Raw genomic sequence first — 57,671 nt, 5'->3', positions numbered from 1 at the left:
GGAATTATTGTTGGCTATGACAAGGAAAATGAAGTTCTAAAAATTAGTCAATTAAATAGTAGTAGCGATATTAGTGCAGGAGATAAGGTGACCACTGGTGGATTAGGAAACTTTAACGTTGCTGATATTCCTGTTGGTGAAGTGGTTGCCACAACGCATAGTACGGACTACTTGACACGAGAAGTAACTGTTAAATTAAGTGCAGATACTCATAATGTGGATGTGATAGAATTAGTGGGGAATTCATAATGAGACAGTTGAAGCGGGTTGGAGTGTTTTTATTGCTTCCTTTCTTTGTTCTAATTGACGCCCATATTAGCCAGCTTCTGGGCTCATTTTTCCCCCATGTACATTTGGCTAGTCATTTTCTGTTTTTATTTCTCTTATTTGAGACGATAGAAGTATCAGAGTATCTCTATTTAGCTTATTGTTTTGTAGTGGGTTTGGTTTATGACATTTACTTTTTCCACTTGATAGGGATTGCGACTTTGTTGTTCGTCTTGTTGGGAGTATTTCTCCATAAATTTAATAGTGTTATTTTATTGAATCGTTGGACGAGAATGTTGGCAATTATTGTCATGACTTTTCTATTTGAGATGGGAGCTTATATACTTGCATTAGTGGTAGGTTTAACTGTGGATAGTATGTCTTTATTTATAGTCTATAGTTTAGTACCATCAATGATTTTGAACCTTATATGGATGATTATCTTTCAGTTTATTTTTGAAAAATTTTACCTATAAGAAAGAAATAAAAATGTAACAAAGGCGTAATATTCATTAAGCCTTTTTTTGGTATACTAGTAATGTCTTTAAAAGAAGGAGTATCTACGTAATATGAAGAAAAAAATCTTAGCGTCACTTTTATTAAGTACAGTAATGGTTTCTCAAGTAGCTGTTTTAACAACTGCGCATGCAGAAACTACTGATGACAAAATTGCTGCTCAAGATAATAAAATCAGTAACTTAACAGCACAACAACAAGAAGCCCAAAAACAAGTTGATCAAGTTCAGGAGCAAGTGTCTGCTATTCAAACAGAGCAATCAAACTTGCAATCTGAAAATGATAGACTACAAGCAGAATCTAAAAAGCTTGAGGGTGAAATTACAGAACTTTCTAAGAATATTGTATCTCGCAATGATTCATTGCAAAAACAAGCTCGTAGTGCTCAAACAAATGGAGCTGCAACAAATTACATCAATACAATTGTAAACTCAAAATCAATTACAGAAGCTATTTCACGTGTTGCTGCAATGAGTGAAATCGTATCTGCAAACAACAAGATGTTGGAACAACAAAAAGCAGATAAAAAAGCTATTTCTGAAAAACAAGTAGCAAACAATGATGCAATTAATACAGTTATTGCAAATCAGCAAAAACTAGCTGATGATGCTCAATCATTAACTACAAAACAAGCTGAGTTGAAAGCTGCAGAATTGAATCTTGCTGCTGAAAAGGCTACTGCAGAGGATGAAAAAGCAAGTTTACTTGAGAAAAAAGCTGCAGCAGAAGCAGAAGCTAAAGCTGCAGCAGAAGCAGAAGCAGCTTATAAAGCTAAACAAGCAAGTCAACAACAAACAGTAGTTGCTTCTGGAAATACAACTTTTACAGCACAAGTTCAAGCACTATCTACTATTTCTTCATCAAGTTCATCTGAGTCAAGTTCGTCTGAATCATCTTCAAGCAGTGCTTCAACAGAATCAACAAGCTACACTCCTGCTCCAGTGACACATCGTCCAACATATAGTACAAATGCTTCAAGTTATCCAACTGGTGAGTGTACATGGGGAGCTAAAACATTGGCGCCTTGGGCTGGAGATTACTGGGGTAATGGAGCACAGTGGGCTACAAGTGCAGCTGCAGCAGGATTCCGTACAGGATCTACACCTCAAGTTGGTGCCATTGCATGTTGGAATGATGGTGGATATGGACACGTAGCCGTGGTTACAGCTGTTTCATCATCAACAAGTATCCAAGTATCTGAATCAAACTATGGTGGAAACCGTACAATCGGAAATAAACGTGGATGGTTCAATCCTACTACGACTTCAGAAGGTTTTGTAACATATATCTATCCAAACTAATGAATAAAACGAAGAGGCTCGATTTGAGTCTCTTTTATGATTCATATAGTTACCTTACTTTAAAAATCTGCTAAAATCACTTGAAAATATTGAAAAAGTATGGTAAAATGAAACTTGTCGTGTGAACGATAATACTCATTCTTGATGAATTGTGAAACAGTTGCCTTTGGGTCGTTTTGCGAGTTGAAGTCAAGAAGAGGAAAAAAACAAAAAGGAGAAATACTCATGGCAGTAATTTCAATGAAACAACTTCTTGAGGCTGGTGTACACTTTGGTCACCAAACTCGTCGCTGGAACCCTAAGATGGCTAAGTACATCTTCACTGAGCGTAACGGAATCCACGTTATCGACTTGCAACAAACTGTAAAATACGCTGACCAAGCTTACGATTTCATGCGTGATGCAGCAGCTAACGATGCAGTTGTATTGTTTGTTGGTACTAAGAAACAAGCAGCTGATGCAGTTGCTGAAGAAGCAGTACGTTCAGGTCAATACTTCATCAACCACCGTTGGTTGGGTGGAACTCTTACAAACTGGGGAACAATCCAAAAACGTATCGCTCGTTTGAAAGAAATCAAACGTATGGAAGAAGATGGAACTTTCGAAGTTCTTCCTAAGAAAGAAGTTGCACTTCTTAACAAACAACGTGCACGTCTTGAAAAATTCTTGGGTGGTATCGAAGATATGCCTCGTATCCCAGATGTGATGTACGTAGTTGACCCACACAAAGAGCAAATCGCTGTTAAAGAAGCTAAAAAATTGGGAATCCCAGTTGTAGCGATGGTTGACACAAATACTGATCCAGATGATATCGATGTAATCATCCCAGCTAACGATGATGCTATCCGCGCTGTTAAATTGATCACAGCTAAATTGGCTGACGCTATCATCGAAGGACGTCAAGGTGAAGATGCAGCAGCAGTTGAAGCAGAATTTGCAGCTTCAGAAGCTCAAGCAGATTCAATCGAAGAAATCGTTGAAGTTGTAGAAGGCGACAACGCTTAATTCATATAAATAGTAATTACCTAGGAGGGCGGGGCTTAGCCCGGCTCTCCTATTTTTAAAAAATATAGGAGAATCAAAATGGCAGAAATTACAGCTAAACTTGTAAAAGAGTTGCGTGAAAAATCTGGTGCCGGAGTTATGGACGCTAAAAAAGCGCTTGTAGAAACAGACGGTGACATCGAAAAAGCGATTGAATTGCTTCGTGAAAAAGGTATGGCTAAGGCAGCTAAGAAGGCTGACCGTGTTGCTGCAGAAGGTTTGACTGGTGTTTATGTTAACGGTAATGTTGCAGCAGTTATTGAAGTAAACGCTGAAACTGACTTCGTTGCGAAAAACGCTCAATTCGTTGAATTGGTAAATACTACAGCTAAAGTTATTGCTGAAGGAAAACCTGTTAATAATGAAGAAGCACTTGCTTTGACAATGCCTTCAGGTGAAACTCTTGAAGCTGCATACGTATCTGCAACAGCAACTATCGGAGAAAAAATCTCATTCCGTCGCTTCGCATTGATTGAAAAAACAGACGCACAACACTTTGGAGCTTACCAACATAACGGTGGACGTATAGGTGTTATTTCAGTTGTTGAAGGTGGAGACGAAGCACTTGCTAAACAATTGTCAATGCACATCGCAGCGATGAAACCAACAGTTCTTTCTTACAAAGAATTGGATGAGCAATTCGTTAAAGATGAGTTGGCGCAATTGAACCACGTAATCGACCAAGACAATGAAAGCCGTGCAATGGTTAACAAACCAGCTCTTCCACACTTGAAGTATGGATCAAAATCTCAATTGACTGATGAAGTGATTGCTCAAGCTGAAGCTGACATCAAAGCTGAGTTGGCTGCAGAAGGTAAACCAGAAAAAATCTGGGACAAAATCATCCCAGGTAAAATGGATCGCTTCATGCTTGACAACACTAAAGTTGACCAAGCTTACACACTTCTTGCACAAGTATACATCATGGATGACAGCAAGACAGTTGAAGCATACCTTGAATCAGTTAACGCTTCAGTAGTTGAGTTCGCTCGCTTTGAAGTTGGTGAAGGTATCGAGAAAGCTGCAAACGACTTTGAAGCTGAAGTTGCAGCTACAATGGCAGCAGCCTTGAATAACTAATAATAAAAAGGAAGCCAAATTGCTTCCTTTTTTCTATGCAGTCGATTTTTATAGGGAGATGTTCCTATTTTTAAGGTATAAATAAAAAGCCCTATAATAAGGGCTAAGTGTATTTAGGAGACTACACTTCAAATTCATAGAGTGCTGTAGAGAGATAACGTTCACCGTTATCTGGTGCTAGAGCAAGAACTTTTTTACCTGTACCTAATTTCTTGGCAACCTCGATGGCTCCGTAGATAGCTGCAGCTGAAGAAATACCAACAAGGAATCCTTCTTTTCCACCAATCTCACGGCCGAGTGCTAGTGCATCGTCTGATGTTACACGAACAATACCATCATAGGCATTTGTATCAAGTGTATCAGGAATAAATCCAGCTGAGATACCTTGAATTTTGTGTGGTCCAGGTTTTTCACCAGATAGAATAGCAGATTCGTCTGCCTCTACTGCAAAAACTTGAATGTTAGAATTTGCTGATTTGAGTGCATGAGAAACACCAGAAATCGTTCCACCGGTACCCACTCCAGCAACAAAGGCATCTAGTCCATCTTTACCGAAAGCAGCTAGTATTTCAGCTCCTGTTGTTCTTTCGTGTACTTCTGGATTAGCTGGATTGTCAAATTGAAGAGGAAGGAAACCATCACGTTCAGCAGCGATTTCTTGAGCTTTAGCAATAGCGCCTTTCATTCCCTCACTACCAGGAGTTAGGACGAGTTCAGCACCATAAGCTTGGATAATCTTACGTCGTTCTACACTCATAGTTTCAGGCATAACGATGACGACTTTATACCCTTTAGCAGCACCTACCCATGAAAGTCCAATACCAGTGTTTCCACTTGTTGCTTCAACAATTGTAGAACCTGGTTTCAGAATACCGTCTTGTTCAGCTTTTTCAATCATGCTAAGAGCAATACGATCTTTTACAGAAGAACCAGGGTTGAATGCTTCAAGCTTTACATAGACGTCCGCAGCCCCTTCTGGCACGATGTTGTTGAGTTTAACAATCGGAGTTTGACCGATTAATTCAGTAATGTTGTTATAAATAGACATATGAATACCTCTTTGTATAAGATATTTCTAGTATAACGCTATCTATACCATTTGTAAAATATAGAAATCCTATCGAAGTGATAGGATTTTTTTATATCACAGGTCTAAGCCGTTAATTTTCAAGCGATTGTGATAAGCTAATTCTAATAAATAGGTGTAAAGTGGAATGATATCCGTTTTCTTAGGGAATTCAAATTTATGAGCATTAAAATGCTCATTGTGTGCTTTTAGAAAGACATTTTCTAAATAAGTAATAGTAATTTCACTATCATCTATACCTGCTCCTGCAGTTTCCATTTCAACGTTAACAATGTTCATCAAAAAGATTGATTTAATAGACATCTTACGACCAGTAGCGCCTTGTTTATCTGTAAAGATAATACGGATATTTGTAAATATAATTGAATCACGAATCAGTTTATATCCACTTTGAATTTCTTCATTTTCTAGTAGATATTGTCCATATTCTTTGATAAGAGTTTCTTTGTTTTGCTCGCTAAAGTTACCAGCGAGTCCTTGAATGAATTTACCAAATGCCATATTTTTCTCCTTTGTTTACACTAAGTTTACAGGAACTTCAACTTCTCGTAAACCTTGATCAGTTAAAGTGACTTTTCCATTAAAAAACTCTACAAGTGCAGCTTTAATAGTTTCTTTTTCTTCTTTATCAACATAAATCATCGTATCGACTTGATCTGTAAAGTTTGTATCCAGTTCCATGAGATTATATTCCTTAAGGAAGTTACTGTACTCTTGGTACTGAGCGTAAGACATTTGAATAGCAATGCCAGCCTGTTCCTTTATTTCAATGATGCCAATTTCTTTGACAGCTAAGGCAACACTGCCAGCGTAAGCACGAATCAATCCTCCAGCGCCTAGTTTAATGCCACCAAAGTAGCGTGTCACTACCACACAGACATTAGTAAGATTGTGATTTTCTAGTACCCCAAGCATGGGAACGCCAGCAGTCCCACTGGGCTCACCATCATCACTTGTCCGTTTGATTCCACTACGTTCCCCAATAATGAAGGCAGAGCAGTTATGAGTAGCTTTGTAGTGCTCTTTCTTGATGGCAGTAATGAAGTCACGAGCCTCTTCTTCGCTATAAACACGCTTGGCATGACAGATAAAGCGGGATTTTTTGATTTCTTCTTGGACTTGTCCGTCCTCTTTAATTGTTCTAAATTCCATGATTTAATTGTACTAAAAAATCATTTAAAGCGCTAGGTTTTTACGAATAAAGAAGTATGAAAGTAAATCCAAATTATCTCGGTCGCTTGTTTACTGAGAATGAATTAACAGAAGAGGAACGTCAGTTGGCGGAGAAACTTCCAGCAATGAGAAAGGAGAAAGGGAAACTTTTCTGTCAACGTTGTAATAGTACTATTCTAGAAGAATGGTATTTGCCCATCGGTACTTACTATTGTAGGGAGTGTTTACTGATGAAGCGAGTCAGGAGTGATCAATCTTTATACTATTTCCCACAGGAGGATTTTCCGAAGCAAGATGTTCTTAAATGGCGTGGTCAATTAACCCCTTTTCAAGATAAGGTATCACAGGGACTGCTTCAAGCGGTAGACAAGCAAGAGCCAAGCTTGGTTCACGCTGTAACAGGAGCTGGAAAGACAGAAATGATTTATCAAGTAGTAGCTAAAGTGATCAATGCGGGTGGTGCAGTGTGTTTGGCCAGTCCTCGCATAGACGTTTGTTTGGAGCTGTATAAGCGCCTGCAAAAGGATTTTGCTTGTGAGATAGCCCTCCTACATGGAGAATCAGAGCCGTATTTTCGAACACCACTAGTTGTTGCGACGACCCATCAGTTATTGAAGTTTTATCAAGCTTTTGATTTACTGATAGTGGATGAAGTAGATGCCTTTCCTTATGTTGACAATCCTATGCTTTACCATGCTGTCAAGAATAGTGTAAAGGAGAATGGCTTGAGAATCTTTTTAACAGCAACTTCTACCGATGAGTTAGATAGGAAGGTTCGCATCGGAGAATTAAAACGATTGAGTTTGCCAAGACGATTTCATGGAAATCCTTTGATTATTCCTAAACCTGTCTGGTTATCCGATTTTAATCACTGTTTAGAGAAAAGTCGGTTGTCACCAAAGCTAAAGTCTTATATTGAGAAGCAGAGAAAGACAGGTTATCCGTTACTCATTTTTGCTTCAGAGATTAAGAAAGGGGAACAGTTAAAAGAAATCATACAGGAGCAATTTCCAAATGAGAAAATTGGCTTTGTATCTTCTATCACAGAAAATCGATTAGAGCAGGTACAAGCTTTTCGAGATAGAGAACTGACAATACTTATCAGTACGACGATATTGGAGCGTGGAGTTACCTTCCCTTGTGTTGACGTTTTCGTAGTAGAGGCCAATCATCGTCTGTTTACCAAGTCTAGTTTAATACAGATTGGAGGACGTGTCGGTCGGAGTATGGACAGACCGACAGGAGATTTGCTTTTCTTCCATGACGGGTTAAATACTTCAATCAAAAAGGCAATTAAGGAAATTCAACAGATGAATAAGGAGGCGGGTCTATGAAGTGTTTATTATGTGGGCAGACTATGAAGGCTGTTTTAACTTTCAGTAGTCTTTTACTTCTGAAGAATGATGCCTCCTGTCTTTGTTTAGATTGTGATTCTACTTTTGAGAGGATTGGAGAAGAGAACTGCCCAAACTGTATGAAAACAGATTTGTCAATGAAGTGTCAAGACTGTCAACTTTGGTGTAAAGAAGGAGTTGAGGTCAGTCATAGAGCGATTTTTATTTACAATCAAGCTATGAAGGATTTTTTCAGTCGGTATAAGTTTGATGGAGACTTCCTTTTAAGAAAAGTTTTTGCTTCAGTTTTAAGTGAGGAGTTAAAAAAGTACAAAGAGTATCAATTTGTTGTAATTCCCCTAAGTCCTGAAAGATTGCTCGAGAGGGGATTTAACCAGGTTGAAGGTTTAGTTGAAGCAGCAGGGTTTGCGTATCTGGATTTATTAGAAAAGAGAGAAGAGCGAGCTAGTTCTTCTAAAAGTCGCTCAGAGCGTTTGGAGACAGAATTTCCTTTCTTTATTAAAAGTGGAGTCACTATTCCTAAAAAAATCCTACTTATAGATGATATTTACACTACTGGAACAACTATAAATCGTGTGAAGAAGCTGTTGGAAGAAGCGGGTGCTGAGGATGTAAAAACATTTTCCCTTGTAAGATGAGGAAAAAATTTGCAAAAATAAAATGAAAGCGTTATAATGAAATCAGAAAAACAAAAATGTTTAGAAAGAAGGTACTCATATGATTAAATATAGTATCCGTGGTGAAAACCTAGAAGTAACAGAAGCAATTCGTGATTATGTAGTTTCTAAACTCGAAAAGATCGAAAAGTATTTTCAAGCTGAACAAGAGTTGGATGCTCGAGTCAACTTGAAGGTGTATCGTGAAAAAACGGCTAAAGTGGAGGTGACGATTCCGCTTGGCTCAATTACTCTTCGTGCAGAAGATGTGTCTCAAGATATGTATGGTTCAATTGACCTTGTAACCGATAAAATTGAACGTCAGATTCGTAAAAATAAAACAAAAATCGAGCGTAAAAATAAAAACAAGGTAGCAACTAGTCAATTATTTACAGATGCTTTGGTGGAAGATACAAATGTTGCCCAATCCAGAGTTGTTCGTTCAAAACAAATTGATTTAAAACCAATGGATTTGGAAGAAGCTATTCTACAGATGGATTTGTTGGGACATGATTTCTTTATCTATGTGGATGTTGAAGATCAGACAACCAATGTGATTTATCGTCGTGAAGATGGCGAGATTGGCTTGTTAGAAGTTAAAGAATCTTAATTTCAATATGTGTAAAGGAAGGTTTACTGAATTGTAAACCTCCTTTTTCTTATAATTGATAGAATTACTGATTACACTTTTAAAAAGTCGCTTTTTGGTGGTTATTATGGTATAATGGGTGCCAAGAGGTTTGGAATGAAAAAATTTTATGTAAGTCCTATTTTCCCCTTAATATTAGGAATAGTGGCGTTCGGAGTGCTATCTGTGCAACTTGTTTTTGTAACGAATACACTGGTAACGCTATTTCTTTTGCTACTTATTTTGGGTTCATATATTTTACTATTTATCCATCAGAGAGACTACTACTCAAAGAGTGAAGTAGAACAAATCCAGTATGTAAACCACCAAGCTGAAGATAGTTTGACAACCTTGTTAGAACAGATGCCTGTCGGAGTTATTAAACTAGACTTATCGTCAGGTGAAGTTGAATGGTTCAATCCTTACGCTGAATTGATTTTGACTAATGAAGTGGGCGAGATTGATGTTGCATTAATTCAAACAATTATAAAGGCTTCTGTGGGGAATCCAGGTTCTTATGCTACCTTGGGTGAGATCCGTTATTCGGTTCATATGGACAAGGTATCTGGAGTTCTTTATTTCTTTGATGTGTCTGGAGAATACGAAGCGACTGTTGAGTTAGTGACAAGTCGACCTGTGATTGGGATTGTTTCTGTTGACAACTATGATGATTTAGAAGATGAAACATCGGAGTCTGATATCAGTCATATCAATAGTTTTGTAGCCAATTTTGTTTCAGAATTTGCTGGTAAACATGCCATGTTCTCCCGTCGAGTAAGTATGGATCGCTTTTATCTATTTACGGACTACACGGTGCTTGAGGGATTGATGAACGATAAATTTTCTGTTATTGATTCTTTCAGAGAAGAGTCGAAACAGAGACAGTTGCCCTTGACCTTAAGTATGGGATTTTCTTATGGTGATGGAAATCATGATGAGATAGGGAAAGTTGCTTTGCTCAATTTGAACTTGGCTGAAGTGCGTGGTGGCGACCAAGTGGTTGTCAAGGAAAACGACGAAACGAAAAATCCAGTTTATTTTGGTGGTGGATCTGCTGCCTCAATCAAGCGTACACGTACACGTACGCGCGCTATGATGACAGCTATTTCAGATAAGATTCGTAGTGTGGATCAGGTTTTTGTAGTTGGTCACAAAAATCTAGATATGGATGCTCTTGGCTCTGCTGTAGGTATGCAGTTGTTTGCCAGCAATGTGACTGAAAATAGCTATGCTATTTATGACGAAGAACAAATGTCGCCGGATATTGAACGAGCTGTTTCATTCTTAGAAAAAGAAGGAGTTACAAAGTTGTTGTCTGTTAAGGATGCAATGGGGATGGTGACCAATCGTTCTTTGTTGATTCTTGTAGACCATTCAAAGACAGCTTTAACTTTATCAAAAGATTTTTATGATTTATTTACCCAAACCATCGTCATTGACCACCATCGAAGGGATCAGGATTTCCCAGACAATGCAGTTATCACTTATATCGAAAGTGGTGCAAGTAGTGCCAGTGAGTTGGTAACGGAATTGATTCAGTTCCAGAATTCTAAGAAAAATCGTTTGAGTCGTATGCAAGCAAGTGTCTTGATGGCTGGTATGATGTTGGATACTAAAAATTTCACATCACGAGTGACTAGTAGGACATTTGATGTTGCTAGCTATCTCAGAACGCGCGGAAGTGATAGTATTGCTATTCAGGAAATGGCTGCAACAGATTTTGAAGAATATCGTGAGGTCAATGAACTGATTTTACAGGGACGTAAATTAGGTTCAGATGTACTAATAGCAGAGGCTAAGGACTCGAAATGCTATGATACAGTTGTTATTAGTAAGGCAGCAGATGCCATGTTAGCTATGTCAGGTATTGAAGCGAGTTTTGTTCTTGCGAAGAATACACAAGGATTTATCTCTATCTCAGCTCGCAGTCGTAGTAAGCTGAATGTACAACGGATTATGGAAGAGCTGGGAGGTGGAGGCCACTTTAATTTGGCAGCAGCTCAAATTAAGGATTCAACCTTGTCAGAAGCAGGTGAAAAACTGACAGAAATTGTATTAAATGAAATAAAGGAAAAGGAGAAAGAAGAATGAAAGTAATCTTTTTAGCAGATGTTAAAGGAAAAGGTAAAAAAGGCGAAATTAAGGAAGTACCAACAGGGTATGCGCAAAACTTTCTTATCAAAAAGAATCTAGCCAAAGAAGCGACTGCTCAAGCTGTAGGTGAACTTCGTGGTAAACAAAAATCTGAAGAAAAAGCTCATGCTGAGATGATTGCAGAAGCAAAAGCAATTAAATCCCAACTAGAAGCAGAAGAAACTGTTGTAGAATTTGTTGAAAAAGTTGGTCCAGATGGCCGTACTTTTGGTTCTATTACCAATAAGAAAATTGCAGAAGAATTGCAAAAGCAATTTGGAATTAAGATTGATAAACGTCATATCCAAGTACAAGCTCCGATTCGAGCAGTTGGTTTGATTGATGTGCCAGTGAAAATCTATCAAGATATCACAAGTGTAATCAATCTTCGTGTGAAAGAAGGATAAATTTACACCTTCTTGACAAGATTGTAAAAGGAAGGGAAGTCTGATGGCAGAAGTAGAAGAGTTACGAGTACAACCTCAAGATATCTTAGCTGAGCAATCCGTTTTAGGGGCTATCTTTATTGATGAGAGTAAGCTTGTTTTTGTGCGAGAATATATTGAGTCTCGGGACTTTTTTAAGTATGCCCATCGTTTGATTTTCCAAGCTATGGTCGATTTATCCGATCGTGGCGATGCTATAGATGCAACAACGGTTCGTACCATTCTTGATAATCAAGGTGATTTACAGAATATTGGTGGCTTGTCTTACCTGGTTGAGATTGTCAATTCTGTTCCAACTTCTGCTAATGCGGAGTACTATGCTAAAATCGTTGCAGAGAAGGCCATGTTACGGCGATTAATCTCCAAGTTGACAGAGTCTGTCAATCAAGCTTACGAGGCTTCGCAACCAGCTGATGAAATCATTGCTCAGGCAGAAAAAGGCCTGATTGATGTCAGCGAAAATGCTAATCGAAGTGGATTTAAGAACATTCGAGATGTGTTGAATGTCAACTTTGGAAATCTGGAGGCTCGCTCTCAACAAACGACTGATATTACAGGTATTGCGACAGGCTATCGTGATTTGGATCATATGACTACTGGTCTTCATGAGGAGGAGTTAATTATCTTAGCAGCTCGTCCAGCGGTTGGTAAGACAGCCTTTGCCTTGAATATTGCTCAGAACATTGGGACTAAGTTGGACAAAACGGTTGCTATTTTTTCACTCGAAATGGGTGCGGAAAGTCTAGTGGATCGTATGTTGGCGGCAGAAGGTTTGGTGGAATCGCATTCTATCCGTACGGGTCAATTGACTGATGAGGAGTGGCAAAAATATACCATTGCTCAAGGGAATCTAGCCAATGCAAGTATCTATATCGATGATACGCCAGGAATTCGAATTACAGAGATTCGTTCTCGTTCTCGTAAACTGGCTCAAGAAACTGGAAATCTTGGATTGATTTTGATAGACTATTTGCAGCTTATCACGGGAACTGGGCGAGAAAACCGCCAACAAGAAGTTTCAGAAATTTCACGTCAGTTGAAAATCCTAGCCAAGGAACTGAAAGTTCCAGTAATCGCTCTAAGTCAGCTTTCTCGTGGTGTAGAACAACGTCAGGATAAGAGACCGGTCTTGTCTGATATTCGTGAATCTGGGTCTATTGAGCAGGATGCTGATATCGTAGCCTTTCTTTATCGCGACGATTACTATGAGCGTGGTGGTGAAGAAGAGGATGGCATACCGAATAATAAGGTAGAAGTTATTATCGAGAAAAACCGTAGTGGAGCTCGTGGAACGGTGGAATTAATTTTCCAAAAAGAATACAATAAATTTTCAAGTATCTCAAAGAGGGAGGCATAAGATGTCAGATGCATTTACAGATGTAGCCAAGATGAAAAAAATCAAAGAAGAAATCAAGGCACATGAGGGACAAGTCGTAGAAATGACTTTGGAGAATGGTCGTAAGCGCCAAAAAAATAGATTGGGTAAGCTAATTGAGGTTTATCCATCCCTATTTATCGTTGAATTTGGGAACGTTGAAGGAGATAAACAAGCTAATGTTTACGTTGAATCCTTTACTTACTCAGATATCCTTACAGAAAAGAATTTGATTCATTATCTTGACTAAAGTGAGAAATTTTCTCACTTTTTCTTTTTTTCTCCGAATAGTTTAAGTGAAGGTAATCTTCGATTTATATTATTTTTCAAGGAGGAAGAATGAAAAATTCACCATTTAAAGTAGCAGAGACAGGATTTTCTTTTAGAAAATCAGCTAAAAAAGTTGTTCCCTTTTTAGTAGTAGGATTGATGTTAGCAGCGGGTAATAGTGTATATGCCTATTCCGGAGGAAATGGATCGATTGCGCGTGGGGATGATTATCCTGCTCATTATAAAAATGGGAGCCAGGAGATTGATAAGTGGCGCATGTATTCTCGTCAATGTACTTCTTTTGCAGCCTTTCGTTTGAGTAATGTGAATGGTTTTGAGATTCCGGCTGCTTATGGGAATGCGAATGAATGGGGCTATCGGGCTCGTCGTGAAGGCTATCGTGTAGATAATAGACCAGCGATTGGCTCCATTGCTTGGTCTACTGCAGGAACTTATGGTCATGTTGCTTGGGTGTCAAATGTAATAGGAGATGAGATTGAGATTGAAGAATACAACTATGGAATAAGAGAATCTTACAATAAGCGCGTCGTGAAGGCCAATACCATGACTGGCTTTATTCATTTTAAAGATTTAGCTGGTGGCAGTGTTGGGAATAGTCAATCCTCACCTTCAACAGGAGGAACACATTTTTTCAAGTCTAAGGCTGCTATCAAAAATCAGCCTCTAGCTAGCGCAACTGCAATTGATTACTATTATCCTGGGGAGAATGTTCATTATGATCAAATTCTCGAAAAAGATGGGTACAAGTGGTTGAGTTATACGGCTTATAACGGAAGTCGTCGCTATATCCAGCTAGAGGGAGTAACCTCTTCACAGAATCAATCAGGGAATAGTTCTAACTATGGATCCAATAATGGATTGACTATTGGTTGGAAGAAAATAAATGGTAGTTGGTATCATTTCAAATCAAATGGGTCTAAATCAACAGGCTGGCTGAAAGATGGATCTAGTTGGTATTATTTGAAATCATCTGGTGAAATGCAAACAGGCTGGTTAAAGGAAAATGGTCTGTGGTATTATCTAGATAGTTCAGGAGCAATGAAAACAGGTTGGTATCAAGTCTCAGGTAAGTGGTATTATTCTTACTCTTCAGGTGAGCTAGCTGTTAATACTACAGTGGATGGCTACAGAGTAAACAGTGACGGAGAACGAGTATAGAAAATGGGAGTAGGAAAATTTCCTACTCTTTTCTGTAAGCAGTTTCCTTGACATTTTTTTTATTTTGCGCTATCATATGTCCATATAATATATGGGAGTCTGTGTACAGTCTGAGAGGAAGTGTTAAACTTCGACCGCACCTGATCTGGGTAATGCCAGCGTAGGGAACGATACTTAGTCTATTCTTGACCTTTTCCATATATGGTAAAGGTTTTTCTTTTTGTCAAAGGAAAACGAGAAGAGGAGGTTCTTATGAAAGCAAGCATTGCCTTGCAAGTTTTACCCCTATCACAGGGAATTGATCGGATTGCTGTTATTGATCAGGTCATTGCTTATCTGCAAGCTCAAGAAGTGACCATGGTAGTGACACCATTTGAAACAGTCTTGGAAGGGGAGTTTGATGAACTTATGCGCATTCTAAAAGAAGCGCTAGAAGTGGCAGGGCAGGAGGCAGAAAATGTCTTTGCCAATGTCAAAATAAATGTAGGAGAGATTTTAAGTATTGATGAGAAACTTGAAAAGTATACTGAGACGACACATTAGTCTATTGGGCTTTCTAGGAGTCTTGTCAATCTGGCAGTTAGCAGGTTTTCTTAAACTTCTCCCCAAGTTTATCCTTCCGACACCTCTTGAAATTCTCCAGTCCTTTGTTCGTGATAGAGAATTTCTCTGGCACCATAGCTGGGCGACCTTAAGAGTGGCTTTGCTGGGGTTGGTTCTGGGAGTTTTGATTGCCTGTCTCATGGCTGTGCTTATGGATAGTTTGACTTGGCTCAATGACCTGATTTACCCTATGATGGTGGTTGTTCAGACCATTCCGACCATTGCCATAGCTCCTATCCTGGTCTTGTGGCTCGGTTATGGGATTTTACCTAAGATTGTCTTGATTATCTTGACGACTACTTTTCCTATCATCGTTAGCATTTTGGACGGTTTTAGGCATTGTGACAAGGATATGCTGACCTTATTTAGTCTGATGCGGGCCAAACCTTGGCAAATCCTTTGGCATTTTAAAATCCCAGTCAGCCTGCCTTACTTTTATGCAGGTCTGAGGGTCAGTGTCTCCTACGCTTTTATCACAACAGTAGTATCTGAGTGGTTGGGAGGCTTTGAAGGACTAGGTGTCTACATGATTCAGTCCAAGAAATTGTTTCAGTATGATACCATGTTCGCTATTATTATTCTGGTATCGATTATCAGCCTTCTGGGTATGAAGTTGGTCGATATTAGTGAAAAATATGTTATTAAATGGAAACGTTCGTAGAATTAGAATGTTTCTGAAAAAGAAAAGAGGAAATTGAAATGAAGAAAACATGGAAAGTGTTTTTAACGCTTGTGACAGCTCTTGTAGCTGTTGTGCTTGTGGCTTGTGGTCAACGAACTGCTTCTAAGGACAACAAGGAGGCAGAACTCAAGAAGATTGACTTTATCCTAGACTGGACACCAAATACCAACCACACAGGGCTTTATGTTGCTAAGGAAAAAGGTTATTTCAAAGAAGCTGGAGTGGATGTTGACTTGAAATTGCCACCAGAAGAAAGTTCTTCTGATTTGGTTATTAACGGTAAGGCACCATTTGCAGTTTATTTCCAAGACTACATGGCTAAAAAATTGGAAAAAGGAGCAGGAATTACTGCCGTTGCAGCTATTGTTGAGCACAATACATCAGGAATCATCTCTCGTAAATCTGACAATGTAGCTAGTCCAAAGGACTTGGTTGGTAAGAAATACGGAACTTGGAATGATCCAACTGAACTTGCTATGTTGAAAACCTTGGTAGAATCACAAGGTGGAGACTTTGAAAAAGTTGAAAAAGTACCAAACAACGACTCAAACTCAATCACACCGATTGCCAATGGCGTCTTTGATACTGCTTGGATCTACTATGGATGGGATGGTATCCTTGCCAAATCTCAAGGTGTAGATGCTAACTTCTTGTACTTGAAAGACTATGTCAAGGAGTTTGACTACTACTCACCAGTTATCATCGCAAACAATGACTATTTGAAAGACAACAAAGAAGAAGCTCGTAAAGTCATTCAAGCTATCAAAAAAGGCTACCAATATGCTATGGAGCATCCAGAGGAAGCAGCTGATATCCTCATCAAGAATGCGCCTGAACTCAAGGAAAAACGTGACTTTGTCATCGAATCTCAAAAATACTTGTCAAAAGAATACGCAAGCGACAAGGAAAAATGGGGTCAATTTGATGCAGCTCGCTGGAATGCCTTCTACAAATGGGATAAAGAAAATGGTATCCTTAAAGAAGACTTGACAGACAAAGGATTCACCAACGAATTTGTGAAATAATGACAGAGATTAGACTAGAACAAGTCAGTTATGCCTATGGTCAGGAGAGGATTTTAGAGGATATCAACCTGCAGGTGACTTCAGGTGAAGTGGTTTCTATCTTAGGCCCAAGTGGTGTTGGTAAGACTACGCTTTTCAACTTAATTGCGGGTATTTTAGAAGTTCAGTCAGGGAGAATTGTCCTTGATGGTGAAGAAAATCCCCAGGGGCGCGTGAGTTATATGTTGCAAAAGGATCTGCTCTTGGAGCACAAGACCGTGCTTGGTAATATCATTCTGCCCCTCTTGATTCAAAAAGTGGATAAGGCGGAAGCCGTTGCCCGAGCGGATGACATCCTTGCGACCTTCCAGTTGACAGCTGTAAGAGATAAATACCCTCATGAACTCAGTGGTGGGATGCGCCAGCGTGTAGCCTTGCTCCGAACCTACCTTTTCGGGCACAAGCTCTTTCTCTTAGACGAGGCCTTCAGCGCCTTGGATGAGATGACTAAGATGGAACTCCACGCTTGGTACCTTGAGATTCACAAGCAGTTGCAGCTAACAACCTTGATCATTACGCATAGTATCGAGGAGGCCCTCAGTCTCAGCGACCGCATCTATATCTTGAAAAATCGACCTGGGCAGATTGTTTCAGAAATTAAACTAGATTGGTCTGAAGATGAGGACAAAGAAGTCCAAAAGATTGCCTATAAACGTCAAATTTTGGTAGAATTAGGCTTAGATAAGTAGAAAAATAGGGAGTTGGTGAAGATTATCCTTTACCAGCGCCCTTTTTCTTTTAAAAATGAGAAAATTTCGGTATAATAGTCAAAGATAGTCAAGGTTTAAAGAGAGAGGTGGGTTTGTAATGAGATTTAAAAATACATCGGATCATATTGAGGCCTACATCAAGGCGATTTTAGATCAATCTGGAATTGTGGAGTTGCAACGGAGTCAGTTGGCAGATACTTTTCAGGTTGTTCCTAGTCAGATTAACTATGTGATCAAGACACGCTTTACGGAAAGTAGAGGTTACTTGGTTGAAAGTAAGCGTGGTGGCGGAGGCTACATTCGCATAGGACGGATTGAGTTTTCTAGTCATCATGAAATGCTCCGCGATTTGCTTTACTCGATTGGTGAGCGGGTCAGTCAAGAAATTTATGAGGATATTCTGCAGCTTTTGGTTGAGCAGGAATTGATGACCAAGCAGGAGATGAATTTGCTGGTGGCAGTAGCTTTAGATCGCGTTCTAGGAGAAGAAGCTCCAGTTGTTCGTGCAAACATGCTACGACAGGTCATACAAGAGGTAGATAGAAAAGGGAAGTAAGATGAACTATTCAAAAGCATTGAATGAATGTATCGAAAGTGCCTACATGGTGGCTGGCCATTTTGGAGCTCGTTACCTAGAGTCTTGGCACTTGTTGATTGCCATGTCTAATCACAGTTATAGTGTGGCAGGGGCGACTTTAAATGATTATCCATATGAGATGGACCGTTTAGAAGAGGTCGCTTTGGAACTGACTGAAACGGACTATAGCCAGGATGAAACCTTTACGGAATTGCCGTTTTCTCATCGTTTGCAGGTCCTTTTTGACGAAGCAGAGTATGTAGCGTCAGTGGTCCATGCTAAGGTGCTAGGGACAGAGCATGTCCTCTATGCGATTTTGCATGATGGCAATGCCTTGGCGACTCGTATCTTGGAGAGAGCTGGTTTTTCTTATGAAGACAAGAAAGATCAGGTCAAGATTGCTGCCCTACGTCGAAATCTAGAAGAACGAGCAGGTTGGACTCGTGAAGATCTCAAGGCTTTACGCCAACGCCATCGTACAGTAGCTGATAAGCAAAATTCTATGGCTAATATGATGGGCATGCCCCAGACTCCAAGCGGTGGTCTCGAGGACTATACGCATGATTTGACAGAGCAAGCGCGTTCTGGCAAGTTAGAGCCAGTTATCGGTCGGGACAAGGAAATCTCGCGTATGATTCAAATTTTGAGTCGGAAGACTAAGAATAATCCTGTCTTGGTTGGGGATGCTGGTGTCGGAAAAACAGCTCTGGCGCTTGGACTTGCCCAGCGTATTGCTAGTGGGGACGTGCCTGCGGAAATGGCTAAGATGCGCGTGTTAGAGCTGGATTTGATGAATGTCGTTGCAGGGACACGCTTCCGTGGTGACTTTGAAGAGCGCATGAATAATATCATCAAGGATATTGAGGAAGATGGTCAAGTAATTCTCTTTATCGATGAACTCCACACTATCATGGGTTCTGGTAGTGGAATTGACTCAACTCTGGATGCGGCCAATATCTTGAAACCAGCCTTGGCGCGTGGAACTTTGAGAACGGTTGGTGCGACCACTCAGGAAGAATATCAAAAACACATCGAAAAAGATGCGGCCCTTTCTCGTCGTTTCGCGAAAGTGACGATTGAAGAGCCAAGCGTGGCCGACAGTATGATCATTTTACAGGGTTTGAAGGCGACTTATGAGAAACATCACCGTGTGCAAATCACAGATGAAGCAGTTGAAACAGCTGTCAAGATGGCTCATCGTTACTTGACTAGTCGTCACTTGCCAGACTCTGCTATTGATCTCTTGGATGAAGCAGCAGCAACAGTGCAAAATAAGGCTAAGCATGTAAAAGCAGACGATTCAGGTTTGAGTCCAGCTGACAAGGCCTTGATAGATGGTAAGTGGAAACAGGCAGCTCAGTTAATCGCAAAAGAAGAGGAAGTGCCTGTCTATAAAGACTTGGTGACAGAGTCTGATATTTTGACCACCTTGAGTCGCTTGTCAGGTATTCCAGTCCAAAAACTGACTCAGACTGATGCTAAGAAATACCTAAACTTGGAAGCTGAACTGCACAAACGTGTCATCGGTCAAGATCAAGCTGTTTCAAGTATTAGCCGTGCCATTCGCCGCAATCAGTCAGGGATTCGCAGTCACAAGCGTCCGATTGGTTCCTTTATGTTCCTAGGACCTACAGGTGTCGGTAAGACCGAATTGGCCAAGGCTCTAGCAGAAGTTCTTTTTGATGACGAATCAGCCCTTATCCGCTTTGATATGAGTGAGTATATGGAGAAATTTGCAGCCAGTCGTCTCAACGGAGCTCCTCCAGGCTATGTGGGGTATGAAGAAGGTGGGGAGTTGACCGAGAAGGTTCGCAACAAACCATACTCTGTTCTCCTCTTTGATGAGGTAGAAAAAGCCCACCCAGACATCTTTAATGTCCTCTTGCAGGTCTTGGATGATGGTGTCTTGACAGATAGCAAGGGGCGCAAGGTTGACTTTTCAAATACCATTATCATCATGACGTCAAATCTTGGTGCGACAGCCCTTCGGGATGACAAGACCGTCGGTTTTGGAGCTAAGGATATTCGTTTTGATCAGGAAAATATGGAAAAACGAATCTTTGAAGAGTTGAAAAAAACTTATCGACCAGAGTTTATCAACCGTATTGATGAAAAGGTGGTCTTCCACAGTTTGGATAGCGACCACATGCAGGAAATTGTCAAGATTATGGTTAAACCATTGATTGCTAGCCTGGCAGAGAAGGGCATCGACTTAAAACTACAAGCTTCGGCACTGAAGTTGCTAGCTAGTCACGGTTACAATCCAGAAATGGGAGCTCGTCCACTTCGCAGAACCCTACAAACAGAAGTGGAAGACAAGTTGGCAGAACTTCTTCTCAAGGGAGAATTAGAGGCAGGCAGCACACTTAAGATTGGTGTTAAAGCAGGCCAGTTAAAATTTGATATTGTATAAAAATGGAGAATCAGGAGTAATCTTGATTCTCTTTTTTGCTACTTTTTTATAAAAAATAATAAAAAACTATTGACAAAACAAAAATATAGTTTATAATAAAAACATAGATAATAAAAATATCAAAAACCATAAAAAGGTAATGCGTTTATGAAAAAGAAAACAGCAGTGGTATTTGGAACCTTTGCTCCACTTCATCAAGGACATATCGATTTGATTCAGCGTGCGAAGCGACAGTGTGACCAGGTCTGGGTTGTCGTTTCAGGCTATGAGGGAGACCGAGGAGAGCAGGTAGGCTTAACGCTTCAAAAAAGATTCCGCTATATCCGAGAGGCCTTTCGTGGTGACGAGTTGACCTTGGTTTGTAAGTTAGATGAAACCAATCTTCCTCGCTACCCTATGGGCTGGCAGGAGTGGTTGGACCAAATGTTAGCGGAGATTTCCTATGATGAAACCCAGCAAGAACTAATTTTCTTTGTGGGAGAAGCAGACTACCAGCAAGAATTATCAAATCGTGGTTTTGAGACCGTTTTGCAAGAAAGAAAGTTTGGAATCTCAGCGACTATGATTCGAGAAAATCCAAGCAAATATTGGAAAAACATCGCTCAGCCCTTCCGTCGTCAGTTTACAAAGAAAGTATTGATTATGGGGAGTGCCAGCAATGGGAAGACCACTCTGGCCAAGGATTTGGCAAGGTATTACGATGCACCCGTCAGTTTGGAATACGCACGTGAGTACCAGATTAAAAACAATGTCCGCGACGATGAATTGACTCCAAAAGATTACTATTATCTCCTGTTGGGGCAGTATGACCAGACCTCTAAGTTAATTGACAGTAATGCCAATAGGGGATTGGTGATAGCTGACACCAACTCCTTAGTAACTAAGGGCTACTATGATTATTACATGGAGACCGAGGACCAAGGGGACTTATCAGGAGAAACCTTTGATAATCTCTTTGTTTCGATCTTGGCTAAGGAAAAATGGGACTTGATTCTCTTTGTGCAACCGGTCGGCTCCTATGTCAATGACGGATTTAGAGATATGACTATGGCAGAAGACCATATTCGTCATAGTTTTTCCCAGCATTTGGACCATATGAGAGAGCGATATTTAACCACCATTCCACTAGTTTATCTAGCTGAGGATTACCTAGGCAATTATGAAGCAGCCAAAGTGGCTATTGATGCCATTTACCAAGCAGATTAGGAGAAAATTATGAAAAAACTAACTGAAAAAATCACACAATTTATCGAAAACTTTAAAAATGTTCATGCAGAAGCTCGTAAGATCGGTTTTGCAGGAATCATGCGCCTGCTCTGGAAGGATCTCTTTATGGGACGTAGTCTCTTCCAGTGGTTGTATCTCACCGTCCTGTCAAGTGTTCCCTTGATTTTAGAATTCACGCAAAATACAGAAAGTCATGACTGGATGAGCTTGTTTGCATCTTGGACTGGGATTGTCTGTGTTATCTTGGTAGCAGAAGGACGTGCAAGCAATTATCTCTTTGGGGCCATTAACTCTGCTATCTATTTGGTTTTGGCTATGAATGCGACTTTTTATGGTGAAGTTTTGACGACTGTTTACTTCTTTGTCATGCAGCCGATTGGTCTCTATGCTTGGCTGTCCAACCGTATCAATGACCAAGGAAAAGTAGAAGAATCTCACTTTGAATCTAAGAAATTATCTGTTTTTGACTGGCTCAAGTACTTAGCCTTGACTGCTATCATCTGGATTGGTATGGGCTTAGCTTACCAAAGTATCCATAGTGCTCGCCCTTTCCGTGATAGTGTTACCGATGCGACCAATGGTGTCGGCCAGCTCTTGATGACACGTCTCTATCGTGAGCAATGGATTTTCTGGATTGCAACCAATCTCTTTAGTATCTACCTCTGGTGGGGTGAAAATATCCATATTCAAGGGATGTACTGGGTTTACACACTCAATAGTCTAGTAGGTTGGTACCAATGGACCAAGGCAGTTCGTAAGGAGGCATAAAATGACGGACACGATGATTCCAGCAGGGATGACGGAAAAAGAATATTTTGAAATTCATGCCAGTCAGGAGGAGTTTTTGGATTGGTACTACAAGCAGGAACTTCCTCAATACGAAAAACCAAGTGTGACGGTGGATATGGTAGCCTACTGCTTTGTCGAAGGAAAGATCAAGCTCTTATTAATTCGTCGCAAGGCTCACCCTTATCAAAATTGTTTGGCTTTGGTTGGAGGATTTATGGACAAGGGCGAAGATGCTGCGCATGCCTGTCAGCGTGAGGTGAGAGAAGAAGTTAATCTCGATCTTCCTTTGGAAAAAATCGAGCAATTAATGACCGTATCGACCCCCGGCCGTGACCCCCGGGGCTGGACAGTGACCATTGCCCACTTGGTTTATCTGCCTAGTCGTGCATTAGAACTTGTTCAAGCAGGAGACGATGCTAAGGATGTGGTTTTTGTAGATGTCGATTTTCAGACAGGCAAGTGCTTCTTAAAGGGAGTGGAGTTGGAGGAACAAGCCTTCGCTTTTGACCATTATGCCATTATCCAAGAATCCATCAAACGAATCCAAGGGAGACTTGACTGGAATCCGACTTTCCTTTATCTGCTAGAGGAGGAGTTCACTGTCTACGAAGGGACTGAACTGGTCAATCTTATCAACCCCGGTCGCCCCATCGTCAGCAATAACTTTCTCGTAAAATACGGAGAATATGTAGAAGAAGTCGGACTCAAACGAGTGCCTAAAAAGAAACCAAGAAAAACCTATCGATTGAAATAAAAAACGAGGTCGGGAAAAGTTCCCGATCTCTTTATTTGCCTTTATTAGTTTGATTTGCTGTTGCGACTGTTTTAGGGATGGCTATCTTTCTTAGAATTACTCAACATGTGAGTAAAGAAGTCTTTGTATCTATACTTGAGATAGTTCTCATGTAAAAATAACAAAGCGATATAAACAATCAAAAAGATTGTAGTCAGATAGAAGATGTCAAATGCAGTTCGCGCATAGTAAGTTGCTGATTGATAAGAGCCAATAGCTCCCAAAATCAACCAAGGAAGATACTTGTAATACTTATTTAGCATAAGAATGCACCTCCTATATTCTATTTCAATGTTATTATATTTCTTTGTACTTAAAGATGCAAGCGATTACACAAAAACAAATTCAAATTTTTAATAGGAAAATCTCCTGTTTTTCTATTTTATTACGAATAGAAGAGTAGGAGGAGTAAATGTATCTAAAGTATTTAAGATTTTTAAAATAGTTTAGATAAATTGTTGACATATTTAAAACTGAATGTTACAATTATATTACAAAAAGATTTCTTTATATTTCTAAAATATTACAAAGGAGTAGAAAAATGAAAAAGAAAACCTATATCAAATTGATGGCAGCAACTGTATTGGCTTCTACCTTGCTATTAGGAGCTTGTGGAAATAAAAAGGAAACAACTCAAGCAAGCAGTTCTGCTAAGACAAGCCAGTCATCAAGTTCTAAAGCAACTTCTTCTAACAAAGAAAGCAAGACTCAGAAGTCCTCAAGTTCAGCTTCATCTGAAAAGACTAAGGCGTCTACTGATCAATCTTCAGCAACTGCAACGCCATCACAAGCGGCTCCTGCACCAGAGCAAAGACAAGGTCAAGAAGTGGCTAGTCAACAAACTCCTGCTCAGACTCCTTCAACTCAACAAGCTCCTCAAGCCCAATCTAACCAATCAAGCTATGATCCTACAACTGACCGCAAACTTCAAGACAAACAAGCAGAGCAAAATAAACGCTACAAGGGTGTTTTAACCATGGTAGATGGTGATTTCTCAGCTGCAGCGGGCAATTGGAAGGGAGCAAATGGCGAAACCATCACAGTTTCATCAGGTGGTCAATTTACAGTAGAATCTTCTGATGGAAAGAAAGAAAATTACTCTATCAAAGGCTATTCTTATACTCTTGATGATGGTAAGTATAATGCCAAAATTGGTGGAGGAAAAGTCATCCAAATTACAACAGGAGCGGATGGTAAGGTTTCCAGTGTTGCTTTGAGTCAATAATAAAATTTGGTGCTTTAACTTTTACTAGAAATCGTGCTGTAAAAGAGTGAGCCAACTGTTTTTCACTTAGTTTCTCCAAGAGAAAGTGGTATAATAAAAAAATCAAAGGAAAACGAGTGATAATACATGGCGGATAAATTAATATTACCTCAAAACACACGACTAATGGGAGTATTTCTTGGATTTGTAGGTGGTTCTTTGGATGTGTTTTGCCATATTCAATACCATAGTTTGGTAGCGACACAGACAGGGAATATTCTCCTACTTATATCTGATTGGCACGACTCAAATGTCATCAATACGATGCTGCGATTCTGCTCAATTATCTTCTTTTCTCTAGGATTTCTGTTTGCCCTACACATGAAAGAATACCGCAAAACGGCCTACTGGCGGGTTAAGATGTTGCTTCCTTTATTTATTGGGACACTTATTTTGCCTTTCTTTTCACGATCTCCTCTATTAGAAGTTCCTTTCATCGCTTTGGGAACAGGAATGATGATGCTAACATTTACGGGTAGCTTGATTGAAGATCATCCCTATGTCATTTTTATGACGTCTGGAAATTACCGAAAGATGTTGACCGCTTTGTATCGCATTGCTAGAAGAGAAGGAAATATCCAAGAATACCGTCGTCAAGCCTTAAATTATGGGATTGTTGTGGGAAGTTTCATAGTGGGGGCAATCAGCTTGGCTGTATTGATGCATTTTCTTCATGAATGGTCTGTTTGGATTATCAGCCTCAATTTGTTTTTGATTATGTCCTACTATATAGCTAGAGTGAAGCAATTAGATTTACAAGATGAAAACATATAAAAAACGACAAGACTCATTTTTGAGCTTTGTCGTTTTTGTGAGTTGTAGATGTGAGACTATGCTTTATCCAATTGCAAGAGAGCCTCAATCTCTGCCAGGGTGCTAGCTTGTGAAATGGCTCCACGGAGTTTGGCAGCGCCAGATGTTCCACGGAGGTAGTGAGGAGCGAGGCCACGGAATTCACGAACTGCTACGTTTTCCCCTTTGAGGTTAATCAAGCGTTTCAAATGTTCGTAGGCGATTTTCATCTTGTCTTCAAAGGTCAAATCAGGTAGAATTTCTCCTGTTTCAAAGTAATGGTTGATTTGGTTGAAGAGGTAAGGATTTCCCATAGCAGCGCGGCCAATCATGACTGCGTCAGCACCGACTTCTTCGATGCGTTGTTTGGCTTCTTGAACTGTACGGATGTCACCGTTGGCGATAAATGGAATCTTGGTCAAAGCTTGAGCGACCTTGTGAAGGGTCTCAAGGTCTGCATGACCTGTATACATTTGTTCGCGGGTACGGCCATGCATAGCAAGAGCAGAAACACCTGCAGCTTCAGCAGCGAGGGCATTTTCTACTGCAAGAGACGGATCGGCCCAGCCGGTACGCATTTTGACAGTAAGGGGGATATCAAGGACAGACTGGACCTTGTTGATGATAGAGTAAATCTTATCGGGGTCCTTGAGCCACATAGCGCCAGCTTCGTTCTTCACGATTTTGTTAACTGGGCAGCCCATGTTGATATCCACGATATCGGTTTTGGTGTTTTCTTGGATGAATTCTGCTGCGCGTGCTAGGCTGTCTTCATCACTACCAAATAGTTGGATAGAGACAGGGTTTTCGCCTTCATCGATATGAAGCATGTGCAGGGTTTTTTCGTTGTTGTATTGGATTCCCTTGTCAGAGACCATTTCCATGACAACGAGTCCAGCTCCGAGCTCTTTTGCAATAGTACGAAAGGCTGAGTTGGTCACGCCAGCCATAGGTGCTAAAACGGTACGATTGGGAATCTCAACATTGCCAATCATAAAAGGTGTGTTAAGATTTGTCACGAATGAGTTCCTCCAGGTCGTTTTCATCAAAGTTGTAAGTCGTTTGGCAGAATTGACAAGTGATTTCTGCCCCATGGTCTTCCTCTTTCATTTCCTGTAAGTCTGAGCTTGGAAGGCTAGAAAGAGCGTTCATAAAACGTTCATGGCTACAGTCACATTGGAAACGGATTTCTTCTTCAGAAAGACGCTTGTAGGCCTCGTCACCGTAGATAGCCTTGAGGAGGGCTTCGATATGGTCGTCGCTTTCCAGAAGGGTTGAGATAGCTGGCATTTCTTGGATGCGTTTTTCAAAGCGAGCAATCTCTTCTTCCTTAGCTCCTGGCAAGACTTGAACTAGGAAACCACCTGCAACCTTGACCTTGTCTTCTTCGTCTAAAAGGACATTGAGGCCGACTGCTGAAGGGGTTTGTTGGCTTTCGGTCAGGTAAAAGGCCAGGTCTTCACCGATTTCCCCAGAGATGAGGGGAGTCATAGAGTTGTAAGGATTTCCAGTACCGTAGTCTGTGATAACGAGGAATTGACCATTTCCAACAAAAGGTCCAACTAGGACTTCACCAGTTGCAGTCTTTTTGATGTCAACACCAGGATTTTGAACGTAGCCTTTGACGTTCCCCTTGGTATCAGCAACGGTGATAATGGCTCCTAGAGAGCTAGATCCCAGTACCTTCACTGTTAGTTTGGTATTTCCTTTTTCATTGGCTGCGAGAATCTGGCTAGCGATAAGAGTTCGACCAAGCGCTACAGTTGAGCTAGCTTGGGTTTGGTGTTTTTCTTGAGCAGTGCGGACGGTTTCTGTGCTATCAAGGACAAAAGCACGAAAGGCTCCGCTTTCTGATATTGTTTTAATAATTTTATCCATAGCTACTATTTTAGCATAAAAATGCCCAAAGGGGGAGCCGTGTGTTTGCTGATTTTTAGGATAATGGACCAGGAAATCAGCATGAAAATAAAAAGAGAAACAGATTATTTCAGCATTTGTAAGATTTATGCTATGCTTAAGGTAGAAAATGAAAGGGGTAACAAATGTATTTAGGAGATTTGATGGAAAAGGCCGAATCTGGCCAATTTTCAATCCTTTCCTTTCTATTACAAGAGTCTCAGACGACCGTCAAGGCTGTAATGGAGGAAACAGGATTTTCAAAAGCAACTCTAACCAAATATGTCACCCTGCTCAATGACAAGGCTTTGGACAGTGGCTTAGAGCTGACTATCTCCTTAGAAGATGAAAATCTGCGTCTGTCAATCGGTGCAGCTACCAAGGGGAGAGATATTCGGAGCTTGTTTTTGGAGAATGCTGTTAAATACCAGATTCTTGTTTATCTTCTCTACCACCAACAGTTTTTAGCCCATCAGCTGGCTCAAGAATTGATGATTAGTGAGGCTACGCTTGGTCGCCACTTAGCTAGTTTGAATCAGATTTTGTCAGAATTTGACTTATCTATCCAAAATGGACGTTGGCGAGGTCCAGAGCATCAGATTCGCTATTTCTATTTCTGTCTTTTCCGGAAGGTCTGGTCCAGTCAGGAATGGGAAGGTCACATGCAGAAACCAGAGAGAAAACAGGAGATTGCCACTTTAGAAGAAATCTGCGGTGCAAGTTTGTCTTCGGGTCAGAAATTGGACTTGGTTCTCTGGGCTCATATCAGTCAACAGCGTCTTCGGGTTAATGCTTGTCAGTTCCAAGTGATAGAAGAGAAAATGCGAGGGTATTTTGACAATATTTTCTACCTTCGTTTGCTGAGAAAGGCTCCGTCCTTTTTTGCTGGACAACACCTTCCTCTAGGAACTGAGGATGGGGAGATGATGATTTTCTTCTCTTTCCTCCTATCTCATCGCATTCTTCCTCTTCATACTATGGAATATATCCTTGGTTTTGGAGGGCAGTTGGCAGATTTGCTGACACAGTTGATTCAAGAAATGAAGAAGGAGGAGTTGCTGGGTGATTATACAGAGGATCACGTTACCTATGAACTCAGTCAGCTTTGTGCTCAAGTCTATCTCTATAAGGGCTATATTTTACAGGACCGCTACAAGTACCAGTTGGAGAATCGTCATCCTTATTTGCTGATGGAACATGATTTTAGGGGGACGGCAGAGGAGATTTTTCATGCTCTACCTGCCTTTCAGCAGGGGACGGATTTGGATAAGAAAATTCTCTGGGAATGGCTTCAGTTGATGGAATATATGGCTGAAAATGGTGGTCAGCATATGCGGATTGGTCTGGATTTGACATCTGGTTTTCTTGTCTTTTCAAGGATGGCAGCCATTTTGAAACGGTATTTGGAATACAATCGTTTTATTACCATTGAACCCTATGACCGAACTCGGCATTATGATTTGCTGGTTACCAATAACCCGATTCATAAGAAGGAACAGACACCAGTTTATTATTTAAAAAATGACTTGGATATGGAAGATTTGGCGGCGATTCGTCAGTTATTATTCACTTAAAAGGCTTGGTTGTTCCAGGCCTTTTTTGTGAAATTCACACAATCTCCTCACATTTTTTAAAAAATTAAAAAAAGTTGATAAACAAGAAAGCGCTTTATTTTGTATACTAGTAAGTGTAAAGAGGAAACATCCTCAAGATCTTTATCAGGAGGACAGCACATGTCACAAGAAAAATACATCATGGCCATTGACCAGGGGACTACAAGCTCTCGTGCCATTATTTTCAACAAAAAAGGAGAAAAGGTCAGCTCGAGTCAAAAAGAGTTTACCCAGATTTTCCCTCAGGCAGGTTGGGTAGAGCACAATGCCAATGAAATTTGGAACTCAGTCCAGTCAGTTATTGCGGGTGCTTTCATCGAAAGTGGTGTCAAGCCAAGTCAAATTGAAGCAATCGGGATCACCAACCAGCGTGAAACAACTGTTGTCTGGGATAAGAAAACAGGGCTCCCTATCTACAACGCTATCGTTTGGCAATCACGTCAGACAGCACCTTTGGCTGAGCAACTAAAAAGCCAAGGTTATGTGGAAAAATTCCATGAAAAGACTGGTTTGATCATCGATGCTTACTTCTCTGCGACCAAGGTTCGTTGGATTTTGGATCATGTAGAAGGCGCTCAAGAGCGAGCAGAAAAAGGGGAATTGCTCTTTGGTACTATCGATACTTGGTTGGTTTGGAAATTGACTGACGGTGCGGCTCACGTGACTGACTACTCAAACGCAGCTCGTACCATGCTTTATAACATTAAAGAACTCAAATGGGATGATGAGATTTTAGAAATCCTCAATATTCCTAAAGCAATGTTGCCTGAAGTTCGTTCTAACTCTGAAATCTACGGTAAGACAGTTCCATTCCATTTCTACGGTGGAGAAGTGCCAATCTCAGGTATGGCTGGGGACCAACAGGCAGCCCTCTTTGGACAGTTGGCCTTTGAACCTGGTATGGTTAAAAATACTTATGGAACAGGTTCTTTCATCATCATGAATACTGGTGAAGAGATGCAGTTGTCTGAGAACAATCTCTTGACAACCATTGGCTACGGAATTAACGGCAAGGTTTACTATGCCTTAGAAGGTTCTATCTTCATCGCAGGAAGTGCCATTCAGTGGCTTCGTGACGGTCTTCGCATGGTCGAAAATTCACCAGAATCTGAAAAATACGCTCGTGATTCTCACAACAACGATGAAGTTTATGTCGTTCCAGCCTTTACAGGTCTAGGTGCTCCATACTGGAACCAAAACGCTCGCGGTTCTGTCTTTGGCTTAACTCGTGGAACAACTAAAGAAGACTTTATCAAGGCGACTTTGCAATCTATCGCTTATCAAGTGCGTGACATCATCGACACCATGCAAGTGGATGCTCAGACAGCTATCCAAGTCTTGAAAGTAGACGGTGGTGCAGCTATGAACAATTTCCTCATGCAGTTCCAAGCTGACATTTTGGGAATCGATATCGCACGCGCTAAAAACTTGGAAACAACAGCTTTGGGGGCAGCCTTCCTAGCAGGTTTGTCAGTGGGCTATTGGAAGGACTTGGATGAGTTGAAACTCTTGAATGAGACAGGAGAACTCTTTGAACCATCTATGAATGAATCTCGCAAGGAACAACTCTACAAGGGCTGGAAGAAAGCTGTGAAAGCAACCCAAGTCTTTGCGGAAGTAGACGACTAATACTGGAAGAATAAAGCGACTTAGTTAGAAAGTGTGTAAATATGGAATTTTCAAAGAAAACACGTGAATTATCAATTCAAAAAATGCAGGAACGTACCTTGGACCTCTTGATTATCGGTGGAGGAATCACCGGTGCTGGTGTAGCTTTGCAGGCGGCAGCTAGCGGTCTTGAGACTGGTTTGATTGAAATGCAGGACTTCGCAGAAGGAACATCCAGCCGTTCAACTAAATTGGTTCACGGAGGTCTTCGTTACCTCAAACAATTCGACGTAGAAGTGGTATCAGATACGGTTTCTGAACGTGCTGTGGTTCAACAAATCGCTCCACATATTCCAAAACCAGATCCAATGCTCTTGCCAGTTTACGATGAAGATGGAGCGACCTTTAGCCTCTTCCGTCTGAAAGTAGCTATGGACTTGTACGACCTCTTGGCAGGAGTTAACAACACCCCAGCTGCTAACAAGGTCTTGAGCAAGGAAGAAGTTTTGGAACGCCAGCCAAACTTGAAGAAAGAAGGCTTGGTAGGAGGTGGGGTTTACCTTGACTTCCGTAACAACGATGCACGTCTCGTGATTGAAAACATCAAACGTGCCAACCAAGACGGTGCCCTCATTGCTAACCACGTGAAGGCAGAAGGTTTCCTATTTGACGAAAGTGGCAAGATTACAGGTGTGGTAGCTCGTGATTTGTTGACAGACCAAGTCTTTGAAATCAAGGCCCGTCTGGTGATTAACACAACAGGTCCTTGGAGCGACAAGGTGCGCAATTTGTCTAATAAGGGAACCCAATTCTCACAAATGCGTCCAACTAAGGGAGTTCATCTAGTCGTGGATTCAAGCAAAATCAAGGTTTCACAGCCAGTTTACTTTGACACAGGTTTGGGTGACGGCCGTATGGTCTTTGTTCTCCCACGTGAAAACAAGACTTACTTCGGTACAACTGATACAGACTACACAGGTGATTTGGAACATCCAAAAGTAACTCAAGAAGATGTAGATTACCTACTTGGCATTGTCAACAACCGCTTCCCAGAAGCCAACATCACCATTGATGATATCGAAAGCAGCTGGGCAGGTCTTCGTCCATTGATCGCAGGCAATAGCGCTTCTGACTACAATGGAGGAAATAACGGAACCATCAGTGATGAAAGCTTTAACAACTTGATTGCGACTGTTGAATCTTATCTCTCTAAAGAAAAAACGCGTGAAGATGTTGAGGCTGCTGTCAGCAAGCTTGAAAGTAGCACATCTGAGAAACATTTGGACCCATCTGCAGTTTCACGTGGTTCGAGCTTGGACCGAGATGATAATGGTCTCTTGACCCTTGCTGGTGGTAAAATCACAGACTACCGTAAGATGGCTGAAGGAGCTATGGAGCGCGTGGTTGACATCCTCAAAGCAGAATTTGACCGTAGCTTTAAACTGATCAATTCTAAGACTTACCCTGTTTCAGGTGGGGAATTGAACCCAGCAAATGTGGACTCAGAAATCGAAGCCTTTGCGCAACTTGGAGTGTCACGTGGTTTGGATAGCAAGGAAGCTCATTACCTAGCAAATCTCTACGGTTCAAATGCACCGAAAGTCTTTGCTCTTGCTCATAGTTTGGAACAAGCGCCAGGACTCAGTTTGGCAGACACTTTGTCACTTCACTATGCAATGCGCAATGAGTTGGCTCTTAGCCCAGTTGACTTCCTTCTTCGTCGTACCAACCACATGCTCTTTATGCGTGATAGTTTGGATAGCATCGTTGAGCCAGTTTTGGATGAAATGGGACGATTCTATGACTGGACAGAAGAAGAAAAAGCAGGCTACCGTGCGGATGTCGAAGCGGCTCTCGCTAACAACGATTTAGCAGAATTAAAAAATTAAGAAAAAATAAAAGAGGCGGAGGGCAGGACTCCTAGTCTACCCTCTCCTTCTTTTTAATGGAGACAGAAAGATGATGAATGAATTATTTGGAGAGTTTTTAGGGACTTTAATCCTGATTCTTCTAGGAAATGGTGTTGTTGCTGGTGTGGTTCTTCCAAAAACCAAGAGCAACAGCTCAGGTTGGATTGTGATTACTATGGGTTGGGGGATTGCAGTTGCGGTTGCAGTCTTTGTATCTGGCAAGCTCAGTCCAGCTCATTTAAACCCAGCTGTGACAATTGGTGTAGCTTTAAAAGGTGACTTGCCTTGGGCTTCCGTTTTTCCTTACATCCTAGCTCAGTTTGCAGGGGCTATGCTCGGTCAGATTTTGGTTTGGTTGCAATTCAAACCTCACTATGAGGCAGAAGAAAATGCAGGAAATATCCTGGCAACCTTCAGTACTGGACCAGCCATCAAAGATACTGTATCAAACTTGATCAGCGAAATCCTTGGCACCTTTGTATTGGTATTGACAATCTTTGCTTTGGGACTTTATGACCTTCAAGCAGGAATCGGAACCTTTGCAGTGGGGACTTTGATTGTCGGTATCGGTCTATCACTAGGTGGGACAACAGGTTATGCCTTGAACCCTGCGCGTGACCTTGGACCTCGTATCATGCATAGCATTTTGCCAATTTCAAACAAGGGAGACGGAGACTGGTCTTATGCCTGGATTCCTGTTGTGGGACCTGTTATCGGAGCAGCCTTGGCCGTTCTCGTATTCTCACTTTTCTAATTTAGAAAATAGAGCTTGAGATGAGTATCTCAGGCTTTTTTCATTGAGTATAACTTCTTAGAGCTAGCCTCCAACGATAATAATTCCTTCAAAAAATAGGAAGAATAAAGGCACTAGCTTTTGCTTTCTCATGTAAAAAACCTCACTTTTGTTTTCTGCTATTTTATGCTAAAATATTAAAAATCAAATTTTAATTCCAAAGTTGGCAACTAAGATAGGAGAGCTATATGTCTAATTCATTTATCAAATTGTTAGTCTCTCAATTGTTTGCAAATTTAGCAGATATTTTCTTTAGAGTAACAATCATTGCTAACATATACATTATTTCAAAATCAGTAATTGCCACATCACTAGTTCCCATTTTAATAGGGATATCCTCTTTTGTTGCAAGTCTTTTAGTTCCTTTAGTTACTAAAAGGATAGCGCTAAATAGGGTTTTATCTTTATCCCAATTTGGAAAGACTATATTATTGGCGATACTGGTAGGAATGTTTACCGTAATGCAATCAGTAGCGCCTTTGGTGATCTATCTATTTGTTGTTGCAATTTCCATATTAGATGGTTTTGCAGCACCCGTTTCCTATGCTATTGTGCCGCGCTATGCGACCGATTTGGGCAAGGCTAACTCAGCCTTGTCAATGACTGGTGAAGCTGTTCAATTGGTAGGGTGGGGGTTGGGTGGACTCTTGTTTGCAACAATTGGTCTGTTGCCTACCACGTTTATCATTTTAATCTTGTATATCATTTCTAGCTTTCTGATGTTATTTCTGCCTAACGCTGAAGTGGAGGTACTAGAGTCAGAGACCAATCTTGAAATTTTGCTCAAAGGTTGGAAGTTAGTTGCTAGAGATCCTAGATTAAGACTTTTTGTATCAGCAAATTTATTTGAAATTTTCTCAAATACGATTTGGGTTTCGTCTATCATACTTGTCTTTGTAACTGAGTTATTAAATGAAACGGAAAGTTACTGGGGATATTCTAATACAGCATATTCTATCGGGATTATAATTAGTGGCTTAATTGCTTTTCGGCTATCTGAAAAGTTTCTTGCTGCTAAATGGGAAAGTATTCTTTTTCCTCTTGTAGCCATGGCAATAGTGACACTGACTATTCTATATTTTCCAAATGCACAGATGTTTTTAGTATTTTCAGCTTTAGTTGGTATGTTATCGCAACTAAAAGAAGTTCCTGAAAGTGTATTTCTTCAGGAAACAGTAGAGGAAAATAACTTGGTTAATGTCTATTCCGTTCTTGAAGTGATTTCGACACTAGCATTTTCAGTATTTGTTTTGCTAATGAGCTATATTACTGAGAGTTTTGGTATTAGTATCAGTTTTTGGATATCGGCCATTTGTCTGGTGATAGAAGCTATTTTAATTTATATCAGACGAGATTATTTTAAATGAGAGACTAGTTAAAAAGTCTTTAAAAATCAGCAAATCGCATAGTATCAGGTGTTGAAAAAACTTGATATCGTGCGTTTTATTATGGGAAGATTTCCTTCATTTTCTCATGAAATGGAGTTTTGAAACAGTATCACTCTACTTGAAATATACATAGAAAAAGCGCATAACCCTTAAAATAAGCTGAAATCTAGTGAAAATGTACGGTAAACAATTGAAAAACTAGCCTATAAAGTGGTACAATGGTAGAAAAATACTATAGTAAGAGTCTATCTTATTTAGCAAAAATTACAGAAATGAATGGTTTTTCTTGATGAAACAGAGAAAAGAATTGTACCTCTTTCTTGGTCGGACAGCCTTGTATTTTCTTATCTTTCTGGGGCTGCTTTACTTCTTTAGCTATCTTGGTCAGGGTCAAGGAAGCTTTATCTATAATGAATTTTAACTTGAAGGAGAATTCCTATTGTGTCAAATAAACCAATAGTAGATATGATTGAAACCATTGAGCATTTTGCTCAGACACAGCCTAGCTATCCTGTTTACAATGTTTTGGGGCAGGAACACACTTATGGAGATTTAAAGGCTGATTCGGATAGTTTGGCTGCAGCCATTGATCAACTGGATTTGCCAGAGAAGTCTCCTGTGGTTGTTTTTGGTGGCCAAGAATATGAAATGTTGGCAACTTTTGTAGCGCTGACTAAGTCAGGTCATGCCTACATTCCAATTGATAGCCATTCGGCTTTGGAGCGAGTTTCAGCTATTTTAGAAGTAGCGGAGCCAAGTTTGATTATTGCCGTTTCAGACTTCCCATTGGAGCAGGTTTCTACGCCGATGATGACTCTAGCTCAGGTTCAAGAAGCCTTTGCTCAAGGGTCTAGATATGAGATCACGCATCCAGTCAAGGGAGATGATAACTACTACATTATCTTTACTTCTGGTACGACTGGTAAGCCAAAGGGAGTACAGATTTCACATGATAATCTCCTCAGCTTTACCAACTGGATGATTACGGACAAGGAATTTGCGACGCCAAGTCGTCCGCAAATGCTGGCTCAGCCCCCTTATTCTTTTGACTTGTCTGTCATGTATTGGGCACCGACCTTGGCACTGGGTGGTACACTTTTTGCCCTTCCTTCAGCTATTACTCAGGACTTTAAGCAACTCTTTGCGACCATCTTTTCATTGCCAATCGCTATCTGGACATCAACGCCTTCTTTTGCGGATATGGCCATGTTGTCAGAAGACTTTAATAGTGAGAAAATGCCTGGAATCACGCATTTCTACTTTGATGGAGAAGAATTGACGGTTAAAACGGCTCAAAAACTACGCGAACGTTTCCCAAATGCCCGTATTATCAATGCTTACGGCCCAACAGAAGCGACAGTAGCCCTGTCAGCTGTTGCTGTGACAGACGAGATGCTAGCGACTCTCAAACGCCTACCAATCGGTTATACCAAGGCTGATTCTCCAACCTTTATCATTGACGAGGACGGCAATAAATTGCCAAATGGCGAACAGGGAGAAATCATTGTTTCGGGACCAGCCGTTTCAAAAGGTTATATGAACAATCCTGAAAAAACGGCAGAAGCCTTCTTTGAGTTTGAAGGTCTACCAGCCTACCATACAGGAGATGTGGGAACTATGACAGATGAAGGCTTACTTCTCTACGGCGGACGCATGGACTTCCAGATTAAGTTCAACGGTTACCGCATTGAGTTAGAAGATGTCTCTCAAAACCTCAATAAGTCTCACTTTATCGAGTCTGCTGTAGCTGTGCCACGTTATAATAAAGACCACAAGGTGCAAAATCTATTGGCTTATGTCATCTTGAAAGACGGTGTTCGTGAGCAGTTTGAGCGAGATATTGATATTACCAAGGCTATCAAGGAAGATTTAACAGATATCATGATGTCCTACATGATGCCATCTAAATTCCTTTATCGAGACAGTTTACCACTGACTCCAAATGGAAAAATTGACATCAAAGGATTGATTAACGAGGTGAATAAGAGATGATGGAGTTCTTTCAACAGCTTCCTCATTTAGAGCCATACGGCAATCCTCAGTATTTTGTCTATGTGATTGCTGCAACCTTGCCCATCTTTATCGGTCTCTTTTTCAAGAAACGCTTTGCCTGGTATGAAGTGCTGGTTAGTCTCTTCTTTATCGTCACCATGTTGGTAGGTGGGAAGACTAATCAATTGGCTGCCTTGGGTATTTACCTTTGTTGGGAAATATTGCTCTTGCTTTTCTATAAGCACTATCGAAAAAGTAAGGATGGCAAGTGGGTCTTCTACCTAGTTAGTTTTCTGTCCCTGCTTCCAATTATCTTTGTCAAGGTGCAGCCGGCTATCAATGGAACGCAGTCTTTGCTTGGGTTTTTGGGAATTTCTTACCTGACCTTTCGTTCGGTTGGGATTATCATCGAGCTGAGAGATGGAGTGATTAAGGATTTTACCCTCTGGGAATTCCTCCGTTTCCTTCTCTTCATGCCGACCTTTTCAAGTGGTCCAATCGATCGCTTTAAGCGGTTTAATGAAAATTATCAGACCATTCCTGAGCGGGATGAGTTGATGGATATGCTGGATGAATCTGTTCGCTATATCATGTGGGGCTTTCTCTACAAGTTTATCTTGGCCCATATTCTAGGAGAGACTTTGTTGCCTCCTCTGAAGAATCTAGCCCTGCAGTCAGGTGGTTTCTTTAATATCTATACTTTAGTGGTCATGTATACCTTTGGTCTGGAACTTTTCTTTGACTTTGCAGGTTACTCTATGTTTGCCTTAGCTATCTCAAACTTAATGGGAATCCGTAGTCCTATCAACTTTAACAAGCCCTTTTTATCAAGGGATTTAAAAGAGTTTTGGAATCGTTGGCACATGAGCCTGTCTTTCTGGTTCCGTGACTTTGTCTTTATGCGGATGGTGATGGTGTTGACCAGAAAGAAGGTCTTTAAGAATCGCAATGTAACCTCAAGTGTGGCCTACATTGTAAATATGCTGATTATGGGATTTTGGCACGGTGTGACCTGGTACTACATCGCCTATGGACTCTTTCATGGGATTGGACTGGTTATCAATGACGCTTGGATTCGTAAGAAAAAAACGCTCAATAAGGAACGGAAAAAAGCAGGGAAAGCTGCTCTACCTGAGAATCGCTGGATTCAGTTGCTTGGCATGGTTGTCACCTTCCATGTCGTTATGCTGTCATTCTTAATCTTTTCTGGATTCTTGAATGATTTATGGTTTAAAAAATAAAAGGAAATAAAATATGGATATCAAATCAGAAGTTATCGAAATTATTGATGAGTTGTTTATGGAAGATGTTTCTGACATGATGGATGAAGATCTTTTTGATGCAGGTGTCTTGGATAGTATGGGAACGGTTGAGTTGATTGTGGAGATTGAAAACCGTTTTGATATTCGTGTCCCTGTAACAGAGTTTGGTCGTGACGACTGGAATACAGCCAATAAAATCATAGCTGGTATTGTGGAGCTACAAAATGCTTAAACGCTTATGGATGATCTTCGGACCGGTCTTGATAGCTGGTTTGTTGGTTTTTCTGCTTATCTTTTTCTATCCTGCTGAGATGCGCCATGATCTGGGAGCTGAAAAGCGTTCGGCGGTGGCTACTACTATCGATAGTTTTAAGGAGCGAAGTCAAAAGGTCAGAGCACTATCTGATCCAAATATGCGTTTTGTTCCCTTCTTTGGCTCCAGTGAATGGCTTCGTTTTGACGGTGCCCATCCTGCGGTATTGGCTGAGAAATACAACCGCTCTTATCGCCCCTATCTTTTAGGACAGAGGGGAGCTGCCTCGCTCAATCAGTATTTTGGGATGCAACAGATGTTGCCACAACTGGAGAATAAACAAGTTGTATATGTTATCTCGCCCCAGTGGTTTAGTAAAAATGGCTATGAGCCAGCAGCCTTTCAGCAGTATTTTAATGGAGACCAGTTGACCAGTTTTCTGGAACATCAATCTGGGGATCAGGCTAGTCAATATGCAGCGACTCGCTTACTACAGCAGTTCCCAAATGTAGCTATGAAGGACCTGGTTCAGAAGTTGGCAAGTAAAGAAGAATTGTCGTCTGCAGACAATGAAATGATTGAATTATTAGCTCGGTTTAATGAACGTCAAGCTTCCTTTTTTGGTCAGTTTTCAGTTAGAGGCTATGTCAATTATGATAAGCATGTAGTTAAGTATTTAAAGACCTTGCCAGACCAGTTTTCTTATCAAGCCATAGAAGATGTTGTTAAAGCAGATGCAGAAAAAAATACTTCTAATAATGATTTGGGAATGGAGAATTATTTCTATAATACGCAGATTAAGAAGGATTTGAAGAAATTAAAGGATTCTCAGAAAAACTTTACCTATCTCAAGTCGCCAGAATATAATGACTTGCAGTTAGTGTTGACACAGTTTTCTAAATCCAAGGTAAACCCGATTTTTATCATTCCACCTGTTAATAAAAAATGGATGGACTATGCTGGTTTACGAGAAGATATGTACCAACAAACGGTGCAGAAGATTCGCTACCAGTTAGAAAGTCAAGGGTTTACCAATATAGCAGATTTTTCTAAGGACGGTGGGGAAGCTTTCTTTATGAAGGATACCATTCATCTGGGTTGGTTGGGTTGGTTGGCATTTGACAAGGCCGTTGATCCTTTCCTATCCAATCCCACTCCAGCTCCGATGTACCATCTGAATGAGCGCTTTTTCAGTAAAGACTGGGCAACTTATGATGGAGATGTCAAGGAATTTCAATAGACGAATGACAAAATAATAAACGATTTAACTCTAAAAGTTAGACAATCAGTCTGATTTTTAGGGTTTTTCTTTATGCTAATAAAAATGTGTATTTATAGATATGAGTGTTTAAAAAGAATGACCTTCATCTGGCTAGAGAACTCATATAGTGGTATAATTTAAGAAACATAATGAAAATAGCTTTAGTGTGGATGCATTACAATATAGAGGGGAAAAGATGGATATAGATAGAACTATTTTAGTGCAGATTCAAGGTTTGTTGGTGTTTGAAAGTCCTCTTCATCATGATGAGCGTGGCTATTTTTTAGAGAATTGGCGAAAGAAAGATTTGCTTGCAAATGGGGTGCCAGAATCATTCTTTCATCATAAACTTCAAAACAATGTGTCTGTTTCAAAGCAGGGAGTTATCAGAGGGATGCATTGTCAGGGCTATGAAAAATTGATGACAGTAGCTTATGGTACTTTCAAAATGATTTTTATCGACCTACGAATAGATTCTCCAACTTACAAATCTGTAGATGTGATAGATGTCCAACCTGGTAGGGCTGTTTTTGTCCCTGGTGGAGTGGCTAATGGTGCACAGTCGTTAGTTAACAATGGAATATTGAATTATTTGGTTGCTGACTATTATGATCCACATAAAAACTATTTAGGTATTACACCATTAGACAAAGACGCTAATTTGTCGTGGGATTCTCTTTTAAAACCAATCATTTCTGAAAAAGACCAAGCTGCTAAATCTTTCAAAGAAGTTCTTGAAATAATTGAATCAAGCAAGAAGAAAGTCGCCTTAATTGGCTCAACGGGTGCAGTTGGGAAAGTTTTATTTGATACATTAAGGAAGCAATCTGATATTGATTTAAGTTGTTTCAATAGAAATAATATTGAAGAAGCTTTGAAAGATTTTTATGATATGGTTATTTGTACCGCTCCGTCATCAGAAAAATTATTAACCAATTTAAGTTTGAAAAACGATGATGCGGAAATAGAGAAATTAGTAAATGTCCTAAAAAATATTCAGACAGGTCATATGATTTTAGTGTCCACTAAATCTGTATTTGATAGTGGCGCCAGATATAGCGCTATTCATCAAAAGATTTATAATAGTGTGATTGAGGCTCATCAAAATAGCAATACTATTTATATTATGGACACCTTATATGGAAAAACGCTGAAAAAGGGCTTTATTAACGATTTGCTTTCTAGACAATGGACTTATATTTCAAATGATATTGTTTTGGATAAGCCTGAGTTAGAAAACTATTATCAAAAAGTAAATGATCAGCTGTGGTCTCTAGTAGAGCCTCTTCCAAATGAATTATTAAGTACTTTAGAGCCAATTTCTGATATTTATCCTGATGAAATGTGCTATCAAGTGACGGCAATAAATGATTTAGTCAGCCATCTGATGGCGAATTTAAATAGAATCGATGGCGTGAAACTGGGTATCGATAAGTCTGAAATTTTTACAGGTAGACAAATAAAGAATTTATTAAAAAATCCTGACAATTCTACTTTAGGACGATACTTTAAAAAGCAAGAAGGAGATTTTAATCTTGAAAATTTATGAAAATAATAGAGGTTTTCAACTAGGAAATTTGCTCTATCTCTTACTACAAGCGCATAGAGATCGGATGATGGGTTATGAGGAAAGTTATGTCTTACGAACAGGATATTTTCAGTTTGCCCAAACCTTTTTTCCAAAAACCGCTGTCTTATTTTCAAAAGCAAATGGTATCGAATTAGAAGATTTTGGTTATTTTCAAGAGGCAGGTGTTGACTATTCTTCAGAAGAATTGGACTCTTTTTGTAGAGAGTATTTGATTGAACCAGTAGTAGCTTCTTCCGCTCAATTTGAAGAGAAGAATGTGACAATTGCTATTAGAAGAACGGATTTTCTCAATGAACGAAATAGAAAAAATTACGGTTATAACGCTCAATTGTATATCGGTTCTTGTTTAGAGAAGATAGCAGCAATTGAAGGGGATAATTTTCAACATTTAACTATACGTATTACTTCAGATGATGTTGCCTGGTGTCATGAAGAATTGGTACCTTTTCTAAACTCTCAGTACCATTTTGAAAACCCGATTATAGTTGAGGAGCAGGATATTCAAGATAACTTTTTACAACTGTATAGCTGTAACAAGTACTTCATTTGTCCCAATTCGACTTATTGTTATTGGGTAGGCTATATTTTAAGACTTACAAAGCCTTTTGTAAAAGTGTTTGTTCCTGATTTTAATACTTTACTTGAACAAAATGGAAAACAAATTGCGGATACAAGAGAATGGGAAGTTGTAAGTGTTGACCGTACTGGCTTTGAGTGAAAAATATAAAAGGGAAAATAGATGAACTATAAAAATATCGTTGTGACTGGTGGAGCTGGTTTCATTGGTTCAAATTTTGTTCGATACCTAAAAGAGACTTATAAGGATATTCAGATTACGATTTTGGATAATTTGACTTACGCCTCTTCGATGAAAACAATCGAAGATTTATTGGATGATAGGGTATCGTTTTATAAACTGGATATCGCAAATGAGTTGGCATTAAGCAACTATATCGATGAAGGAGTTGATTTGATTGTTCATTTTGCAGCAGAATCTTTTAATGACAAGTCTTTGCACGATACGTCTGTTTTTGTGAAAAGTAATATTGTCGGGACGCACAATCTTTTAGAGTTAGCTAGGAAGTATGATATCCGTTTCCACCATATTTCAACAGATGAGGTTTATGGGGATTTCCCATTAGAAAGTAAGGATAAATTTACTGAAAAAACGCAGTACAATCCAAGTTCTCCCTATGCTGCTACAAAGGCTTCTGCTGATCTATTAGTGAAAGCATGGGTTCGTTCTTTTGGGGTTAGGGCTACGATTTCCAACTGTTCAAACAACTATGGACCCTATCAAAATCCTGAGAAATTTATCCCAAGGCAAATCACCAATCTTTTAACTGGACAGCAGGCAGTTCTATATGGAGCAGGACTGAATATTCGTGATTGGATTCATGTCAAAGATCATTGTCGAGCTATTGACACCATTATTGATAAGGGCGTGATTGGTGAAACCTACTTGATTGGTGTAAATAATGAACGCACGAATGTTGAAGTGTTACAGAAAATCTTGTTGCAGTTAGGAAAATCTCAGGAAGATTTCAAGTATATAGCAGATAGACCAGGACACGACCTTCGTTATGGAATTGATGCTAGTAAGTTATATACTGAATTAGGCTTTACACCTCTCTACGTGGATTTTGATAAAGGCTTAAAAGAAGTTATCCATTGGTATCAAGAACATGAAGATTGGTGGCAAGAGATGATTGCACAAAAGCAAGATGCTAAGTAAGAGTTTGTAAGAATGTTATGAGGAGTTAAATTTGGAGAATATAATTTTTTGTTCGTCTCCCTTCCAGGTTTTAGTCGCTAAAGAAGTTGTACAGACTGTCTCAGAAGACTTTATCGGGATTTATCTAAAGATGTCAAATGATTCGAGACAGGATTTTTATGCTGAACGAATGGAAGAATTTTGTAAGGAAGTCCTTGTTTTAGAAGGAAAAACAGTCTTTAATGATATTCAGGAAGCCTTAAAAGATAGGGCCATTAGTAATCTCTATCTAGCAAGCTTAGACAATCCTGTAGCTCTTAGCATCTTTAATCCCAGTACAATGAATTTGTATACTTTTGATGATGGTAGTACTTCCATTGTACCTCTCAATCTGTATACACAAAATCTTGAGAGGGGCATTCCTTATACAAACTTTACCTTGAGAGAGGTTATGTCTTTGTCAAATAGACATTATACCGTATTTGAGGACTGTATCCTCTTCCCAAAAGAGCAGCAGTTTTTTCTAAAGCTTCATCTTGAACCAAGTCATTTTCATAGGGCTAAAAATGGTAAGAAAATAAGTATTTTTCTGGGGCAATTTTTAGGCTCTCTCCTTTATCAGGAAGATTTGGAACTTACTCAAAAATTGACTGCTAAAGTTTTAGATGAACAGAAGATTGATTATTACTATCCCCATCCTAGAGTACCTTTGAATCCTTATCAAGATAAATTGAAAGAAACTAGATTTTGCTTTGAAGAAGAAATTTATCTTTTGCTAGAGGAGTATGAGTTCGTTGAGGTACATGGTTTTTACTCAACTTCTCTTTTATTGGTCAAAGATATAGAGGGTGTATCGGTTCATGGGTATCGGACCTTTTTAACAACTCATGAATCAAATGTTTTTGCAAAACGAGGTGTGCCCTATCAAAATGTGTCTCAATCGGACACACCTGTTGATATTGTCATGCCTGTCTATAATGGAGCTGAAACCATTAGTCAAACGATTGATTCTGTTTTAAATCAAACCCATCAAGCCTTTCGACTGTTAATTGTGGATGATGGTTCGACAGATAATACAGAGGAAGTATGTAAGCCATATCTAGTAGACGAGCGAATACAGTATATTAGGGAAGATCATAAAGGGATTTCAGAAACGTTAAATCGTGGAGTTAGTTTGTCTCAAACGGCTTATGTAGCCAGACAAGATGCAGATGATGTATGGATGCCTTGGCACTTAGATCTTCTCTTGCAGGAGTTAGAGAAAAATCCTCAACTCGACCTTATCGGGGCTAGAGTTGTCGCAGAAGAAGATGCTATAACAGATAAAATTAAACGGAATCAATCTCATCATTTATCAGGAGAAAAATTGTGGTTAGAGCTTGCTTATCAAAATGTCTTTAACCATTCAACCGTCATTTTTAAACGCTCTGCCTATGATGAAGCAGGAGGCTATGATGCTAAGTGTGATGGGTTTGAAGATTGGCATTTGTGGTCTCGTATGGTTACCAAGGATAATGCCCTGGTTTTAAATGTCACAACGACCTACTATCGCTTATCAGAACGTCATAAACGAGGGATGGCTTTCCGTGCAAGACTAGCAAGAAGTCGTGGATTAAGATTGGAAGATGTATTGGACTAAACTATGGTGAAAGTATTTACAATAAAGGAAGGCGTTCCTATAAGCACTTATGGCTTTGAAAGAAGTCAATTGGCGCGTCAAGAAATTTTTAAAAGTCTGCAAGTAGAACAAGAAATTGTTTTAACAAATCTGGATAATTTTGTACCGAATTTTGTAGAAACATTGGAAAAACTTGGTTTTGAAAACTTCTATCATGTTATTTTTGATCAATCAGATTTGGCTAGACAAAATCCGATTGTGGAGAAATCATTTATTCAGGGACTAGTTAATGTCAGTGAAGTCGAGTACACAAAAGAGGGATATGTAGGACTCGTTCATTATCAAAATGGAGATGTAGAATGTTATACCTCTCAATTACTGTATCGATTCCAATATCAAGAAAATCTTTTTACTCTTTATGATAGTAAAGGGGAGTTGCTAAAAGGTGATGTGAGTGAAAATTACCATTCTTACCAAAACCTAAGAAGTGGGGAAACCTACACTCAATGGCAGTTAGTTAGTCTCTATCTAGCCAACAATTCTACAGTGAAAGATTGCTTTATCATTGATATGGTCAATGAATATCCTCTTCAATTGAGGAAATTTTTCCAAAATACCGGAAGAAAGTTATTTGCTTATACTCACTACAATATCCTAGATCCCATGATGAAGTTTGTCTTGCAAGGGTGGTGCCAAAATATCGTTGCAAGTCCAGTTTTGGAGCAACTAATAGGGAAAGAAAAGGTTTGTTTTTTGCCTCCAATGTTTGTGGATGGAGTTTTGGAAAAAGAATATACAAGAGTCACCGATTGGTGTATCGTTGGCAATATGACGATGATAAAACGGTGTGCCTGGGCGATTGAGGCTTTTCGGCAAGTGCCGGATAGCCAGTTAACGATTTATGGTAACTTACCAGATGGCTATAGCCAGAAAGACTTGCCGTCGAATGTCCATTATGCAGGTTTTCTAGAAGAGGTCCCTTATGAAAAGCACCAAGGCTATCTCTCTTGTTCTATGAGTGAATGCTTTGCCAATGCGGCTGTAGAAGCATCTGCCAGGGGGTTGATCTGTCTTTTGTCTGATACAGATTTAGCTCATAGATACTATAAGAGTCAGTCCAAAGGTGTCACAACATTTGGTGACATTGGGGAGTTACTCTTGTGGCTCATTGCTTATCAAAAAGAAGGTCGTTACTCGTCAGCAACATTCTCTAAGGCCTATCAAAAAAAGGAAATTCTGGATATGTATAAGTATGTATTATCCTTAGAAATATGATATAATTGAAAGCGTAAAACTTTCTTAGTTTTATAGTTCTTAGCGCACATTTTATAGATTCAAAATATAAAAAACAATGAAATTTTAGGAAGGCGATGTTTTATGTTTCATACTGATAGACAGGAGAAATTTTCTCTTCGTAAGTATAAAGATGGTCGAACAGATTCCAAGTTAATCGGTGCAACGATTTTGGCAACAGGTGTGGCTTTAGCTGTTGGTGCAAGCCCAGTAGCTGCTAATGTTACTTCTAATGGTACAGATACTGCTACAATGGTGACCGATACATCGAAAGTAGCTTCAACATCAGCCACAACTTTTACAGATGATAAAGATGCATCTAAAACAGTAAAAGTAGATGCGGTATTAGAAAAAGGAACTGCTGAACCGACAAAAGCCAACAGCAATACGGGCGATGCTGATGGGACTGATACGTTAAATGTTAAATCAGAAGCAACTGTCAATTACAAATTGGATTCTGATAAATCATTACTAAAAAAAGACACAGTAGCAGCTGGGACAGGTACAGTTACAACTCCTTATGATAAAAAAGGTCTTGCTTATGATAAAGATGGTAAAGACTACCGTGAATCAACTGTGACTCAACCAGGAACTGTTGTGTCTAAAGATACTGGTAAAAAAGACACCGTAGAAGCGAATGGTAGGGTTTATGAGTACGCTGGAAAATCTGAAGTAGAAGGTGCTGATAAGCTTACTTATGATAAAACTCGTTTTAACGATATTGAAGCAGCAGTGTCTCCAGAGGGAATGCATAATAAACTAGGGGAAATCGACTATACTAAAACAAAAGGCAAAGTCTATCTTGTGGAAGAGACAGCTGATGGACAATACGGTAAGTATGTTGTAGCAGATAATGGAGTAACTAGCGATGAAGATGCTGTTACAAAATGGCAAGATGGTCAAGCTGACGCTAAAGAGTTTACCAAAGAAAACGTAACCCTCCAAGAAGGTGATACAGTTCTTGTTCTTGATAAAGATACGTATGCAGTGGGTCAAGGGAAGGCTGTAAAGAAAATCACAAAAGGAACAATTACTTTCTCAGTAGAAAGAAAAATAGAAGTAGAAGAGAAAGAAAAGGAGTCTTTTTCAACTTATATTGTAGAGGACGATACTTTTGATGGACCTAAAGTCAACCATTATTATACACCTGGTGCAGATGGAATTTATGGGACTGCTGATGATGTAGAAAAAACGCCTAGTGGAAACCCAACTTACGCATTATTAGGTTTTGGAAGTGGGTATGCTGGGTCTGAAGTAAAAAACTTAGCAACAGGCGATGAATATAGTTATGATTATAGACTAAATAAATCACAATCATCATTAAAAGATATTTTAAAAAATTACACAATTGCTAATTATAAAGCTTTAGAATTCTTAGAAGGTAAAGCGACAGATGCAACTGGAAGAGAGAAAGTTCAAGCGGCTAAAGCGCGTTTAGATGCTCATTTAAAAACTTTAGAAGATGATATCCAATCTGGGAAATTGGAACTAGGATTGATAAAAACTGGGAGACGTGCTGGGGAATTTGTTTTGCATGCTCCTATAGACCTTAATACTGGATATATTTCAGATGCTTCTGTTGATAAATTCAAAAAACTTTTAGCAGGTTTTCCAAAAATTATTGGAGAAGTATCGGTTACTGCAAATGAGCCTACAGATACTACAGAATTGAACAATGGCACATATAGAGAAATCCACGCGACTACAGTATATAAATATACTCCAGATGATTATTCTCCACACGCTTACATTGATGTTATAACAACTAAAAACATTAAAGAGTACACTGTTTATACTGGTAAGCCAGATGACTATATTCCATTAGATGAAACTGAGCCTGATAAAGAAACGACTGTAACTACGTTAGTTAACAAAGGAAAAGTTGAAATTGCTGCAGACGGTACAGTAACAGTTACAGGAGATGCAAAAGTAACAGATGAAAAGTATATTCCTACAGAAACTGTTGCTGAAAATAAATACATCATTAGTGGTGATAATGGTACAAGAACTCGTACAGAGACAACTGAATCAGCGACATTCACTAAAAAAGAAATTATCACACCAATCCGTGCTTACAAAGTAATGGGTGAGGAAAAACCAGTCGTCACTCACTATTACAACTTAAAAATCACAAAAGAAGAAGCGGGTACTACAACAGCCTCTAAACAAGGTAGTGTCGTTATTAAGTATGTCACAACTGATGGAAAACAATTAAAATCAGAAACTGATAAAGATAATGTTACATTAGAAACAAAAACTATCGTAAGCTTATATTCAGGTGAAACAAAAGTTGATGAACGTACGGATGTTAAAACAGTAGAACAAAACTACGATACAACTCCAAAACAATATCCAACCTTAGTGGATGCTGATACTGGATTTACATACGAGTATGTAGGTCTAAAACAAGGTTCTCCAGCTGCTAGCGGTAAAGTAGTAGAAGGAACTACAGAAGTTGTTTACGAATATCGTCTAGTAAGTGAAGAAGAGAAAACTCCGTCTAGCTCCGTTGTGACTAAGACAGGTTCTGTTGACGTGAAACACGTTGTGATCAATGAAGATGGAACGTTAAAAACATTAAAAGAAGCAGAAGTAGTGAAAGATAAAGTGCCAGTTGAGTATGAAGATACTTATGTAACTTACTCAAAAGGTGTAAAAGTATCTGAACGTAAAGAAAAACGTACAGTTACAGAAAAATACGACACTACTGATAAACAATACCCAACGCTAAAAGATGAAGCTACAGGATTAGTTTATAAATATGTAGGGCAAACATCTGATTCAGCTCCAGCGACAGGGGACGTGACAGAAGGTGAGAAACACGTTATCTACAGCTATACTCTAGATAAACAAGAGGAAACAACACCGACTGTAACTGAAGCTAAAGGTTCAGTAGTTGTTAAGTACGTTGATGCTGATGGTAATGAAATCAAAGATTCTGCGAATGTAGTGACGGATGCAGTTGTTAAAACAACGAAAACATACGCTACTAAGTCAGGAGAGGTTGTACTGTCGACTCGTGATGAAGTAACAGAAAATGATGTAAACTACAATACTGTTGAAAAGAAAGTTGATACAATCACTAAAGATGGTAAGAAATATGTCTTCCGTGGAGTGTATGAAGTTTCTGATAAGTACAACAACGTATTAGAAGAAACAGGTAAGGTGAAAGAAGGAACAACAACAGTTGTATATCAATACGATTATGTTATTCCAGTAGATCCAACTAAGCCTAATGAAGGTGATAATAATCCTCCAAAACCAGAGGATAAGATTCCTAATGACCCACAAAACCGTTCATACAAAGACTTAGGTCTCTTAAAAGAAGTCAAACGTGATATCACTTATGTATACGAAAATGGACCAAAAGTGGGACAGGAAGCAAGTGCACCTATTAACCAAAATGCACGCTTCACAAGAACTGCAGAAATCAATAGTAGAACTGGTGAGGTAGTATATACAAGCGAGTGGACTCCAGAACAAAAACTTGCAGAAGTAGTGTCACCAAAAATCGATAAATATGCAGTTGATAAAGAAAAAGTAGCTGAATTAGCAGTAACGCACGAATCTGAAGACAGTAGCGAAATTGTTAAATACCGTGAAAATCCTGAAATTATCGAACATGATGCAGCAAAAGACAAAAAAGGTTCTGTAGTTGTTAAGTATGTAGACGCTCAAGGAAATGAAATCAGTGAAGAGGTAACTGTTAAAGATAATGCAGTAGTAGAAAAAGCTACGACAAAAGTCTATGCAAATCGTGAAGAAACTACTTATACAGCAACAAATGAAGAATACAGCACTGTAGCGAACCGTAAAGACGTTATCGAAGCTAATGGTAAGAAATACAAATACAGCGGTGTATATGAAGCTTCTGATAAATTCAATAATACTACAGAAGAAACAGGTAAGGTGAAAGAAGGAACTACGACAGTTGTATACCAATATGACTACATTATTCCAGTAGATCCAACTAAACCTAACGATGGTGATCAAAATCCTCCAAAACCAGAGGATAAAATTCCTAACGATCCAAAAGGTCGCACCTACAAAGATTTAGGTTTACTAACAGAAGTGAAACGTAACATCACTTATGTATACGAAAATGGACCAAAAGCAGGTCAGGAAGCAAGTGCACCTGTTAACCAAAATGCTCGTTTCACAAGAACTGCCGAAATCAACAGTAGAACTGGTGAAGTGACGTACACAACAGATTGGACTCCAGAACAAAAACTTGTTGAAGTAGTGTCACCAGAAATCAAAGATTACACTGTGGATAAAGCAAAGGTAGATGAATTAACTGTAACACATGAATCTAAAGATTCAGCGGTTGTTGTTAAGTATTCTCAGAATAAACCAAACAGTGTACGTGATTACGCAAAAGATAAAAAAGGAACAGTTATCGTTAAATTCGTAGATATTAATGAAAACTTCCTTGCAGATGACGTAGTCGCTAAGAACAATGTCATTGTAGCTGAAGCGACAACTATAACTACTGGTGATAAAGAAGAAACGACTTACAAAGCTACAGGAGAAGAGTACGCTGTGACAGCTCCTGAAACTATCGTAGTAGATGGAGTAACATTCCGATTGAAACGTGTTCTTCCAGCAGGTGATAAGTTTAAAAATACTGTGGAAGAAAAAGGATTGGTTAAAGAAGGTGTTACTACTATTGTTTATCAATATGTAATGCAAATTGATGCTCCAAAAGTTGAAGTGCCAGAATTTGAAGGTGGAGTAGTTCCGTTAGATCCGCCAACTGTGGAGATTCCAGAGCTGAAGATTCCTGAAGAACCAAAACCACAGCCAGAGCCAAATCCAATTCCGACTCCAACTCCAGCTCCTGCACCTACACCACAACCAGCTCCAACACCTCAACGAAACGAGACTCCAAAACCACCTGTACCTGTGGCGGAAGATTCGGGAACACCGGCAGTTCCGAACAAACCAGTACCTTCAAATTACAATCCGGATGGAAACACTTATCCAGCTCCATCAACTGAGGTAGCTCAATTGCCAAATACTGGTACGGAATCGAACGCAGCCTTGGCAGCATTCGGATTTGTTGGAATTTTGAGTGGTCTAAGTATCGTTCTTCGTAAGAAGGATAATGAGTAAAATTTGTTCAAAATTTTAATGAGTTTCTAGTTATAAATTCTAGACCTCTTGAGTGAGGTAAAGTATGTATTTGGAGAAGACTTTTCTCTTCTCCATTTTATATATAATTTGAATAAAAAGTGTTGTGTCTTCTAAAATAGAATTAGATACTGGGCAACTTATGATGGAGATGTCAAGGCATTTCAATAGATCATAATATAGAAGAGTTCAAGAATGAAACTGGTTTTCACGTTTTTTCTTGACTCTTTTTTTGGTTGTGATATAATTAACCAGTAAATAATTTCAAAGAATAGTATTTTTCTCTTAAAAAAGAGAAGTTCAAAAGGAAAGGAGTCAGATATGAGACAGCTAGCGAAGGATATCGATGCTTTTTTGAATGAGGTGATTTTGCAGGCAGAAAATCAGCATGAAATCCTAATAGGTCATTGTACTAGCGAGGTGGCCCTGACCAATACTCAGGAGCACATTCTTATGCTCTTGTCAGAGGAATCTTTAACAAATTCAGAATTGGCGCGTCGCCTCAATGTCAGTCAGGCAGCAGTTACCAAGGCCATTAAGTCTTTGGTCAAGGAAGGGATGTTGGAAACATCTAAAGATCCTAAGGATGCGCGTGTGATTTTTTATCAGTTGACTGATTTGGCTCGTCCAATCGCTGAGGAGCACCATCATCACCATGAGCATACACTTTTAACCTATGAACAAGTGGCAACTCAGTTTACTCCAAATGAACAAAAAGTGATTCAGCGGTTTTTGACTGCTTTAGTAGGAGAAATCAAATAATGAGATACATTACGGTAGAGGATTTATCCTTCTATTATGATAAGGAGCCCGTTCTTGAACATATCAATTATAGTGTTGATAGTGGGGAATTTGTTACCTTGACAGGGGAAAATGGAGCAGCTAAGACGACACTGATTAAGGCCAGTCTTGGAATCCTCCAGCCACGCATTGGAAAGGTGACCATTTCAAAGACAAATACGCAGGGTAAGAAATTGAGAATAGCTTACCTTCCTCAACAGATTGCCAGTTTTAACGCTGGTTTTCCAAGTACGGTTTATGAATTTGTCAAGTCGGGTCGCTATCCGCGAAAAGGCTGGTTCCGTCGTTTGAATGCTCATGATGAGGAGCATATCAAGGCTAGTCTGGACTCAGTTGGAATGTGGGAACACCGAGACAAACGCTTGGGGTCTCTATCTGGAGGACAAAAGCAGCGAGCGGTGATCGCGCGTATGTTTGCTTCGGATCCAGATGTGTTTATCCTAGATGAGCCGACAACGGGGATGGATGCAGGAAGTAAAAACGAATTTTACGAACTCATGCACCACAGCGCCCATCATCATGGCAAGGCTGTTTTGATGATTACCCATGACCCTGAAGAAGTTAAGGACTATGCGGACCGCAATATTCATCTAGTCCGTAACCAAGACTCGCCATGGCGTTGTTTCAACGTTCATGAGAATGATCAGGAGGTGGGCCATGCTTAGTTTGTTATCTTATGACTTTATGCAACGTGCCTTTCTGGCCGTTATTGCCATGAGTCTTTTCTCGCCGGTATTGGGGACCTTCCTTATCTTGCGTCGTCAGAGTTTGATGAGTGATACCCTCAGCCACGTCTCGCTTTCGGGTGTAGCTTTTGGTTTGGTTCTGGGGATTTCTCCGACTATTTCCACTATTGCCATTGTTTTGATTGCGGCAGTCTTCCTGGAGTATCTCCGTACGGTTTACAAGAGCTTTATGGAAATCGGGACAGCTATCCTCATGTCAACGGGTCTGGCTGTTTCTCTGATTGTCATGAGCAAGGGTAAAAGCTCTAGCTCAATGAGTTTGGACCAGTATCTTTTTGGTTCAATCGTGACTATCAGTGAAGAGCAGGTTATTTCCCTCTTTGTCATTGCGGCGGTTGTTTTGATTTTGACCTTCCTCTTCCTTCGTCCGATGTATATCTTGACCTTTGATGAGGATACGGCCTTTGTGGATGGCTTGCCAGTTCGTACCATGTCCATTCTTTTTAACATGGTGACGGGGGTGGCCATTGCCCTTATGATTCCAGCTGCGGGAGCTCTTCTGGTATCGACCATTATGGTCTTGCCAGCCAGTATTGCCCTGCGTCTAGGGAAAAACTTTAAATCGGTTATGCTGCTTGCCAGTGCTATTGGATTTTTGGGAATGGTAGCAGGACTTTACATTTCCTACTATGCAGAAACACCTGCAAGTGCAAGTATTACCATTATTTTTGTAACTGTCTTTTTACTCATTAGTTTAGTAAGACGTTTTATCAAATAGGAGACTAACGTGAAAAAAATTAGCTTATTGTTTGCCAGTCTATGTGCCTTGTTTTTAGTGGCTTGTTCCAATCAAAAGCAGGCAGATGGCAAACTAAATATTGTGACAACCTTTTACCCTGTCTATGAATTTACCAAGCAAGTCGCAGGAGATACTGCTAATGTAGAACTCCTCATCGGTGCTGGGACAGAACCCCATGAATATGAACCGTCTGCCAAGGCAGTTGCCAAAATCCAAGATGCAGATACCTTCGTTTATGAAAATGAAAACATGGAAACATGGGTCCCTAAATTGCTAGATACCTTGGATAAGAAAAAGGTCAAAACCATCAAGGCGACAGGCGATATGTTGCTCTTACCAGGTAGCGAGGAAGAAGAGGGAGACCATGACCATGGAGAAGAAGGACATCACCATGAGTACGATCCCCATGTTTGGTTATCACCGGTTCGTGCCATTAAACTTGTAGAGCACATCCGTGATAGCTTGTCAGCAGATTATCCGGATAAAAAGGAGACCTTTGAGAAGAATGCTGCTGCCTATATCGAAAAATTACAAGCTTTGGATAAGGCTTATGCAGAAGGCTTGTCTCAAGCTAAACAAAAGAGCTTTGTGACTCAACACGCAGCCTTTAACTACCTTGCCTTGGACTATGGTCTCAAGCAAGTATCAATCTCAGGTCTTTCTCCAGATGCAGAACCATCAGCTGCTCGTTTGGCAGAATTGACAGAGTATGTCAAGAAAAATAAAATCGCCTATATCTACTTTGAGGAGAATGCTTCACAAGCCCTTGCTAATACACTTTCAAAAGAGGCAGGTGTCAAAACAGATGTCCTTAATCCTTTAGAAAGTCTGACAGAAGAGGACACCAAGGCTGGAGAAAATTACATCTCTATCATGGAGAAAAACCTCAAGGCTCTGAAACAAACAACGGACCAAGAAGGCCCAGCAATCGAGCCTGAAAAAGCAGAGGATACCAAGACAGTTCAAAATGGTTACTTTGAAGATGCAGCTGTCAAGGACCGCACCTTGAGTGACTATGCAGGTAATTGGCAATCAGTTTATCCTTTCCTTGAAGATGGCACGTTTGATCAAGTCTTTGACTACAAGGCTAAGTTGACTGGTAAGATGACTCAGGCTGAGTACAAGGCTTACTATACAAAGGGCTATCAGACAGATGTGACTAAGATTAATATCACTGATAACACTATGGAATTTGTTCAAGGTGGACAAAGTAAGAAATTCACCTACAAGTATGTTGGTAAGAAAATCTTAACTTACAAGAAAGGTAATCGTGGCGTGCGCTTCCTCTTTGAAGCCACAGATGCTGATGCTGGACAGTTCAAGTATGTTCAGTTTAGTGACCACAATATCGCCCCAGTTAAGGCAGAACATTTCCATATCTTCTTTGGAGGCACAAGCCAAGAAGCTCTCTTTGAAGAAATGGATAACTGGCCAACCTACTACCCAGATAATCTATCTGGACAAGAAATCGCCCAAGAAATGTTGGCGCATTGATGAGAATCAAAGGATAGCTTTGTATGAGGCTATCCTTTTTAGTTACAAAATAGATGGTTAACATTTTATTTTTAAAAATCGCAGTAAAAACTGCACAACCTTCTTTAAATGTGCTATAATACAGGAAAAAATAATGATGGAGGTCGTCGCGATGGTAACAACATTTTTGATGATTTTTGTGGTGGTTTGTGTGCTCCTATTGGTGATAGTCACACTGAGTACAGTTTATGTGGTTCGTCAACAGTCGGTGGCGATTATTGAACGCTTTGGGAAATACCAAAAGGTTGCCAATAGCGGTATTCACATCCGCTTGCCTTTTGGGATTGACTCGATTGCAGCGCGGATTCAGTTGCGCTTGTTGCAAAGCGATATTGTGGTTGAGACTAAGACCAAGGACAATGTGTTCGTTATGATGAATGTAGCGACTCAGTACCGTGTCAACGAGCAGAGCGTGACAGATGCTTACTATAAACTCATGCGTCCAGAATCTCAGATTAAATCTTATATCGAAGATGCTCTTCGCTCTTCTGTTCCCAAATTAACCTTGGATGAATTGTTTGAGAAAAAAGATGAGATTGCCCTCGAAGTTCAACACCAAGTGGCGGAAGAAATGACTACTTACGGTTATATTATCGTGAAAACCTTGATTACCAAGGTCGAACCAGATGCAGAAGTTAAGCAATCCATGAATGAAATCAATGCGGCGCAACGTAAGCGGGTCGCAGCGCAAGAATTGGCTGAAGCCGACAAGATTAAAATCGTCACTGCAGCTGAAGCCGAAGCAGAGAAAGACCGCCTTCATGGTGTGGGGATTGCCCAACAGCGTAAGGCGATTGTGGATGGATTGGCAGAGTCTATCACCGAACTCAAGGAAGCCAATGTTGGCATGACAGAAGAACAAATCATGTCCATACTCTTGACCAACCAGTATTTGGATACCTTGAATACCTTTGCCTCTAAAGGAAATCAAACTATCTTTTTACCAAATACGCCAAATGGTGTGGATGATATCCGTACACAAATCTTGTCAGCCCTCCGTGCTGAGAAGAAATAATAGACTAAAGAGCCTGGAGTCAGGCTCTTTTTGTATTACCCTTGTATCTTTGAGAACTAAATCCTCCTCCACAAATTATAGAATCTTTTCTGAGGATTTAGGGAGTGATGGAGGAAGTCTTGAAAGCGCTTTTGTTTTGTGCTATAGTCAAGTATATCGATTCGTTTAAAGAGGAATGCTTGTATGAGAAGAGAAGAAGTTTTACGAAATCACTGGTTTTTTAGCCAAGAGGTGGGGAAGGAAGAGGCCTTGGCGTCGGATTTTCAGAGGGAAAATTGGCAGGCTATTCAAGTGCCACACGACTGGAGTATTCACAATGATTTTGACCAGTATTCGCCAGCGCAAAATGAGGGTGGTCAGCTAAATGGGGGTCAGGCCTGGTATCGGACACAGTTTTACTTGGAAGAAGATGCCAGTCTTGTATCGGTGCGTTTGTTGTTTGATGGAGTTTACATGAATGCCCAAGTCTATATCAACGGGCAAGTGCTGGGCTATTATCCCAGTGGCTATACGCCCTTTTCTTATGATATCACGCCTTATCTAAGAAATGATGGGACGGCCAACCAGCTTGCGGTTTTTGTGGAAAATCAGCAACCTAGCAGTCGTTGGTACTCTGGTAGCGGTATTTACCGAGAAGTAAAATTATTGATTACAGATTCGGTGCATCTGGATTTATATGGGATTAAGATAGAAAGTCCCAAGCTAAAGGAACAAAGGCAATCTTGGGTGGAAACCCAGCTTACAAGTAAGGTTTCAAATGATGGACCTCAGTCCGTGTCGGTGTATTTGGAGCAGAGTATCTGGTATGATGGACAACAGGTTTCAGACTGGCAGGTGACAGACTCTGTAATGATTGAGTCTGGGGAAAAACATCATTTCAAGCAAGCAATATCAATTTTCCAACCTTTGCTTTGGGATATTGATCAACCTTACCTTTACCAATTGAAGACTCACCTCTACAAAAATGGCATTTTGGTTGATGAAGAAGAGGAGACCTTTGGTTATCGTTATATGGATTGGCAAGCGGATAAGGGTTTCTTTCTCAATGGTCGCTGGTTGAAGATTCATGGGGTTTGTTTACACCATGACTACGGAGCGCTGGGATCTGTGGAAAACAGGTCAGCTACCGAGAGACGCCTGCGCCAAATGAAGGAAATGGGAGTCAACGCTATCCGAATAACACACAATCCAGCCAGTAGCATCTTGCTAGATGTGGCTGCCAAAATGGGCCTACTCATTCAAGAAGAAGCCTTTGATACTTGGTATGGAGGCAAGAAAGAGTATGACTATGGTCGCTTTTTTGAGGAAGAAGCAACTCATCCAGAAGCAAAAGCAGGTGATTTCTGGTCAGATTATGATTTGCGCACTATGATTGAGCGTGGCAAGAATAATCCAGCGATTTTTATGTGGTCCTTAGGAAATGAAGTCAGCGAAGCAAATGGCGATGCTCATTCATTGAAGACTATCAAACGCTTGCTAGAAAGGGTAAAGGAAGTGGATGATAGTCGTTTTGTGACCATGGGAATGGACCAGTTCCGCTTTGGAGATGGTTCTGGAGGTCATGAAAAGATTGCTGATTTGCTGGATGTGGTGGGTTTGAATTACTCGGAAGATAATATTGATGGAATTCGCAAAAGACATCCCAAGTGGCGACTTTACGGGTCTGAAACCTCATCGGCTACACGGACGCGTGATAGCTATTTTCGCCCAGATAAGGAATGGATTGGGGATAATCGCCGCGTGCGGAATTTTGAACAGTCAGACTATGGTAATGATCGGGTTCCTTGGGGGAAGACGGCGACGGCTGCTTGGATAGTAGATCGAAATCGGTTAGACTATGCGGGTCAGTTTATCTGGACAGGAGTGGACTATATCGGTGAGCCGACTCCTTGGCACAACCAAAATGACACACCTGTCAAGAGTTCCTATTTTGGGATCGTGGATACGGCGGGGATTCCTAAAAATGACTATTATTTCTATCAAAGTCAGTGGTTGGATGCAGATCAGCATCCCATGGTTCATATCTTACCTCACTGGAATTGGGAAATCCACAAGAGTTATCAACAAGTTGTGGATAAGTATGGGGAT

The 57,671-nt window shown here is 40.0% G+C and carries 52 protein-coding genes and 1 riboswitch (2 of these 53 only partly in view); of the genes, 46 read left to right on the top strand and 6 right to left on the bottom strand.

What is annotated here, in order from left to right; translation table 11 throughout:
- The 5 genes from mreC to tsf all read left to right on the top strand — a co-directional run.
- On the top strand, positions 1-249 hold the 3' portion of the coding sequence (gene mreC, locus SM12261_RS09280) for a rod shape-determining protein MreC (protein ID WP_001078994.1). 570 nt of this gene lie to the left of the window's left edge; the window shows 249 of its 819 coding nt (coding positions 571-819); its start codon lies beyond the left edge, outside the window; its stop codon occupies positions 247-249.
- A complete protein-coding gene (gene mreD, locus SM12261_RS09275; RefSeq protein WP_001249446.1) occupies positions 249-743 on the top strand; it encodes a rod shape-determining protein MreD in 495 nt (164 codons plus the stop codon). The genes mreC and mreD overlap by 1 nt, the downstream gene beginning before the upstream one ends.
- A gap of 93 nt (positions 744-836) precedes the next feature.
- Complete coding sequence (pcsB, locus tag SM12261_RS09270; protein ID WP_000727023.1) at positions 837-2,084, top strand: peptidoglycan hydrolase PcsB; 1,248 nt, start codon at positions 837-839, stop codon at positions 2,082-2,084.
- A gap of 225 nt (positions 2,085-2,309) precedes the next feature.
- Positions 2,310-3,089, top strand: coding sequence for a 30S ribosomal protein S2 (rpsB, locus tag SM12261_RS09265; RefSeq protein ID WP_000268459.1), 780 nt, complete (start codon positions 2,310-2,312; stop codon positions 3,087-3,089).
- A gap of 78 nt (positions 3,090-3,167) precedes the next feature.
- Positions 3,168-4,208, top strand: a complete 1,041-nt coding sequence (gene tsf / locus SM12261_RS09260) for a translation elongation factor Ts (protein WP_000808076.1) — start codon at positions 3,168-3,170, stop codon at positions 4,206-4,208.
- Between the two features lie 121 nt (positions 4,209-4,329).
- On the opposite strand, the gene cysK is transcribed toward tsf, so the two are convergent.
- The 3 genes from cysK to SM12261_RS09245 form a co-directional block, all read right to left on the bottom strand.
- Positions 4,330-5,256: a cysteine synthase A gene (gene cysK / locus SM12261_RS09255; RefSeq protein WP_000029880.1), complete on the bottom strand. Its 927-nt coding sequence runs from the start codon at positions 5,254-5,256 to the stop codon at positions 4,330-4,332.
- 96 nt (positions 5,257-5,352) lie between these two features.
- Entirely contained in the window at positions 5,353-5,796 is a 444-nt protein-coding gene (locus SM12261_RS09250) for a PH domain-containing protein (protein ID WP_000863906.1), read from the bottom strand.
- A gap of 15 nt (positions 5,797-5,811) precedes the next feature.
- On the bottom strand, positions 5,812-6,447 hold the full coding sequence (locus SM12261_RS09245; protein WP_000395748.1) for a YigZ family protein: 636 nt from the start codon (positions 6,445-6,447) through the stop codon (positions 5,812-5,814).
- Positions 6,448-6,503: 56 nt separating this feature from the next.
- On the opposite strand from SM12261_RS09245, the gene SM12261_RS09240 reads away from it, so the two are divergent.
- The 17 genes from SM12261_RS09240 to SM12261_RS09160 all read left to right on the top strand — a co-directional run bounded on the left by SM12261_RS09240 (position 6,504) and on the right by SM12261_RS09160 (position 23,329).
- On the top strand, positions 6,504-7,802 hold the full coding sequence (locus SM12261_RS09240; RefSeq protein WP_000867722.1) for an ATP-dependent helicase ComFA: 1,299 nt from the start codon (positions 6,504-6,506) through the stop codon (positions 7,800-7,802).
- Positions 7,799-8,461, top strand: a complete 663-nt coding sequence (locus tag SM12261_RS09235) for a ComF family protein (RefSeq protein WP_000649953.1) — start codon at positions 7,799-7,801, stop codon at positions 8,459-8,461. The genes SM12261_RS09240 and SM12261_RS09235 overlap by 4 nt, the downstream gene beginning before the upstream one ends.
- Positions 8,462-8,540: 79 nt before the next feature.
- Entirely contained in the window at positions 8,541-9,089 is a 549-nt protein-coding gene (gene hpf / locus SM12261_RS09230; RefSeq protein ID WP_000599102.1) for a ribosome hibernation-promoting factor, HPF/YfiA family, read from the top strand.
- A 135-nt stretch (positions 9,090-9,224) separates the two neighbouring features.
- A complete protein-coding gene (locus SM12261_RS09225) occupies positions 9,225-11,198 on the top strand; it encodes a DHH family phosphoesterase (protein WP_000715136.1) in 1,974 nt (657 codons plus the stop codon).
- Positions 11,195-11,647 carry a 50S ribosomal protein L9 gene (rplI, locus tag SM12261_RS09220; protein ID WP_000864218.1) on the top strand — a complete coding sequence of 151 codons (453 nt, stop codon included), beginning with the start codon at positions 11,195-11,197 and terminating at the stop codon, positions 11,645-11,647. Before SM12261_RS09225 ends, rplI begins: the two co-directional genes overlap by 4 nt.
- A gap of 43 nt (positions 11,648-11,690) precedes the next feature.
- The gene (gene dnaB / locus SM12261_RS09215) at positions 11,691-13,043 is read left to right on the top strand and encodes a replicative DNA helicase (protein WP_000852498.1); all 1,353 of its coding nucleotides are present in this window, start codon (positions 11,691-11,693) and stop codon (positions 13,041-13,043) included.
- 1 nt (position 13,044) lies between these two features.
- Positions 13,045-13,311, top strand: coding sequence for a Veg family protein (locus SM12261_RS09210; protein WP_001278169.1), 267 nt, complete (start codon positions 13,045-13,047; stop codon positions 13,309-13,311).
- A gap of 89 nt (positions 13,312-13,400) precedes the next feature.
- Complete coding sequence (cbpD, locus tag SM12261_RS09205) at positions 13,401-14,510, top strand: choline binding-anchored murein hydrolase CbpD (RefSeq protein WP_000798432.1); 1,110 nt, start codon at positions 13,401-13,403, stop codon at positions 14,508-14,510.
- Positions 14,511-14,591: 81 nt separating this feature from the next.
- Positions 14,592-14,694, top strand: a riboswitch (TPP riboswitch).
- A gap of 68 nt (positions 14,695-14,762) precedes the next feature.
- Entirely contained in the window at positions 14,763-15,053 is a 291-nt protein-coding gene (locus tag SM12261_RS09200; RefSeq protein ID WP_000647684.1) for a thiamine-binding protein, read from the top strand.
- Positions 15,016-15,774: an ABC transporter permease gene (locus SM12261_RS09195; RefSeq protein ID WP_161969982.1), complete on the top strand. Its 759-nt coding sequence runs from the start codon at positions 15,016-15,018 to the stop codon at positions 15,772-15,774. The genes SM12261_RS09200 and SM12261_RS09195 overlap by 38 nt, the downstream gene beginning before the upstream one ends.
- 38 nt (positions 15,775-15,812) lie before the next feature.
- Positions 15,813-16,820, top strand: a complete 1,008-nt coding sequence (locus SM12261_RS09190) for an ABC transporter substrate-binding protein (protein ID WP_000754556.1) — start codon at positions 15,813-15,815, stop codon at positions 16,818-16,820.
- Positions 16,820-17,548, top strand: coding sequence for an ABC transporter ATP-binding protein (locus tag SM12261_RS09185; RefSeq protein ID WP_000136238.1), 729 nt, complete (start codon positions 16,820-16,822; stop codon positions 17,546-17,548). The genes SM12261_RS09190 and SM12261_RS09185 overlap by 1 nt, the downstream gene beginning before the upstream one ends.
- A 118-nt stretch (positions 17,549-17,666) precedes the next feature.
- The gene (locus SM12261_RS09180; RefSeq protein ID WP_001211265.1) at positions 17,667-18,125 is read left to right on the top strand and encodes a CtsR family transcriptional regulator; all 459 of its coding nucleotides are present in this window, start codon (positions 17,667-17,669) and stop codon (positions 18,123-18,125) included.
- Between the two features lies 1 nt (position 18,126).
- Positions 18,127-20,559, top strand: coding sequence for an ATP-dependent Clp protease ATP-binding subunit (locus tag SM12261_RS09175; protein ID WP_001109666.1), 2,433 nt, complete (start codon positions 18,127-18,129; stop codon positions 20,557-20,559).
- A gap of 147 nt (positions 20,560-20,706) precedes the next feature.
- Positions 20,707-21,765, top strand: coding sequence for an AAA family ATPase (locus SM12261_RS09170; RefSeq protein WP_000730574.1), 1,059 nt, complete (start codon positions 20,707-20,709; stop codon positions 21,763-21,765).
- A gap of 9 nt (positions 21,766-21,774) precedes the next feature.
- Positions 21,775-22,554, top strand: a complete 780-nt coding sequence (pnuC, locus tag SM12261_RS09165; protein ID WP_000736875.1) for a nicotinamide riboside transporter PnuC — start codon at positions 21,775-21,777, stop codon at positions 22,552-22,554.
- 1 nt (position 22,555) lies between these two features.
- Positions 22,556-23,329 (top strand): NUDIX domain-containing protein, encoded by a 774-nt coding sequence (locus SM12261_RS09160; RefSeq protein ID WP_000132693.1) that lies wholly within the window; start codon positions 22,556-22,558, stop codon positions 23,327-23,329.
- Between the two features lie 71 nt (positions 23,330-23,400).
- On the opposite strand, the gene SM12261_RS09155 is transcribed toward SM12261_RS09160, so the two are convergent.
- Positions 23,401-23,631, bottom strand: a complete 231-nt coding sequence (locus SM12261_RS09155; protein ID WP_000933124.1) for a hypothetical protein — start codon at positions 23,629-23,631, stop codon at positions 23,401-23,403.
- A 278-nt stretch (positions 23,632-23,909) separates the two neighbouring features.
- Here SM12261_RS09155 and SM12261_RS09150 point away from each other — a divergent pair, with 278 nt between their 5' ends.
- Positions 23,910-24,593, top strand: a complete 684-nt coding sequence (locus SM12261_RS09150) for a hypothetical protein (RefSeq protein WP_000730894.1) — start codon at positions 23,910-23,912, stop codon at positions 24,591-24,593.
- A 126-nt stretch (positions 24,594-24,719) separates the two neighbouring features.
- Positions 24,720-25,406 (top strand): DUF1275 family protein, encoded by a 687-nt coding sequence (locus SM12261_RS09145; protein ID WP_000764010.1) that lies wholly within the window; start codon positions 24,720-24,722, stop codon positions 25,404-25,406.
- Positions 25,407-25,462: 56 nt separating this feature from the next.
- On the opposite strand, the gene dusB is transcribed toward SM12261_RS09145, so the two are convergent.
- Both dusB and hslO read right to left on the bottom strand, forming a co-directional pair.
- A complete protein-coding gene (dusB, locus tag SM12261_RS09140; RefSeq protein ID WP_000183308.1) occupies positions 25,463-26,443 on the bottom strand; it encodes a tRNA dihydrouridine synthase DusB in 981 nt (326 codons plus the stop codon).
- The gene (hslO, locus tag SM12261_RS09135; protein WP_000357853.1) at positions 26,430-27,302 is read right to left on the bottom strand and encodes an Hsp33 family molecular chaperone HslO; all 873 of its coding nucleotides are present in this window, start codon (positions 27,300-27,302) and stop codon (positions 26,430-26,432) included. Before hslO ends, dusB begins: the two co-directional genes overlap by 14 nt.
- Before the next feature lie 164 nt (positions 27,303-27,466).
- On the opposite strand from hslO, the gene SM12261_RS09130 reads away from it, so the two are divergent.
- The 22 genes from SM12261_RS09130 to SM12261_RS09020 form a co-directional block, all read left to right on the top strand.
- Positions 27,467-28,894 (top strand): AcpB/EbpR/MafR family transcriptional regulator, encoded by a 1,428-nt coding sequence (locus tag SM12261_RS09130; protein WP_033687808.1) that lies wholly within the window; start codon positions 27,467-27,469, stop codon positions 28,892-28,894.
- Between the two features lie 159 nt (positions 28,895-29,053).
- Complete coding sequence (gene glpK, locus SM12261_RS09125) at positions 29,054-30,562, top strand: glycerol kinase GlpK (RefSeq protein WP_000076798.1); 1,509 nt, start codon at positions 29,054-29,056, stop codon at positions 30,560-30,562.
- Positions 30,563-30,603: 41 nt separating this feature from the next.
- Positions 30,604-32,430 (top strand): type 1 glycerol-3-phosphate oxidase, encoded by a 1,827-nt coding sequence (gene glpO / locus SM12261_RS09120; protein WP_000395967.1) that lies wholly within the window; start codon positions 30,604-30,606, stop codon positions 32,428-32,430.
- A 70-nt stretch (positions 32,431-32,500) separates the two neighbouring features.
- Positions 32,501-33,205, top strand: a complete 705-nt coding sequence (locus SM12261_RS09115; RefSeq protein ID WP_000980817.1) for an MIP/aquaporin family protein — start codon at positions 32,501-32,503, stop codon at positions 33,203-33,205.
- 227 nt (positions 33,206-33,432) lie between these two features.
- The gene (locus SM12261_RS09110) at positions 33,433-34,611 is read left to right on the top strand and encodes a ryptide export MFS transporter (protein WP_000071445.1); all 1,179 of its coding nucleotides are present in this window, start codon (positions 33,433-33,435) and stop codon (positions 34,609-34,611) included.
- 310 nt (positions 34,612-34,921) lie between these two features.
- Entirely contained in the window at positions 34,922-35,053 is a 132-nt protein-coding gene (locus SM12261_RS09105) for a teichoic acid D-Ala incorporation-associated protein DltX (protein ID WP_000813667.1), read from the top strand.
- A gap of 20 nt (positions 35,054-35,073) precedes the next feature.
- Positions 35,074-36,624 carry a D-alanine--poly(phosphoribitol) ligase subunit DltA gene (gene dltA / locus SM12261_RS09100; protein ID WP_004238965.1) on the top strand — a complete coding sequence of 517 codons (1,551 nt, stop codon included), beginning with the start codon at positions 35,074-35,076 and terminating at the stop codon, positions 36,622-36,624.
- Positions 36,621-37,865 (top strand): D-alanyl-lipoteichoic acid biosynthesis protein DltB, encoded by a 1,245-nt coding sequence (dltB, locus tag SM12261_RS09095; protein ID WP_000969742.1) that lies wholly within the window; start codon positions 36,621-36,623, stop codon positions 37,863-37,865. The genes dltA and dltB overlap by 4 nt, the downstream gene beginning before the upstream one ends.
- A gap of 13 nt (positions 37,866-37,878) precedes the next feature.
- Positions 37,879-38,118, top strand: coding sequence for a D-alanine--poly(phosphoribitol) ligase subunit DltC (gene dltC, locus SM12261_RS09090; RefSeq protein WP_000351967.1), 240 nt, complete (start codon positions 37,879-37,881; stop codon positions 38,116-38,118).
- On the top strand, positions 38,111-39,379 hold the full coding sequence (dltD, locus tag SM12261_RS09085; protein WP_000919856.1) for a D-alanyl-lipoteichoic acid biosynthesis protein DltD: 1,269 nt from the start codon (positions 38,111-38,113) through the stop codon (positions 39,377-39,379). Before dltC ends, dltD begins: the two co-directional genes overlap by 8 nt.
- A 187-nt stretch (positions 39,380-39,566) precedes the next feature.
- A complete protein-coding gene (locus tag SM12261_RS09080; RefSeq protein WP_223339909.1) occupies positions 39,567-40,949 on the top strand; it encodes a dTDP-4-dehydrorhamnose 3,5-epimerase family protein in 1,383 nt (460 codons plus the stop codon).
- Positions 40,936-41,709: an alpha-1,2-fucosyltransferase gene (locus tag SM12261_RS09075; RefSeq protein ID WP_000708261.1), complete on the top strand. Its 774-nt coding sequence runs from the start codon at positions 40,936-40,938 to the stop codon at positions 41,707-41,709. Before SM12261_RS09080 ends, SM12261_RS09075 begins: the two co-directional genes overlap by 14 nt.
- A 21-nt stretch (positions 41,710-41,730) precedes the next feature.
- Entirely contained in the window at positions 41,731-42,726 is a 996-nt protein-coding gene (gene rfbB, locus SM12261_RS09070) for a dTDP-glucose 4,6-dehydratase (RefSeq protein WP_001107051.1), read from the top strand.
- A 31-nt stretch (positions 42,727-42,757) separates the two neighbouring features.
- Positions 42,758-44,344, top strand: a complete 1,587-nt coding sequence (locus SM12261_RS09065; RefSeq protein ID WP_000427701.1) for a glycosyltransferase family 52 — start codon at positions 42,758-42,760, stop codon at positions 44,342-44,344.
- A gap of 3 nt (positions 44,345-44,347) precedes the next feature.
- Positions 44,348-45,598, top strand: coding sequence for a glycosyltransferase family 4 protein (locus SM12261_RS09060; RefSeq protein ID WP_000241437.1), 1,251 nt, complete (start codon positions 44,348-44,350; stop codon positions 45,596-45,598).
- Between the two features lie 102 nt (positions 45,599-45,700).
- The gene (locus SM12261_RS09055; RefSeq protein WP_000469140.1) at positions 45,701-50,731 is read left to right on the top strand and encodes an SIALI-17 repeat-containing surface protein; all 5,031 of its coding nucleotides are present in this window, start codon (positions 45,701-45,703) and stop codon (positions 50,729-50,731) included.
- 339 nt (positions 50,732-51,070) lie between these two features.
- On the top strand, positions 51,071-51,511 hold the full coding sequence (adcR, locus tag SM12261_RS09045) for a zinc-dependent transcriptional regulator AdcR (protein WP_001249308.1): 441 nt from the start codon (positions 51,071-51,073) through the stop codon (positions 51,509-51,511).
- A complete protein-coding gene (locus SM12261_RS09040) occupies positions 51,511-52,215 on the top strand; it encodes a metal ABC transporter ATP-binding protein (protein WP_001269496.1) in 705 nt (234 codons plus the stop codon). The genes adcR and SM12261_RS09040 overlap by 1 nt, the downstream gene beginning before the upstream one ends.
- Positions 52,208-53,014 carry a metal ABC transporter permease gene (locus tag SM12261_RS09035; protein ID WP_000950030.1) on the top strand — a complete coding sequence of 269 codons (807 nt, stop codon included), beginning with the start codon at positions 52,208-52,210 and terminating at the stop codon, positions 53,012-53,014. Before SM12261_RS09040 ends, SM12261_RS09035 begins: the two co-directional genes overlap by 8 nt.
- A gap of 9 nt (positions 53,015-53,023) precedes the next feature.
- Positions 53,024-54,529 (top strand): zinc ABC transporter substrate-binding lipoprotein AdcA, encoded by a 1,506-nt coding sequence (gene adcA / locus SM12261_RS09030; RefSeq protein WP_000724036.1) that lies wholly within the window; start codon positions 53,024-53,026, stop codon positions 54,527-54,529.
- A gap of 169 nt (positions 54,530-54,698) precedes the next feature.
- On the top strand, positions 54,699-55,583 hold the full coding sequence (locus SM12261_RS09025; protein WP_004235732.1) for an SPFH domain-containing protein: 885 nt from the start codon (positions 54,699-54,701) through the stop codon (positions 55,581-55,583).
- Positions 55,584-55,766: 183 nt separating this feature from the next.
- Positions 55,767-57,671 carry the 5' portion of a glycoside hydrolase family 2 TIM barrel-domain containing protein gene (locus tag SM12261_RS09020; RefSeq protein ID WP_001250579.1) on the top strand. It continues 1,884 nt past the right edge of the window, so the window shows 1,905 of its 3,789 coding nt (coding positions 1-1,905); the start codon lies at positions 55,767-55,769; its stop codon lies beyond the right edge, outside the window.

The sequence above is a fragment of the Streptococcus mitis NCTC 12261 genome, from assembly GCF_000148585.2.
Taxonomy (GTDB): Bacteria; Bacillota; Bacilli; order Lactobacillales; family Streptococcaceae; genus Streptococcus; species Streptococcus mitis.
This window is presented reverse-complemented; position numbering and strand designations above follow the sequence as displayed.

What these genes read in the sequence shown, in the direction of transcription:
- mreD (WP_001249446.1), top strand. Translation starts at nt 249, where the DNA reads ATGAGACAGTTGAAGCGGGTTGGAGTGTTTTTATTGCTTCCTTTCTTT.
- pcsB (WP_000727023.1), top strand. Translation starts at nt 837, where the DNA reads ATGAAGAAAAAAATCTTAGCGTCACTTTTATTAAGTACAGTAATGGTT.
- rpsB (WP_000268459.1), top strand. Translation starts at nt 2,310, where the DNA reads ATGGCAGTAATTTCAATGAAACAACTTCTTGAGGCTGGTGTACACTTT.
- tsf (WP_000808076.1), top strand. Translation starts at nt 3,168, where the DNA reads ATGGCAGAAATTACAGCTAAACTTGTAAAAGAGTTGCGTGAAAAATCT.
- cysK (WP_000029880.1), bottom strand. Translation starts at nt 5,256, where the DNA reads ATGTCTATTTATAACAACATTACTGAATTAATCGGTCAAACTCCGATT.
- SM12261_RS09250 (WP_000863906.1), bottom strand. Translation starts at nt 5,796, where the DNA reads ATGGCATTTGGTAAATTCATTCAAGGACTCGCTGGTAACTTTAGCGAG.
- SM12261_RS09245 (WP_000395748.1), bottom strand. Translation starts at nt 6,447, where the DNA reads ATGGAATTTAGAACAATTAAAGAGGACGGACAAGTCCAAGAAGAAATC.
- SM12261_RS09240 (WP_000867722.1), top strand. Translation starts at nt 6,504, where the DNA reads ATGAAAGTAAATCCAAATTATCTCGGTCGCTTGTTTACTGAGAATGAA.
- SM12261_RS09235 (WP_000649953.1), top strand. Translation starts at nt 7,799, where the DNA reads ATGAAGTGTTTATTATGTGGGCAGACTATGAAGGCTGTTTTAACTTTC.
- hpf (WP_000599102.1), top strand. Translation starts at nt 8,541, where the DNA reads ATGATTAAATATAGTATCCGTGGTGAAAACCTAGAAGTAACAGAAGCA.
- SM12261_RS09225 (WP_000715136.1), top strand. Translation starts at nt 9,225, where the DNA reads ATGAAAAAATTTTATGTAAGTCCTATTTTCCCCTTAATATTAGGAATA.
- rplI (WP_000864218.1), top strand. Translation starts at nt 11,195, where the DNA reads ATGAAAGTAATCTTTTTAGCAGATGTTAAAGGAAAAGGTAAAAAAGGC.
- dnaB (WP_000852498.1), top strand. Translation starts at nt 11,691, where the DNA reads ATGGCAGAAGTAGAAGAGTTACGAGTACAACCTCAAGATATCTTAGCT.
- SM12261_RS09210 (WP_001278169.1), top strand. Translation starts at nt 13,045, where the DNA reads ATGTCAGATGCATTTACAGATGTAGCCAAGATGAAAAAAATCAAAGAA.
- cbpD (WP_000798432.1), top strand. Translation starts at nt 13,401, where the DNA reads ATGAAAAATTCACCATTTAAAGTAGCAGAGACAGGATTTTCTTTTAGA.
- SM12261_RS09200 (WP_000647684.1), top strand. Translation starts at nt 14,763, where the DNA reads ATGAAAGCAAGCATTGCCTTGCAAGTTTTACCCCTATCACAGGGAATT.
- SM12261_RS09195 (WP_161969982.1), top strand. Translation starts at nt 15,016, where the DNA reads ATGAGAAACTTGAAAAGTATACTGAGACGACACATTAGTCTATTGGGC.
- SM12261_RS09190 (WP_000754556.1), top strand. Translation starts at nt 15,813, where the DNA reads ATGAAGAAAACATGGAAAGTGTTTTTAACGCTTGTGACAGCTCTTGTA.
- SM12261_RS09185 (WP_000136238.1), top strand. Translation starts at nt 16,820, where the DNA reads ATGACAGAGATTAGACTAGAACAAGTCAGTTATGCCTATGGTCAGGAG.
- SM12261_RS09180 (WP_001211265.1), top strand. Translation starts at nt 17,667, where the DNA reads ATGAGATTTAAAAATACATCGGATCATATTGAGGCCTACATCAAGGCG.
- SM12261_RS09175 (WP_001109666.1), top strand. Translation starts at nt 18,127, where the DNA reads ATGAACTATTCAAAAGCATTGAATGAATGTATCGAAAGTGCCTACATG.
- SM12261_RS09170 (WP_000730574.1), top strand. Translation starts at nt 20,707, where the DNA reads ATGAAAAAGAAAACAGCAGTGGTATTTGGAACCTTTGCTCCACTTCAT.
- pnuC (WP_000736875.1), top strand. Translation starts at nt 21,775, where the DNA reads ATGAAAAAACTAACTGAAAAAATCACACAATTTATCGAAAACTTTAAA.
- SM12261_RS09160 (WP_000132693.1), top strand. Translation starts at nt 22,556, where the DNA reads ATGACGGACACGATGATTCCAGCAGGGATGACGGAAAAAGAATATTTT.
- SM12261_RS09155 (WP_000933124.1), bottom strand. Translation starts at nt 23,631, where the DNA reads ATGCTAAATAAGTATTACAAGTATCTTCCTTGGTTGATTTTGGGAGCT.
- SM12261_RS09150 (WP_000730894.1), top strand. Translation starts at nt 23,910, where the DNA reads ATGAAAAAGAAAACCTATATCAAATTGATGGCAGCAACTGTATTGGCT.
- SM12261_RS09145 (WP_000764010.1), top strand. Translation starts at nt 24,720, where the DNA reads ATGGCGGATAAATTAATATTACCTCAAAACACACGACTAATGGGAGTA.
- hslO (WP_000357853.1), bottom strand. Translation starts at nt 27,302, where the DNA reads ATGGATAAAATTATTAAAACAATATCAGAAAGCGGAGCCTTTCGTGCT.
- SM12261_RS09130 (WP_033687808.1), top strand. Translation starts at nt 27,467, where the DNA reads ATGTATTTAGGAGATTTGATGGAAAAGGCCGAATCTGGCCAATTTTCA.
- glpK (WP_000076798.1), top strand. Translation starts at nt 29,054, where the DNA reads ATGTCACAAGAAAAATACATCATGGCCATTGACCAGGGGACTACAAGC.
- glpO (WP_000395967.1), top strand. Translation starts at nt 30,604, where the DNA reads ATGGAATTTTCAAAGAAAACACGTGAATTATCAATTCAAAAAATGCAG.
- SM12261_RS09115 (WP_000980817.1), top strand. Translation starts at nt 32,501, where the DNA reads ATGATGAATGAATTATTTGGAGAGTTTTTAGGGACTTTAATCCTGATT.
- SM12261_RS09110 (WP_000071445.1), top strand. Translation starts at nt 33,433, where the DNA reads ATGTCTAATTCATTTATCAAATTGTTAGTCTCTCAATTGTTTGCAAAT.
- SM12261_RS09105 (WP_000813667.1), top strand. Translation starts at nt 34,922, where the DNA reads ATGAAACAGAGAAAAGAATTGTACCTCTTTCTTGGTCGGACAGCCTTG.
- dltB (WP_000969742.1), top strand. Translation starts at nt 36,621, where the DNA reads ATGATGGAGTTCTTTCAACAGCTTCCTCATTTAGAGCCATACGGCAAT.
- dltC (WP_000351967.1), top strand. Translation starts at nt 37,879, where the DNA reads ATGGATATCAAATCAGAAGTTATCGAAATTATTGATGAGTTGTTTATG.
- dltD (WP_000919856.1), top strand. Translation starts at nt 38,111, where the DNA reads ATGCTTAAACGCTTATGGATGATCTTCGGACCGGTCTTGATAGCTGGT.
- rfbB (WP_001107051.1), top strand. Translation starts at nt 41,731, where the DNA reads ATGAACTATAAAAATATCGTTGTGACTGGTGGAGCTGGTTTCATTGGT.
- SM12261_RS09060 (WP_000241437.1), top strand. Translation starts at nt 44,348, where the DNA reads ATGGTGAAAGTATTTACAATAAAGGAAGGCGTTCCTATAAGCACTTAT.
- SM12261_RS09055 (WP_000469140.1), top strand. Translation starts at nt 45,701, where the DNA reads ATGTTTCATACTGATAGACAGGAGAAATTTTCTCTTCGTAAGTATAAA.
- adcR (WP_001249308.1), top strand. Translation starts at nt 51,071, where the DNA reads ATGAGACAGCTAGCGAAGGATATCGATGCTTTTTTGAATGAGGTGATT.
- SM12261_RS09040 (WP_001269496.1), top strand. Translation starts at nt 51,511, where the DNA reads ATGAGATACATTACGGTAGAGGATTTATCCTTCTATTATGATAAGGAG.
- SM12261_RS09035 (WP_000950030.1), top strand. Translation starts at nt 52,208, where the DNA reads ATGCTTAGTTTGTTATCTTATGACTTTATGCAACGTGCCTTTCTGGCC.
- SM12261_RS09025 (WP_004235732.1), top strand. Translation starts at nt 54,699, where the DNA reads ATGATTTTTGTGGTGGTTTGTGTGCTCCTATTGGTGATAGTCACACTG.